The 56,489-nt window shown below is 67.7% G+C and carries 57 protein-coding genes and 1 tRNA gene (1 of these 58 running past the window's edge); 41 read left to right on the top strand and 17 right to left on the bottom strand.

The features are described 5' to 3' along the window. Positions 1 to 619, bottom strand: partial view of an oligopeptide ABC transporter permease OppB gene (locus tag ABQE89_RS23655; protein ID WP_448421187.1) — the 5' portion only. It extends 359 nt beyond the left edge of the window; 619 of the gene's 978 nt are visible here — the first part of the coding sequence; it begins with the start codon at positions 617 to 619; its stop codon lies beyond the left edge, outside the window. A gap of 206 nt (positions 620 to 825) precedes the next feature. Here ABQE89_RS23655 and ABQE89_RS23650 point away from each other — a divergent pair, with 206 nt between their 5' ends. From ABQE89_RS23650 to ABQE89_RS23630, 5 genes are all read left to right on the top strand, one after another. Beyond that, positions 826 to 1,062 (top strand): hypothetical protein, encoded by a 237-nt coding sequence (locus ABQE89_RS23650; protein WP_448421185.1) that lies wholly within the window; start codon positions 826 to 828, stop codon positions 1,060 to 1,062. An 81-nt stretch (positions 1,063 to 1,143) separates the two neighbouring features. After that, the gene (locus ABQE89_RS23645; protein WP_448421183.1) at positions 1,144 to 1,635 is read left to right on the top strand and encodes a beta-class carbonic anhydrase; all 492 of its coding nucleotides are present in this window, start codon (positions 1,144 to 1,146) and stop codon (positions 1,633 to 1,635) included. A 178-nt stretch (positions 1,636 to 1,813) separates the two neighbouring features. After that, entirely contained in the window at positions 1,814 to 2,740 is a 927-nt protein-coding gene (gene cysD, locus ABQE89_RS23640; RefSeq protein ID WP_448421181.1) for a sulfate adenylyltransferase subunit CysD, read from the top strand. Further along, positions 2,740 to 4,593, top strand: coding sequence for a sulfate adenylyltransferase subunit CysN (cysC, locus tag ABQE89_RS23635; RefSeq protein ID WP_448421179.1), 1,854 nt, complete (start codon positions 2,740 to 2,742; stop codon positions 4,591 to 4,593). The genes cysD and cysC overlap by 1 nt, the downstream gene beginning before the upstream one ends. Next, positions 4,590 to 5,318, top strand: a complete 729-nt coding sequence (locus ABQE89_RS23630) for a 3'(2'),5'-bisphosphate nucleotidase CysQ (RefSeq protein WP_448421177.1) — start codon at positions 4,590 to 4,592, stop codon at positions 5,316 to 5,318. Before cysC ends, ABQE89_RS23630 begins: the two co-directional genes overlap by 4 nt. Here ABQE89_RS23630 and ABQE89_RS23625 read toward each other — a convergent pair. Beyond that, a complete protein-coding gene (locus ABQE89_RS23625; protein ID WP_448421175.1) occupies positions 5,308 to 5,769 on the bottom strand; it encodes a hypothetical protein in 462 nt (153 codons plus the stop codon). The genes ABQE89_RS23630 and ABQE89_RS23625 overlap by 11 nt on opposite strands. Positions 5,770 to 5,842: 73 nt before the next feature. Here ABQE89_RS23625 and ABQE89_RS23620 point away from each other — a divergent pair, with 73 nt between their 5' ends. After that, positions 5,843 to 6,319, top strand: coding sequence for an Rrf2 family transcriptional regulator (locus tag ABQE89_RS23620; protein WP_448421173.1), 477 nt, complete (start codon positions 5,843 to 5,845; stop codon positions 6,317 to 6,319). Here the strand turns inward: ABQE89_RS23620 and ABQE89_RS23615 are convergent. Further along, the gene (locus tag ABQE89_RS23615) at positions 6,316 to 6,957 is read right to left on the bottom strand and encodes a TetR/AcrR family transcriptional regulator (protein ID WP_448421171.1); all 642 of its coding nucleotides are present in this window, start codon (positions 6,955 to 6,957) and stop codon (positions 6,316 to 6,318) included. The genes ABQE89_RS23620 and ABQE89_RS23615 overlap by 4 nt on opposite strands. Before the next feature lie 83 nt (positions 6,958 to 7,040). On the opposite strand from ABQE89_RS23615, the gene ABQE89_RS23610 reads away from it, so the two are divergent. Then, positions 7,041 to 7,931 carry an alpha/beta hydrolase gene (locus ABQE89_RS23610; RefSeq protein ID WP_448421169.1) on the top strand — a complete coding sequence of 297 codons (891 nt, stop codon included), beginning with the start codon at positions 7,041 to 7,043 and terminating at the stop codon, positions 7,929 to 7,931. Next, entirely contained in the window at positions 7,918 to 8,574 is a 657-nt protein-coding gene (locus ABQE89_RS23605; protein WP_448421167.1) for a maleylpyruvate isomerase family mycothiol-dependent enzyme, read from the top strand. The genes ABQE89_RS23610 and ABQE89_RS23605 overlap by 14 nt, the downstream gene beginning before the upstream one ends. Here ABQE89_RS23605 and ABQE89_RS23600 read toward each other — a convergent pair. Then, the gene (locus tag ABQE89_RS23600) at positions 8,543 to 8,935 is read right to left on the bottom strand and encodes a VOC family protein (RefSeq protein WP_448421165.1); all 393 of its coding nucleotides are present in this window, start codon (positions 8,933 to 8,935) and stop codon (positions 8,543 to 8,545) included. The two genes, ABQE89_RS23605 and ABQE89_RS23600, sit on opposite strands and share 32 nt — an antisense overlap. A 47-nt stretch (positions 8,936 to 8,982) precedes the next feature. Between ABQE89_RS23600 and ABQE89_RS23595 the strand changes: the two genes are divergently transcribed. Then, the gene (locus ABQE89_RS23595; protein ID WP_448421163.1) at positions 8,983 to 10,044 is read left to right on the top strand and encodes a nitronate monooxygenase; all 1,062 of its coding nucleotides are present in this window, start codon (positions 8,983 to 8,985) and stop codon (positions 10,042 to 10,044) included. A 12-nt stretch (positions 10,045 to 10,056) separates the two neighbouring features. Here ABQE89_RS23595 and ABQE89_RS23590 read toward each other — a convergent pair whose 3' ends face one another. From ABQE89_RS23590 to ABQE89_RS23575, 4 genes are all read right to left on the bottom strand, one after another. Beyond that, entirely contained in the window at positions 10,057 to 10,944 is an 888-nt protein-coding gene (locus ABQE89_RS23590; RefSeq protein WP_448421161.1) for a DUF4097 family beta strand repeat-containing protein, read from the bottom strand. A gap of 20 nt (positions 10,945 to 10,964) precedes the next feature. Then, a complete protein-coding gene (locus tag ABQE89_RS23585) occupies positions 10,965 to 11,609 on the bottom strand; it encodes a response regulator transcription factor (RefSeq protein WP_448421159.1) in 645 nt (214 codons plus the stop codon). Then, the gene (locus tag ABQE89_RS23580) at positions 11,597 to 12,901 is read right to left on the bottom strand and encodes a sensor histidine kinase (RefSeq protein ID WP_448421157.1); all 1,305 of its coding nucleotides are present in this window, start codon (positions 12,899 to 12,901) and stop codon (positions 11,597 to 11,599) included. The genes ABQE89_RS23585 and ABQE89_RS23580 overlap by 13 nt, the downstream gene beginning before the upstream one ends. Positions 12,902 to 12,978: 77 nt before the next feature. After that, positions 12,979 to 13,392 (bottom strand): VOC family protein, encoded by a 414-nt coding sequence (locus tag ABQE89_RS23575; protein WP_448421155.1) that lies wholly within the window; start codon positions 13,390 to 13,392, stop codon positions 12,979 to 12,981. Between the two features lie 47 nt (positions 13,393 to 13,439). Here ABQE89_RS23575 and ABQE89_RS23570 point away from each other — a divergent pair, with 47 nt between their 5' ends. The 4 genes from ABQE89_RS23570 (at position 13,440) to ABQE89_RS23555 (ending at position 16,416) form a co-directional block, all read left to right on the top strand. Then, complete coding sequence (locus ABQE89_RS23570; protein ID WP_448421239.1) at positions 13,440 to 14,321, top strand: LLM class flavin-dependent oxidoreductase; 882 nt, start codon at positions 13,440 to 13,442, stop codon at positions 14,319 to 14,321. Next, the gene (locus ABQE89_RS23565) at positions 14,321 to 15,019 is read left to right on the top strand and encodes a DUF899 domain-containing protein (RefSeq protein WP_448421153.1); all 699 of its coding nucleotides are present in this window, start codon (positions 14,321 to 14,323) and stop codon (positions 15,017 to 15,019) included. The genes ABQE89_RS23570 and ABQE89_RS23565 overlap by 1 nt, the downstream gene beginning before the upstream one ends. A 119-nt stretch (positions 15,020 to 15,138) precedes the next feature. After that, a complete protein-coding gene (locus ABQE89_RS23560) occupies positions 15,139 to 15,378 on the top strand; it encodes a hypothetical protein (protein ID WP_448421151.1) in 240 nt (79 codons plus the stop codon). A 150-nt stretch (positions 15,379 to 15,528) separates the two neighbouring features. After that, positions 15,529 to 16,416 (top strand): DUF5995 family protein, encoded by an 888-nt coding sequence (locus ABQE89_RS23555; RefSeq protein WP_448421149.1) that lies wholly within the window; start codon positions 15,529 to 15,531, stop codon positions 16,414 to 16,416. Here ABQE89_RS23555 and ABQE89_RS23550 read toward each other — a convergent pair. From ABQE89_RS23550 to ABQE89_RS23540, 3 genes are all read right to left on the bottom strand, one after another. Beyond that, entirely contained in the window at positions 16,410 to 19,637 is a 3,228-nt protein-coding gene (locus ABQE89_RS23550) for an ATP-binding protein (protein ID WP_448421147.1), read from the bottom strand. The genes ABQE89_RS23555 and ABQE89_RS23550 overlap by 7 nt on opposite strands. 55 nt (positions 19,638 to 19,692) lie before the next feature. After that, on the bottom strand, positions 19,693 to 20,862 hold the full coding sequence (locus ABQE89_RS23545; RefSeq protein WP_448421145.1) for an oxygenase MpaB family protein: 1,170 nt from the start codon (positions 20,860 to 20,862) through the stop codon (positions 19,693 to 19,695). Between the two features lie 102 nt (positions 20,863 to 20,964). Beyond that, a complete protein-coding gene (locus tag ABQE89_RS23540; protein ID WP_448421143.1) occupies positions 20,965 to 22,215 on the bottom strand; it encodes a PucR family transcriptional regulator in 1,251 nt (416 codons plus the stop codon). Positions 22,216 to 22,333: 118 nt separating this feature from the next. Here ABQE89_RS23540 and ABQE89_RS23535 point away from each other — a divergent pair, with 118 nt between their 5' ends. Further along, a complete protein-coding gene (locus tag ABQE89_RS23535; RefSeq protein ID WP_448421141.1) occupies positions 22,334 to 23,842 on the top strand; it encodes a flavin-containing monooxygenase in 1,509 nt (502 codons plus the stop codon). After that, positions 23,839 to 24,627: an alpha/beta fold hydrolase gene (locus ABQE89_RS23530; RefSeq protein ID WP_448421139.1), complete on the top strand. Its 789-nt coding sequence runs from the start codon at positions 23,839 to 23,841 to the stop codon at positions 24,625 to 24,627. Before ABQE89_RS23535 ends, ABQE89_RS23530 begins: the two co-directional genes overlap by 4 nt. Positions 24,628 to 24,658: 31 nt before the next feature. Here ABQE89_RS23530 and ABQE89_RS23525 read toward each other — a convergent pair whose 3' ends face one another. The 3 genes from ABQE89_RS23525 to ABQE89_RS23515 form a co-directional block, all read right to left on the bottom strand. After that, complete coding sequence (locus ABQE89_RS23525; protein WP_448421137.1) at positions 24,659 to 25,006, bottom strand: nitroreductase/quinone reductase family protein; 348 nt, start codon at positions 25,004 to 25,006, stop codon at positions 24,659 to 24,661. Positions 25,007 to 25,261: 255 nt separating this feature from the next. After that, positions 25,262 to 27,751: a helix-turn-helix transcriptional regulator gene (locus ABQE89_RS23520; RefSeq protein ID WP_448421135.1), complete on the bottom strand. Its 2,490-nt coding sequence runs from the start codon at positions 27,749 to 27,751 to the stop codon at positions 25,262 to 25,264. Between the two features lie 122 nt (positions 27,752 to 27,873). After that, entirely contained in the window at positions 27,874 to 28,065 is a 192-nt protein-coding gene (locus ABQE89_RS23515; protein WP_448421133.1) for a hypothetical protein, read from the bottom strand. Positions 28,066 to 28,297: 232 nt separating this feature from the next. Here ABQE89_RS23515 and ABQE89_RS23510 point away from each other — a divergent pair, with 232 nt between their 5' ends. The 3 genes from ABQE89_RS23510 to ABQE89_RS23500 all read left to right on the top strand — a co-directional run bounded on the left by ABQE89_RS23510 (position 28,298) and on the right by ABQE89_RS23500 (position 31,021). Next, positions 28,298 to 30,154, top strand: coding sequence for a hypothetical protein (locus ABQE89_RS23510; RefSeq protein WP_448421131.1), 1,857 nt, complete (start codon positions 28,298 to 28,300; stop codon positions 30,152 to 30,154). 82 nt (positions 30,155 to 30,236) lie between these two features. After that, positions 30,237 to 30,512, top strand: coding sequence for a type II toxin-antitoxin system TacA family antitoxin (locus ABQE89_RS23505; protein WP_448421129.1), 276 nt, complete (start codon positions 30,237 to 30,239; stop codon positions 30,510 to 30,512). Further along, positions 30,512 to 31,021 (top strand): GNAT family N-acetyltransferase, encoded by a 510-nt coding sequence (locus ABQE89_RS23500; RefSeq protein WP_448421127.1) that lies wholly within the window; start codon positions 30,512 to 30,514, stop codon positions 31,019 to 31,021. Before ABQE89_RS23505 ends, ABQE89_RS23500 begins: the two co-directional genes overlap by 1 nt. Before the next feature lie 233 nt (positions 31,022 to 31,254). Here the strand turns inward: ABQE89_RS23500 and ABQE89_RS23495 are convergent. Then, positions 31,255 to 31,327: transfer RNA gene (locus ABQE89_RS23495), tRNA-Arg, on the bottom strand. Positions 31,328 to 31,432: 105 nt separating this feature from the next. On the opposite strand from ABQE89_RS23495, the gene argS reads away from it, so the two are divergent. From argS to rho, 6 genes are all read left to right on the top strand, one after another. Then, the gene (argS, locus tag ABQE89_RS23490; RefSeq protein ID WP_448421125.1) at positions 31,433 to 33,085 is read left to right on the top strand and encodes an arginine--tRNA ligase; all 1,653 of its coding nucleotides are present in this window, start codon (positions 31,433 to 31,435) and stop codon (positions 33,083 to 33,085) included. Further along, a complete protein-coding gene (lysA, locus tag ABQE89_RS23485) occupies positions 33,082 to 34,509 on the top strand; it encodes a diaminopimelate decarboxylase (protein WP_448421123.1) in 1,428 nt (475 codons plus the stop codon). Before argS ends, lysA begins: the two co-directional genes overlap by 4 nt. Further along, a complete protein-coding gene (locus ABQE89_RS23480) occupies positions 34,506 to 35,825 on the top strand; it encodes a homoserine dehydrogenase (RefSeq protein ID WP_448421121.1) in 1,320 nt (439 codons plus the stop codon). The genes lysA and ABQE89_RS23480 overlap by 4 nt, the downstream gene beginning before the upstream one ends. Beyond that, positions 35,822 to 36,907, top strand: coding sequence for a threonine synthase (thrC, locus tag ABQE89_RS23475; protein WP_448421119.1), 1,086 nt, complete (start codon positions 35,822 to 35,824; stop codon positions 36,905 to 36,907). Before ABQE89_RS23480 ends, thrC begins: the two co-directional genes overlap by 4 nt. A 31-nt stretch (positions 36,908 to 36,938) precedes the next feature. Further along, entirely contained in the window at positions 36,939 to 37,883 is a 945-nt protein-coding gene (gene thrB, locus ABQE89_RS23470; RefSeq protein ID WP_448421117.1) for a homoserine kinase, read from the top strand. Positions 37,884 to 38,181: 298 nt separating this feature from the next. Beyond that, positions 38,182 to 40,161 carry a transcription termination factor Rho gene (gene rho, locus ABQE89_RS23465; RefSeq protein WP_448421115.1) on the top strand — a complete coding sequence of 660 codons (1,980 nt, stop codon included), beginning with the start codon at positions 38,182 to 38,184 and terminating at the stop codon, positions 40,159 to 40,161. Positions 40,162 to 40,164: 3 nt separating this feature from the next. On the opposite strand, the gene ABQE89_RS23460 is transcribed toward rho, so the two are convergent. Continuing rightward, on the bottom strand, positions 40,165 to 40,815 hold the full coding sequence (locus tag ABQE89_RS23460) for a TetR/AcrR family transcriptional regulator (RefSeq protein WP_448421113.1): 651 nt from the start codon (positions 40,813 to 40,815) through the stop codon (positions 40,165 to 40,167). Between the two features lie 83 nt (positions 40,816 to 40,898). Here ABQE89_RS23460 and ABQE89_RS23455 point away from each other — a divergent pair, with 83 nt between their 5' ends. The 16 genes from ABQE89_RS23455 to ABQE89_RS23380 all read left to right on the top strand — a co-directional run bounded on the left by ABQE89_RS23455 (position 40,899) and on the right by ABQE89_RS23380 (position 54,425). Then, complete coding sequence (locus ABQE89_RS23455; RefSeq protein WP_448421111.1) at positions 40,899 to 41,465, top strand: hypothetical protein; 567 nt, start codon at positions 40,899 to 40,901, stop codon at positions 41,463 to 41,465. Between the two features lie 158 nt (positions 41,466 to 41,623). Further along, complete coding sequence (gene rpmE, locus ABQE89_RS23450) at positions 41,624 to 41,875, top strand: 50S ribosomal protein L31 (protein WP_448421109.1); 252 nt, start codon at positions 41,624 to 41,626, stop codon at positions 41,873 to 41,875. A 93-nt stretch (positions 41,876 to 41,968) separates the two neighbouring features. Beyond that, complete coding sequence (prfA, locus tag ABQE89_RS23445; protein ID WP_448421107.1) at positions 41,969 to 43,069, top strand: peptide chain release factor 1; 1,101 nt, start codon at positions 41,969 to 41,971, stop codon at positions 43,067 to 43,069. Continuing rightward, the gene (gene prmC, locus ABQE89_RS23440) at positions 43,066 to 43,902 is read left to right on the top strand and encodes a peptide chain release factor N(5)-glutamine methyltransferase (protein WP_448421105.1); all 837 of its coding nucleotides are present in this window, start codon (positions 43,066 to 43,068) and stop codon (positions 43,900 to 43,902) included. The genes prfA and prmC overlap by 4 nt, the downstream gene beginning before the upstream one ends. Continuing rightward, positions 43,899 to 44,552, top strand: coding sequence for an L-threonylcarbamoyladenylate synthase (locus ABQE89_RS23435; protein ID WP_448421103.1), 654 nt, complete (start codon positions 43,899 to 43,901; stop codon positions 44,550 to 44,552). The genes prmC and ABQE89_RS23435 overlap by 4 nt, the downstream gene beginning before the upstream one ends. An 11-nt stretch (positions 44,553 to 44,563) precedes the next feature. Continuing rightward, the gene (locus ABQE89_RS23430) at positions 44,564 to 45,769 is read left to right on the top strand and encodes a glycosyltransferase family 4 protein (protein ID WP_448421101.1); all 1,206 of its coding nucleotides are present in this window, start codon (positions 44,564 to 44,566) and stop codon (positions 45,767 to 45,769) included. 239 nt (positions 45,770 to 46,008) lie between these two features. Then, positions 46,009 to 46,452, top strand: a complete 444-nt coding sequence (locus ABQE89_RS23425) for an ATP synthase subunit I (RefSeq protein ID WP_448421098.1) — start codon at positions 46,009 to 46,011, stop codon at positions 46,450 to 46,452. An 8-nt stretch (positions 46,453 to 46,460) separates the two neighbouring features. Further along, positions 46,461 to 47,216 (top strand): F0F1 ATP synthase subunit A, encoded by a 756-nt coding sequence (gene atpB, locus ABQE89_RS23420; RefSeq protein ID WP_448421237.1) that lies wholly within the window; start codon positions 46,461 to 46,463, stop codon positions 47,214 to 47,216. A 64-nt stretch (positions 47,217 to 47,280) separates the two neighbouring features. Continuing rightward, positions 47,281 to 47,526, top strand: coding sequence for a F0F1 ATP synthase subunit C (locus ABQE89_RS23415; RefSeq protein ID WP_046752794.1), 246 nt, complete (start codon positions 47,281 to 47,283; stop codon positions 47,524 to 47,526). A gap of 8 nt (positions 47,527 to 47,534) precedes the next feature. Continuing rightward, positions 47,535 to 48,053 carry a F0F1 ATP synthase subunit B gene (locus tag ABQE89_RS23410; protein ID WP_448421096.1) on the top strand — a complete coding sequence of 173 codons (519 nt, stop codon included), beginning with the start codon at positions 47,535 to 47,537 and terminating at the stop codon, positions 48,051 to 48,053. A 5-nt stretch (positions 48,054 to 48,058) separates the two neighbouring features. Beyond that, the gene (locus ABQE89_RS23405) at positions 48,059 to 49,396 is read left to right on the top strand and encodes a F0F1 ATP synthase subunit B/delta (RefSeq protein WP_448421094.1); all 1,338 of its coding nucleotides are present in this window, start codon (positions 48,059 to 48,061) and stop codon (positions 49,394 to 49,396) included. 51 nt (positions 49,397 to 49,447) lie between these two features. After that, complete coding sequence (atpA, locus tag ABQE89_RS23400) at positions 49,448 to 51,097, top strand: F0F1 ATP synthase subunit alpha (protein ID WP_448421092.1); 1,650 nt, start codon at positions 49,448 to 49,450, stop codon at positions 51,095 to 51,097. Between the two features lie 6 nt (positions 51,098 to 51,103). Then, positions 51,104 to 52,030: a F0F1 ATP synthase subunit gamma gene (locus ABQE89_RS23395; RefSeq protein WP_448421090.1), complete on the top strand. Its 927-nt coding sequence runs from the start codon at positions 51,104 to 51,106 to the stop codon at positions 52,028 to 52,030. Positions 52,031 to 52,045: 15 nt separating this feature from the next. Next, positions 52,046 to 53,575, top strand: a complete 1,530-nt coding sequence (gene atpD, locus ABQE89_RS23390; protein ID WP_448421088.1) for a F0F1 ATP synthase subunit beta — start codon at positions 52,046 to 52,048, stop codon at positions 53,573 to 53,575. Between the two features lie 29 nt (positions 53,576 to 53,604). Continuing rightward, positions 53,605 to 53,970 (top strand): F0F1 ATP synthase subunit epsilon, encoded by a 366-nt coding sequence (locus tag ABQE89_RS23385; protein WP_448421086.1) that lies wholly within the window; start codon positions 53,605 to 53,607, stop codon positions 53,968 to 53,970. Between the two features lie 8 nt (positions 53,971 to 53,978). Beyond that, the gene (locus ABQE89_RS23380; RefSeq protein WP_448421084.1) at positions 53,979 to 54,425 is read left to right on the top strand and encodes a DUF2550 domain-containing protein; all 447 of its coding nucleotides are present in this window, start codon (positions 53,979 to 53,981) and stop codon (positions 54,423 to 54,425) included. Here the strand turns inward: ABQE89_RS23380 and ABQE89_RS23375 are convergent. After that, a complete protein-coding gene (locus ABQE89_RS23375) occupies positions 54,422 to 55,000 on the bottom strand; it encodes a cob(I)yrinic acid a,c-diamide adenosyltransferase (protein ID WP_448421082.1) in 579 nt (192 codons plus the stop codon). The genes ABQE89_RS23380 and ABQE89_RS23375 overlap by 4 nt on opposite strands. A gap of 68 nt (positions 55,001 to 55,068) precedes the next feature. On the opposite strand from ABQE89_RS23375, the gene murA reads away from it, so the two are divergent. Then, positions 55,069 to 56,322 carry a UDP-N-acetylglucosamine 1-carboxyvinyltransferase gene (gene murA / locus ABQE89_RS23370; RefSeq protein ID WP_448421080.1) on the top strand — a complete coding sequence of 418 codons (1,254 nt, stop codon included), beginning with the start codon at positions 55,069 to 55,071 and terminating at the stop codon, positions 56,320 to 56,322. Positions 56,323 to 56,489: the final 167 nt, after the last annotated feature.

Genomic DNA, 56,489 nt, shown 5'->3' with positions numbered 1-56,489 from the left:
AGCCCGCGGCGCCGGCCAGCGCCAGCGTCAGCGTCGGCAGCACCAGATGCTGGACGCGGTCGAGCAGCTGATTCCAGGTGCCCAGCACCGGGTTGGGCGACGTCTCACCGATGTACTCGAACACCTGGACACCGAAAAATGAATTGACCTGCTCGGCGGGCAGCATCAGCAGGTTGGCCATCACGAACACCGGCGTGCTGATCACGAGCAGCGACACCAGGGTGATGACGCGGTCGCTGATCCGGTACTGCCGGATCGCGCCCCAGGCGCCCAGCACGACGCCCACCACGGTGCCGCCGACGACGCCGATCACCAGCAGCCGAAGGCTCACCCCGATGCGCCGCCACAGCTCGTCGCTGACGGGATGGCCGCTGATGGTGGTCCCGAAATCGCCGCGCACCACGCCCGAGGCCCAGTACATGTAGCGGATGGGGATCAGCTCGTCGAGCCGAAGCTCGGCGCGTTTGGCGTTGAGGACGGCCTCCGGTGGGCGCGGGTTGCGTTGTTCGAGGTTCTCCAGCGGATTGAACGACCACGACGCCAGGAAATAGGCCACAAATGACGCCAGCACCAGCAGCACCAGGTAATTGAGCAGCCGACGCGCCAAGAAGAGCGTCATGCGGTCCGTCCCGACTGCGGCTGCATTGGCACAGGTTAAGAGATTTCGCTGGGATAGGCGGTCAGGCAGCGGTCAGTCGGGCCGTTTCGGCACCGCTCGCACGGGTTATCCCTGCACCAGCGGAGTCGGCGACGACCCCGGGCAGAAGGCCGAACAGGGAGGTCAAAGGTGACTGCAACCCAGTTCAGTCCGATCGGAGTGACGAGATGACCCGAAAGCAACGCAAGCAACTGAAGTGGATGTCGGCGAGCATCGGAACCGCCGCCGTGATCGCGATGGCCGTACTCGGCGCGTCGTCGGGAATCTCACCGGGCGGTGCCGAGGCCCAGGGTCCCGAGATCACCACGGGGGAGACCACCACCTCGACGACGGCGCCCACCGAACTCGAGACGGCCAAGGCCACCCCGGAGGTGACGGCCGAACCGGCGCCGACAGCCGACTGAGGCGGTTTCGCGCACGCTGATTCTCGGTCGCGAGGTGAGGCCCTTTCGTTGTTAAGATCACCTCGCATCCGAGGAGGCGCGTTGACTGTCACCGATGAGTACCTGAAGAACAACGAGGAATACGCCAAGACCTTCCGAGGTCCGCTGCCGATGCCGCCCAGCAAGCATGTGGCGATCGTGGCGTGTATGGATGCCCGCCTCGACATCTACGGGATGCTCGGCATCGGCGACGGAGAGGCGCACGTCATCCGCAACGCCGGCGGCGTGATCACCGGCGACGAGATCCGCTCCCTGGCGATCAGCCAGCGCCTGCTCGGCACCAGGGAGATCATGCTCATCCACCACACCGACTGCGGCATGCTCACCTTCACCGACGACGTGTTCAAGCGTGAGATCCAGGAGGAGACCGGCATCAAGCCGGAGTGGGCGCCCGAGTCGTTCCCCGACCCGGCAGAGGACGTGCGCCAGTCGTTGCGCCGCATCGAGGCGAGTCCGTTCGTCACCATGCACGAGTCGCTGCGCGGTTTCGTGTTCGACAACAACACCGGCAAGCTCACCGAGGTCAACCTCTAGTTTTCCTCCAGTTTCTCGCGAGCGGGCGTGTCTGCGCACGCTCGCACCCATTTCGCGCCCGATGACGTGCGACCCTGCCCGGCCTGACCATCGACGTTGACAGCACGGTCGTCGGGCTGGTTTCATATTTGGTTATGCGGATAAATTTGGTCATTTCTACCAACTTAACGAGGAAATGATGACCGCGACCGAGCAAGAACTCATCGCGAGCGGCTACGAGCTCAGCCATCTGCGGTCGCTGGAGGCCGAGGCCATCCACATCATTCGCGAGGTGGCCGCCGAGTTCGAGCGTCCGGTGCTGCTGTTCTCCGGCGGCAAGGACTCGATCGTGATGCTGCATCTGGCGCTCAAGGCGTTCCGGCCGGGTCGGCTGCCGTTTCCGGTGATGCACGTCGACACCGGTCACAACTTCGACGAGGTGCTGCAGACCCGCGACGAACTCGTCGAGGAGTTCGGTGTGCGCCTGGTGGTGGCCAAGGTGCAGGACGACATCGACGCCGGTCGCGTGGTCGAGAGCTTTCCGTCGCGCAACCCGATCCAGACCGTCACCCTGCTGCGCGCGATCCGCGAGAACAGGTTCGACGCGGCGTTCGGCGGCGCCCGCCGCGACGAGGAGAAGGCGCGGGCCAAGGAGCGGGTGTTCTCCTTCCGCGACGAGTTCGGGCAGTGGGATCCCAAGGCGCAGCGGCCCGAACTGTGGAACCTCTACAACGGTCGCCACCACAAGGGGGAGCACATCCGGGTGTTTCCGCTGTCGAACTGGACCGAATTCGACATCTGGTCCTACATCGGCGCCGAGAACATCAGGCTGCCGTCGATCTACTACGCGCACAACCGCAAGGTGTTCGAGCGCGACGGGATGCTGCTGGCGGTGCACAAGTACCTGACGCCTCGCGACGACGAGAAGATCGTCGAGAAAACCGTGCGGTTCCGCACCGTCGGTGACGTCACCTGCACCGGATGTGTGGAATCCACCGCGGCAACGGTGGCCGAGGTGATCGCCGAGACCGCGGTCTCGCGGCTGACCGAACGGGGCGCCACCCGCGCCGACGACCGGATCTCGGAGGCGGGCATGGAAGATCGCAAGCGCGAGGGCTACTTCTGATGTCCCGTTCCACCACGATGCTCCGCATCGCCACCGCAGGTTCCGTCGACGACGGGAAGTCCACGCTCATCGGACGGCTGCTGTATGACTCCAAGGCCGTCATGGAAGACCAGCTGGCCTCGGTCGAGCGCACCTCCAAGGAGCGCGGCAACGACTACACCGACCTGGCGCTGGTCACCGACGGGTTACGGGCCGAACGTGAGCAGGGCATCACCATCGATGTCGCCTACCGTTACTTCGCCACGCCGAAGCGGAAATTCATCATCGCCGACACGCCGGGGCACCTGCAGTACACCCGCAACATGGTCACCGGCACGTCGACGGCCCAGTTGGCGATCGTGCTTGTCGACGCCCGGCACGGCATGCTCGAGCAGTCGCGCCGCCATGCGTTCCTGGCGTCGCTGCTGGGTATCCGCCACATCGTGCTCGCGGTCAACAAGATGGACCTGATCGGCTGGGACCGTGAGCAGTTCGAGAAGATCCGCAACGACTTTCACGAGTTCGCCGCCCGGCTCGACGTCCAGGACGTGACGACGATTCCGCTGTCGGCGCTGCTCGGCGACAACGTGGTGACGCGGTCGGAGAACACCCCCTGGTACGACGGGCCCTCGCTGCTGTCGCATCTGGAGGAGGTGTACATCGCCGGGGACCGCAACCTCGTCGACGTGCGATTCCCCGTGCAGTACGTCATCCGCCCGCAGACCCACGAGCACGCCGACCACCGCAGCTATGCGGGCACCGTGGCCAGCGGAGTGATGCGCCCGGGCGACGAGATCGTCGTGCTGCCAACGGGAAAGACCAGCCGCATCACCGCGATCGAAGGCCCGGGCGGACCCGTCGATGAGGCCTTCCCTCCGATGGCGGTGTCGGTCAGCCTGGCCGACGACATCGACATCTCCCGCGGTGATCTGATCGCCAGGCCCAACAATCGGCCCCGGGTGGCCGAGGAGTTCGACGCGACGGTGTGCTGGATGGCCGACGAGTCGTCGTTGGAGCCGGGTCGCGACTACGTCATCAAGCACACCACGCGTACCACGCGGGTTCGGGTGACGGGGCTGGACTATCGCCTGGACGTGACCACGCTGCATCGCGACAAGACGGCGACCGCGCTCAAACTCAATGAGCTGGGCCGGATCTCGCTGCGCGCGCACGCCCCGCTCCTGGTCGACGAGTACAGCCGCAACGCGACGACCGGTTCGTTCATCCTGATCGATCCGCACACCAACGGAACCGTCGCGGCCGGCATGATCCTGCCGTTCGTCGGAGATCGCACGTCGAGTCCCAACACGGTGCGCCACCAGTCGCTGTGCACCGCCGAGGATCGGCTGTCGAAGGGCCGCACGGTGTGGTTCACCGGGCTGTCCGGGTCCGGGAAATCCTCGGTGGCGGTGCTCGTCGAGCAGAAGCTGCTCGAAAAGGGTGTTCCCGCATATGTTCTCGACGGCGACAACCTGCGCCACGGCCTCAACGCCGACCTGGGCTTCTCAATGGCCGATCGTGCCGAGAACCAGCGCAGGCTGGCCCACGTCGCGGCCATCCTCGCCGAATCGGGCCAGGTGGTGCTGGTGCCGGCGATCAGCCCGCTGGAGGAACACCGCGCGTTGGCCAGGAAGGTGACCACCGAGGCGGGCCTGGACTTCTTCGAGGTGTTCTGCGACACCCCGCTGGAGGACTGCGAGCGCCGTGATCCCAAGGGCCTGTACGCCAAGGCACGAGCGGGTGAGATCACCCACTTCACCGGCATCGACAGCCCGTATCAGCGGCCGAAGAACCCCGACCTGCGGCTGACGCCGGAGCGCACCACCGACGAACTGGCCGACCTGGTGGTCGAACTGCTGGAAAGCCGGCAGTGAGTGACCATGACCTCGCTGCTCGACTGGCGACCGAGGCGGGCAGGCTGCTGCTCGAGATCCGAACGGAGCTCGCCGAGGCCGGCCAGGCCGAGCGGAAGGCCGCGGGGGACAAGCGCTCCCATGACTTCCTGATGGAGGCGCTGGGCGCCGAACGGCCCGGCGACGCGGTGCTGTCCGAAGAGGGCGCCGACAACCCGGTGCGGCTCTCGGCCGAGCGGGTCTGGATCGTCGATCCGCTCGACGGCACCAGGGAATTCTCCGAACCCGGCCGCGACGACTGGGCCGTTCACGTTGCGTTGTGGGAATCCGGCGAGTTGGCGGCCGGCGCGGTCGCGCTTCCCGCCCAGGGCATCACGTTCGGCACGCCTGGCGTCGACGCGCCACCACCGGCTCCGAAGCAACCGCGGATCGTCGTGTCGCGCACCCGACCGCCGGCGATCGCGCTGGCCGTCCGCGACGCCCTGGACGGCACCTTGGTCGAGATGGGTTCGGCGGGCGCCAAAGTCGCTTCGGTGGTGCAGGGGCGCTCCGATGTCTATGTGCACGCCGGCGGACAGTACGAGTGGGATTCGGCCGCGCCCGTCGCGGTGGCCCGCGCCGCCGGTCTGCACACCTCGCGAATCGACGGCTCACCGCTGGTCTACAACCGGCAGGATCCGCGGCTGCCCGATTTGGTGGTGTGCCGTCCGGAGTTGGCCGACGCGGTGCTGGCCGTCACGGCCTGACGGGCGGCGGGGAGGGCTCTCCGATGCCGGGGCAGACCTTCGCGATCGCGTGGAGTGCCTCGTTCATGCGCGTGGTGGCGCCGAAGTACTCCTTGCTCGGCGTGGCCGATGCCGGGGCAAGCATGCTGTGGCTGATCGCGTCGAAGGCGTCGGCGACCGCGTGCACCTCGGCGCGCAACGAGGCCGATTCGACGAGGTCGGCGCCGGCGCGGATATCGTCGGCGGTCTGAGCCTGAAAGGCGGCGACGGCCGCTCGGTCCGACGGCTTGGGGGAGATGTCCGCAGGCAAGTTGCCGTAGACCTCGGACATCGCCCCCGCCCACGGCCGCAGGGCTTCCTCTGCCTGCGCACACCCGGGGGTGTCGCCGCCGTCGCCACACGCGACGAGCGCCCCCGTGACACCGACAACGACGATCACCGCGGCGACCGCGTCGCCGATCAGAAACCTCACCATTGGAGCCTAAGGCCGACGCCGCGCACCACTCGTCGGCAATTTCGGGCTCTCGCGCCGCTAACCTGACCTGATGCGGATGTCGGCCAAGGCGGAGTACGCCGTGCGGGCGATGGTCCAGTTGGCCACCGTCGACGACGGCGCCCTGGTCAAGACCGAGGATCTGGCCAAGGCCCAGGGCATCCCGCCGCAGTTTCTCGTCGACATCCTCTCGGCGTTGCGCACCGATCGACTGGTGCGTAGCCACCGGGGTCGCGACGGCGGATACGAGTTGGCCAGACCGGCCGAGGACATCAGCATCGCCGACGTGCTGCGCTGCATCGACGGTCCGCTGGCCAGCGTGCGCGATATCGGCCTCGGGGACCTGCCGTATTCGGGGCCGACGGCCGCGCTGACCGATGTGTGGCGGGCGTTGCGGGCGAGCATGCGCTCGGTGCTGGAGAAGACCAGCGTGGCCGACGTGGCCGCTGACGCGTTGCCGCGCCATGTGCGCAAACTCGCCGACGACTACCGTCGCCAGGAAGCCGAGCGCGGGCACTCGCTGGACTAGCGTCGTCGCCGCTTTGCGCCGCGCGCCGCGATCCCGTCGAGCAGCATGCGCAGTCCGCGCTCGAAGTCCTCGGCCACCGACGTCTGCCTCGCGACCTCCGACAAGGCCGCGACGTGTGGATGCGCGGCACCCGCCAACTCGCCGATGCGGGCCGCGGCATCCGACGCGTCGCGACCCGCCGTCAGGGGACCAGCCAGTTCGGTCTGCACCGCACCGATGACGAAGCCCAGCACGCCGTGGAAGGCGGCGAGCCGGTCGACGTCGGCCAAACCGCCTCGGCTGAGCGCGGAGATCAGGGCGTCGGCCAGGGCGAACCCGGTGGCCGATGCCGTGCGGCGGGTCAGCACAAGAGGTATCGCGGCCGGATGCGCCCGGATGCCCCGCCACATCGCGTCGGCCACCGCGTAGACGTCCTCGACCCAATCGGCGCTCGGCGCCGGCACGGGTACCTCGGCGACGACCGCCGCGACGACGAGTTCCTCGAGCCCCGCTTTGTCGGCGACGTAGTTGTAGACCGTCATCGGACCGGTGCCCAACGCGGCGGCCAACGCCCGCATGCTCAACGCGTCGGCGCCGGATTCGTCGACGATGCGCAGCGCCGCCGCGGCGATCTCCTCGGTGGTGAACCGTGCCCGCACGTGAAACTCCTTGACAAGTACATCGTACGTGCAGCAGTGTAGCTATACGTACGGTGTACTTATAGTGAGGATGGTGCGTACACATGCCGACAGAACGGGTGGACTTCCAGTCTCGTGGCACGCGATGCGCAGCCTGGCTGACGCTGCCCACCGGCGCGGGCCCACACCCCGCGGTCGTGTTGGCCCACGGCCTCGGCGCGACGCACGACATGATGCTGCATCAGTACGAGCAGCACTTCTCCGCGGCCGGAGTCGCCACTCTGGCTTTCGACTACCGACACACCGGGGCATCCGACGGCGAACCACGACAACACATTTCGACACGTCGCCAGTGTCAGGACGTCAACGCGGCACTGGATTGTCTGGCCGCCCACCCAGACATCGACCCGGCGCGAATCGGACTGTGGGGCACCAGCCTGGGCGCCATGAACGTGATCAGGGTCGCGGCCACTCGCGACGACGTGGCAGTCGCCGTCGTCCAGTGCCCGATCGTGCACGGTCCGTCCGCCTCTCGTCGCCTCGGCCTGTCAGCGGTGCTGCGATTGGTGCCGGCCATCGCCGACGACGTTGTCCGGGTCCTGACCCGGCGCGCCCGCCGCTACGTCCCGATCGTCGGCCCGCCCCGGAGTCTGGCGATGGTGACGGTCGCAGGAGCCGAAACCGGGTGGAATTCCACCGTGCCACCGGGAGGTTCGTTCGACAACCGGATCGCCGCGGCCGACGCCGTCACCATGGTGATGACCTCGGCACTTCGGCACGCCCGCCGGATCGGTGCGCCGTTGTTGGTGTGCGTATGCGACCGCGAGAACCTGATGGACCCCCGGTATGCCGCGCTGGTCGCACAGCGCGCGCCGCGTGGCCTGGCCCGCCACTACGACTCCGACCATTTCGGGATCTACCACTCTCCGCTCGCCGACCGCGTCCTCGCCGCCCAGACCGACTTCCTCAAGGAGCATCTCGATGTCCACCCGTGAACTCCTGCGCGCCAATGACGTACGGTTTCGCGCATTGGCCGCCACCCTGACCGACGAGGAATGGGCGAGTCGCAGCCTGTGTGAAGCGTGGACCAACCACGAGGTGCTGGCCCATCTGGTCGTCGGCTATCGCGCCGGCGTAGGCGTCACCGCCGCCGAGATACTCCGACACCGTGGGTCGTTCGACCGAGCCAACGCCGCGATGGCGCGCGCACTCGCCGCCGCCAAAGGTCCGTCTTTGCTGCTCGACGAGTTCGAGCAGTTGACGCACCGGCCTCGCGGGCTGGGCCGTGTCTTCCCGAGGCGGCTGTTACTCGGCGATCACCTCACCCACGAACTCGACATCCTGTTCGCTGTGGACCGACAGCCCGAGATTCCGGAATCGGCGCTGATCGCAGTGCTCGAAACCCAAGTGGCGCTGCCTAATCCGTTCGTGCCGGCGTTCGGCCACAGTCGCGGACTGCGGCTGCGGGCCACCGACGTCGACTGGGCACACGGCGACGGTCCGCTGGTCGAGGGCCGGGCCGCGGAACTGGTGTCGGTTCTGGGCCACCGCCCGCGAATGCTGGCGGCGCTCGGTGGTGACGGTGTCGAGGTGCTCGCGGCGCGAGTCAGACCGACCCCGACCCGTAGGGACGGGTGATGATCTCCAAGTTGTGGCCGGCAGGGTCGCGGAAATACACGCCGCGGCCACCGTCGTTGTGGTTGATCTCGTCGGGCCTGCTACCCATCGGATCGGCCCAGTGCGCCAGACCCTGCTTGCGGATTCGCCCGTAGATGGCGTCGAAGTCGTCCTCGGACACCAGGAACGCGAAGTGCTGCGGGTGGATGGCCTGGTCCTGGCCGACCTGTGCGTAGTCCAGGCTGGCGCCGTGATCGAGCGCCACCACCAAAAAGTGACCGTACTCCGTGGGCTCCGGCAAGCCGAACAGCTCGGTGAAGAACCGGGCCGAGGCGTCGCGGTCGTGGGCGGCGACGATGGTGTGGTTGAAACTGATTGCCATGTCGACCCAGTGAACCACCGCAACCGCCGAGGCCGCAACGAGGCAAGATGGGAACCCCAGGACTGTCTGCTCTACGCGAAGGCGGTGCGCTGATCGTGTTCGACCTCAGGGACCTCGACAAGCCGGTGATCGTCGCGCCGATGGCGGGTGGGCCGTCGACACCTGCGCTGGCCGCGGCCGCCAGCAGCGCAGGTGGGTTGGGTTTCGTGGCGGCCGGCTACCTGACCGCTGAGGTGTTCGCCGAGCGCCTTGCCGCCACCCGCGAGCCGACAGGCGGTCCGGTGGGTGCCAATCTCTTTGTGCCGCAACCGTCGGCGGCCACCCCCGCGAGCATCGAGCGCTACACCGCGGCGCTCGCCGCGGACGCCGACCGTTACGGCGTAGACCTCGGAGTGCCCCGGTTCGACGACGACGGCTGGGCGGCCAAACTCGACGTGCTGTGTGACGTGCGGCCCGACGTGGTGTCGTTCACCTTCGGGGTGCCCAGCGCCGACGAGTGCGCGCGGTTGCGCAGCGCGGGCATCGGCACCGTCGGCACCGTCACAACACTGGACGAGGCGCGGCAGGCGGCCGCGGCCGGGGTGGATGCGCTGGTCGCGCAGGGGCCCTCGGCGGGCGGACACCGCGGCACCTTCGACCCGACCGCGCAGCCCGCCACCCAACCCCTCGACGACCTGATCGCCGCGGTGAGCGCCGATCTCGCGCTTCCCGTCGTCGCCGCGGGTGGGCTGATGACCGCCGACGACGTCGACCGGGTGCTTCGCGCCGGCGCGGTAGCGGCGCAACTGGGGACGGCCTTCCTGCTCGCCGACGAGGCCGGCAGCGGTCCCGTGCAGCGGGCGGCGTTGCAGAATACCGAGTTCACCGAAACCGCTGTCACGAAGGCGTTCTCCGGCCGCTACGCGCGCGGGTTGCGCAACCGGTTCATCGACGCGCACGAGGCCGAGGCGCCGCTGGGTTACCCCGAGATCCACTACCTGACCAGCCCGCTGCGGGCGGCCGCGGTGCGCGCTGGCGATCCGCACGGCGTCAACGTGTGGGCGGGCACCGGGTTTCGTGCCGCCGCACCCGGGTCGGTCGCCGAGATCATGCGGCGGCTGACGAACTGATCAGGGCCGCGCCTAGCGGGTGTCGTCGACGACCACGTCGCCGGTCTCGGAGCGCGCGGTGATCACCGCCGCCGCGGCCTCGCGGTCCGCGGTCTGCGGTACCCGTACCACGGTGGCGCCGCGCCGCTGCCCCGTGCTGGCGTTGACGACGTAGGGTCCGTGATCGGGCACCGCCACGATGACGTCGCCGTTCTCGCTGCGCACGTCGATGGTGCGGGGCGCGACTTCGGCGAAATCGACGTGCACATCGCTGTTGACGGTGGTGGCGGAGAACGACTCGGAGACCCGGATCGGTTCGCGGGTGCGCACATCGCCGTTGACGTTGTGGATCTCGATGCGGCGGGCCGACCCGCTGAGCACCACCGCACCGTCGTCGGTGCGCGCGATCAGCTGGTCGAGGTCGGCCTGCGCGAGCACGACACCGGTGTCCTGCTGGGTGGTGACCGTCAACTTGCGGGCCACCTCGGGCGGCAGCACCACGGTGATCTCCGCCGCGCGACTCCACTGCAGCAGCGGCGACGGTTCGGCGTTGATCGTGATCCGGGCCCCGCCGGCTTCGGTGCTGACCGACATCGGGTGGGCGTCGGCGCGCGTGGAGTTGACCATCCGCAGGTCGGCGTGCGGTTCGCGGGCGTCCCGGTCGGTGGTGATCCGCACAGCCACGGGCACAGATCCGGTGTCGACGACCAGCGTGCGCATCGCGGTCGGCAGCGGTTTGGTGTCGGTGATCACCCGAAAGTTGGTGACGCCCCAAGCCAGCACGCCCAGCGTCACCACGGCCCCCACCACCAGCACCGTCGCCGCGACGATCAGCGTCACGCGGACCGCGGTGCGTCCACCCGGGGAGAGCGGGGGTGGCGGGCTGGTCGGTGCCGGTGGTGGAGGAGCGATGGTTGTCACGTGAGAATCCTTCCGCGAGTTCAGGACTCGAGATAGCGGAGGACCGCCAGCACGCGGCGGTTCTCGCTCTCGTCGGGAGCCAGGTCGAGCTTGGTGAAGATCGAGGCGATGTGCTTCTCGGCCGAACCGACCGAGATGTGCAGTCCACTTGCGATCGCCGAGTTCGTCTTGCCCTCGGCCATCAGTTGCAGAACCTCGCGTTCGCGCGGGGTGAGCTGTTCGAGTGCGCTGCGCCGATGCGAACGCACCAGAATCTGGGACACCACCTCGGGGTCGAGTACCGTGCCACCGCCGCCGACCACCTCGACCGCGTCGAGAAACGCGGGCACGTCGGCGACCCTGTCCTTGAGCAGGTAGCCGAATCCCTTTGTGTCCGAGGCAATCAGGTCGGCCGCGTAGCGTTCCTCGACGTAGTGCGACAACACCAGCACCGGCGACTCCGGATTCTGGCTGCGCAGCAGCGCCGCGGCCCGGATGCCCTCGTCGGTGAACGTGGGCGGCATCCGCACATCGAGGATCGCCAGGTCGGGCCGGGTCTCGCTGACCAGACGCAGCAGGTTGGTGGCGTCGGGCACACCGGCGACCACGTCGTGGCCGGCGTCGGTGAGGATCCGTTCGATCCCGGCGCGCAACAGCGCCGAGTCCTCGGCGATCACGATTCGCATGGCAGCACCGCGGTGACGATGGTGGGTCCGGAGACCGGGCTGTTGACGGTGAAGGTGCCGCGCGCGGCGCGCACTCGTTCCGCCAGCCCGCGCAGGCCGGTGGCGTTCTCGTCGTCGGCGATCGACGCGCCGCCGCGACCGTCGTCGAACACCGACACCGACAGCTGATTCGAGGTCTCGTCCAACCGCACCGTGACGACCGCCTGGGTGGCCTGGGCGTGTTTGGCGACGTTGGTCAGCGCCTCGGCGACGACGAAGTACGCGCACGCCTCCGCCTCCTCGGGTAGCCGTCGAGGCAGGTGGATGTCGAGAGTCGTCGGCACCACCGAACGCTGCACCACCGCGGACAGGGCCGCGTCCAGGCCGCGGTCGGACAGGATGGTCGGCGCGATACCCCGCACCACATTGCGCAATTCGACCAGCGCGCTCTTGGCGTCGTCGTGGGCCTCGGCGATCAGTGCCTTGGCCGCGGGCAGGTCGGAGTCGAGCTTGGTCTGCGCCAACCCGATCGTCATGGCCAGCGAGACCAACCGCGGTTGCACGCTGTCGTGCAGATCGCGCTCGATGCGGTGGCGTTCGGTCTGCGCCGACGACACGGCGCCCTCGCGGGCGTCGGCCAGCGCGCTGACCTGGTGCTGCAGCGCCGCCGTCGGCGACGGGGAGAGCAGCCATCGGTCGATCGTCGCGTCGAGCATCGGGCCGAACACCAGGATCGCGACGCCTACGACCAGCGACACGACGGCCAGCAACCACGCCAACGGCACCGACACGAACGACAGTCCGGAGTTGTCGTCGCTTTGGCCGACCGCGATCGCGAATGCCGGGGCCAGCGTCGCGAAGGCCAGCAACCCGAACGCGGCGGCGCAGACCACAAAGTCGTAGATCATCCGCAGGAAGTGGTGGGCGGTGGACTTCCAGAACCGGGCGCTGCTGATGTCCAGCCATTGCTGATGCGCCCAGCCTTGAAAGCCGGTGTACGACGAAATGCGTCGCGGCGCAACACCGATGCCGAGACCGAACACCGCTTCGCTGCGGATGCGCTCGACCCATTCGACCCCGCGCATCAGGTAGATGAACACGATGGCCGCCAGCACGGACCCGATGATGCTCGGTATCGACGAGATGCCGACGATCAGCAGTGTCAGCGGAATCCACAGCCAAAGGCCCGCGCCCACCGCGCCGGTGATCATCGACGCCGTCGGGACCACGCCGATGGTGCGGGCGGGTGTGCTGGTTTGCGCGCCGGCGGCGACGGGTGCCGGCGCGGCGTCGGGTTCGGTGACTGCAACCATGACTTCAACTTATGGACTTCGCGCGGCGAGCGACACAACGTTTTCCGGAGAATCACCTGGGGGATAACCCCCAACCATCACTTCGGTGCGGTCAGTTCCAGTGCGATGTTGTCCGGGTCGCGGAACTCCAACAGATCCATCACCACCGCATCCTTCACCGGTTCGTGGGGTATACCAAGCGCATCGAGATGCGCTGCGGCCGCTTCTAGTTCGGCCCTGCTGCCCACCTCGAAGGCGAGGTGGTCCAGGCCCGTGCGGTTCTCGTCGAAGGTGTCGCGACCAGCCGGACGCAGACCGACCAGTGCGCTGCCGGCGTGATAGATGACGCCGCCGAAGAGAAACCACAGCTGGTCGCGCGTTTGCTCGTCGGCGTCCTCAGGCAGCTCGACGAAGACCGGCCAACCGAACACACTTTCGTAGAACCGCCGCGACCGGGCGATATCGGTGACGGTGAGCCGGACATGGTCAATACAGGTGGTATTGATCGCCATGGGCTCATGGTGCCAGGCATGCCAGAATCGCGAACGTGCAAATCGGGATGACGATGCCGGTGATGGAACCGGATCTAAACGCGGACACGCTCAAGGACTGGGCTCGACGAATCGACGCCGGACCGTTCTCTTCGCTGTGCTGGGGTGAGCGGATCGCGTTCGACAACCCCGAATGTCTGACGCTGCTCGGCGCGTTGGCGGCCTGGACGGATCGGGTGCGGCTGGTGACGACGGTGGTGGTGCCGCAGTTGCATGATCCCGTCATGTTGGCCAAGGCGTTGGCGACCGGCGATGTCCTCAGTGGCGGCCGGCTGACGGTCGGTCTCGGGGTGGGTGGCCGACACGAGGACTACGAGGCCGTCGCGGCCGACCCGGCCACCCAGACGATGCGCGGAATGGCCGAGCGGGTCGCGGTGATGAGGCAGGTGTGGGCGGGGCAGAAGGTCACCGACTCGGTGCTTCCGGTGGGTCCGCCGCCGGTGCAGTCGGCGGGGCCGCCGTTGCTGGTGGGCACGATCGGTCCGAAGACCGTGCGCAGCGCGGCGGGCTGGGCCGACGGGCTCGCGGGAACGACCCTCGATCTCGACGTCGACAAGCAGAACGAACTGTTCGACGTGGCGCGCACCGCGTGGGCGCAGGCCGGCAAGAACAAACCGCACCTGGCCACGTCGTTCTGGTTCGCCCTCGGCGAGGGCGACGAACCGCGCGCGCAGGTGCACCGCCATCTGCGCCGCTACATGAACTGGATTCCCGCCGACTTCGTCGACGCGATGGCGCCGACGACCGGCTGGGCGGGCACCGAAGACCAACTGCACGAAGTGCTGGCCAGGTTCGCCGCCATCGGTGCCGACGAGATCCATTTGATCCCAACAAGTTCCGATATCGACCAGTTGCGGCGGGCGGCCGATGTGGTGAAGGAGTTCAGCTGATGTCGACCGCTGCACCTATGCCGCCGATCACCTCGCGCTCGGAGTGGGAGAAGGCGCGCGCGGACCTGCTCGTCATGGAAAAGCAGCTGACCAGGATGAAGGACGCCGTCAGTGCGGCGCGGCGACGTCTGCCGATGGTCGAGATCGACGAGGCCTACACGTTCGACTCCGAGCGCGGCGCGGTCTCGCTGGCAGATCTGTTCGCCGGTCGCCGCCAGTTGATCGTGCAGCACTTCATGTTCGGGCCGGACTGGGAGCAGGGGTGCCAGGGCTGCTCGATGATGGCCGATCACATCGGTCCGCTGTCGCACCTGCACGCCAAGGACACATCGCTGGTGTTGGTGGCGCGCGCCCCGCTGCCCAAACTGCTGCGGTTTCGCGAGCGGATGGGCTGGACGTTGCCGTGGGTGTCGTCCGGCGCCTCGACGTTCAACGAGGATTTCGGCGCGACCGTCGACGGGGTCGAGCACCACTCGATCAGTGTGTTTCTGCGCGACGGGGACCGGGTCTTTCACACCTGGCAGACGTTCGACCGCGGCGAAGAGCCATTCATGCTGGTGTTCGACCTGCTCGATTTGACACCGCTGGGCAGGCAGGAAACCTGGGAGGACTCCCCGCCGGGATGGCCTCAGCGCCCGCCGTATGAATGGATGCGGCTGGCCGACTCCTATGAACCTTCCGTGACCTCGATCGATTAACGGCGCGGGAAACGGGAACGATATACAAGTCGGGAAGTCGTGAGTGCCCTGCCGTGTTCTCCAGAGATGTCGCTTTGGAACGACCGCCCAGCGGCAGGGCCAACGTTAGGAGCATCACGATGAATATCAAGAAGATCGCAATCGGTGCCGCCGCCGCAGGTGTGCTGGGGTTCGCCTCCGTCGGAATCGGCGCCGGTGAGGCGCAAGCACGCGACTGGTGCTGGTGGGGCTGGTGTGATCTAGTGCCGCCGCCCGGCCACTTCGTGCCCTCGCCCGGCCACATCGGCCACGTGACCGGCATCCCGCCCGGTCACCTCGGGCACATCACGGGTGTGCCGCCCGGACATTGGAAGTGGTGACAAACCTAGCCCGCTGAAGCAAATGGCCGTCCCTTCGAAGGGGCGGCCATTTGTTTTGCCAAACGGATCTCAGGACGGCGCTCACCGCTTCACAATCTGGGGTAGCCGACGCCGGATCGGGGCGACGGGGTTTCGGCGAAGGGGACAGCGATGACGTTCGAGGACGTGGTCACACCGGCCCCTGTCGAACCCACCTGGGAGCCGCTGGCGCAACCGCAGACCATCGAGGACGTGCTGCGCAACCTGGACCAGGTGCTGTCCTGGTCCGTCGACGCCCGAAGCACGATCGGCTACTTCGCCGTGCTGTACAAGCGGATCACCGTCGCCATCCGCGACGCCGTCGACGAAGGCGTGTTCGACAACGGGGCGCTCATCGAAGATCTCGACGTGGTGTTCGCCAGGCGGTACTTCGACGCGTTGAACAGCTACTTCTACCCCGACCAGTACGGCGGTCTCACCTTGCCGTGGGAGGTCGCGTTCGTCGGCGACCCGCAGGCGACCATCCTGCAGCACATGATGGCCGGGTTGAATGCCCACATCACGTTCGACCTGGCCCCCGCGGTGCTGGCGATCACCGACGGATCGCTGGAAGTGTTCGAGGACGACTTCAACCGCGTCAACGCGGTGCTGGGCTCCCAGGTCCCGGGCATCCTCGAGGTCATCGTGCAGCGCTCACCGGCCGTTCAGTGGCTACGGCGGCTGATCCCGCGCGAGATCTTCTTCCTCAAGCGGGTGGTGAAAAAGCTGCGGAAGTCGGCTTGGTGGTTGGCGATCGACATCGCGTTCCATCCCGACCGCATGCGGCCCAAGCTGGTGAACCAGGCGTCGTGGACCGCGGCGATCGGCGCGTGGTACCTGCAGCCACCCGCCCGGCTGACGCCGTTCCCGTGGTTGGTCCGCGCCATCGCGCGGCGGGAGAACCGCGATGTCGCGGGCAACATCATCGCGCTGTTAGGGGTGGCGGAGACGCCGGCGAAGATGTCGACCGCGCTGTTGCGGGCCTGCGGCGGCACGCCCAACCAGGACCGCCGTCAGTAGCGGATCTGCTCGGCCCTGCTGAATTCGGGCCATTGCGGGCCATCAGGAAAGCGGTTCATCACCTCGGCCAGCCCGAGCCGGTCGACCTCCCCGGTGAGGTCGAAAGAATCGAGCATGCAACGCAATTCGAACAGCGCTGCACCCTGGTGGCGGGCGTAGTCGAGCGCCTGCGCGAGGCCGGCGCGGCGTTGTTCGGTGTCGGTGAGCGTGTGGGCGCGGAGCCGCATGAGTTCGGCGTCATGAAAACGCATCCCGGTCGTCTGCGCGTGCTCCAGCGCCATCTCCAGACGGTCACGGGCCTTCGTCAGCTCGCCGGCGGCGATCAGCAGACGGCCCACGACCGCGTCGTGAAACGTCAGATAGCTGTTGAGATGCAGCTGGCGTCCCCCGTCGATCCGTCGTGTCAGCTTCTGACCCAGCGCCGCGAGTGTGGCGGCATCGGCATGTTCGTCCAGTGCGGCCAATGCGTTGACGGTGGCACGCTCGGTGGCGCAGACGATCCGCCACACGTCTAGGCCCCACTGCTCGCTTTGCTCGCGAAGTTCGGCAACGAGGTTGGCGGCCTGGCTGATTCGGCCGCTCTCCAGCGCCACCCAGATCTCCATGAAGTACGTGTGGGCCCTGTTGTGGGCGTTCTTGGGAAAACTCAGGGTGTCGCAGCGTCGGACCGACTCGGCCAATTCGGCGTTGGCGCCGTGCAGGTCGCCCTGCACCAGATGGGTCAGCGCGAGAAAGGTGTGTGCCGACGAGATCGGGTCGACGGGCACCCACCAGGCGGTGTCGAGCACCCGCGGGTCGGCGGCCGAGGCGTCGGCCACGGCCCGCAGCAGGTGGTCACGCGCCGCGGTGAAGTCGCCTTCGAGCCAGATGACCGAGCCCAACGACGACGCCAACGTCGGTACGCTCCACGGTCGATCCTCGGTGATCCGGGCGCTGAGGGAATCGAGAAGCTCATGTGCGCGGCGCAGTTCGGCCCGCGGGATGTAGTAGCCGATGAGCGCGGTCAGCGTGGTGAACAACTCGTCTCGGTAGTCGCCGCTGCTCGCCAACGCCAGGCACCGCTCGAAGTCGGCGGGCCCCTCACCGCTCCACGTCCCCTGGGTGACGCCGGCCAAGAAACCGCGCTCGAGGCGTATCGCGATCTCCTTTCGGTCCCGCGCCGGTCCGGTGGTGCAGCGCGACAGCTGGCCCAGGGCGTCGGTCAGGCGGTCCAGCGCTTCCTCGAGCGCGCCGCGCCGCCGCGCGGCCAGGGACGCCTTCTGGTAGGCCGCGACGGCGTCGTCGAAGCGTTCGGCTTGTTGGTAATGCGCGGCGACGACGCGCCAATCGGGCTCTGCGTCGGAGGCGGCCAACGACCGCGCGGCGCGAAGGTGCAGTCCGCGCTGAAGGCTCGGCGGGGCCAGTTCGGCGGCCACCTCGCGCAACAGTTCGTGACGAAACCGCCAGCCGTCGGCCCCGCGCGGCTCGAATACGCGCGCCTTGACCAGTTCGGCGACGACGGCGTCGACGTCGGCGCCGCCACCGGCCACCGAGCGCAGTAGCGCGATGTCGCCACTTCGCCCGATGACGGCTGCGGCCTCCACCACCGGCACCACGTCGGCACGGGTCCGAAGCCGCGCCAACAGCGGCTCCTGAAGTGCCTCGGGGACATGCTTTTCCCCGGCGGCATCCAATGCGGCGACCACGTGTTCGATGTAGAACGGCACACCGTCGCAGCGCCGTCGCACCGCCGTGCGTTGCGCGTCGGTGACCGACGGGTCCAACGCCTCGATGAGCGCGTCGGCTTCGGCCTCGCTGAGCGGGGCCAGCTCGAAAACCGGTACCGGCCACTCCGTTTTCAGCCATTCCTGGCCACGGCCGGTGAGCACCACCAGCAGCGGTGGCTCGGTGGCGGTCAGCATGCGCTCCAGCACATCGATCGTCGACGTGTCGAACCAGTGCACGTCCTCGGCGACGACCAGGCCGGGACGCCGGTCGAAGCACGCCAGCAGGTAGCGGTGCACCGTTGCGCCGATCATCTCGTAGAGGGAGCGCCCTTCGACGGCCGCCGGCCGGTAACCGTGTTCGGGACCGACCCCCAGGACCGGGGCCAGCAGCGGCACGGCAACCTCGGGATCCATTGCACACGAGTCGATCTCGGTCCTCAGCAACTGCAGCCGCTCGGCGCCGTCGGTAAGGCGGCTGATGTCGCAGCGGCGTTCGAGCAGCCCGCGCACCGGGTGCAGGCCGGTGTCGGTGTGCAGCGGCGATCCGCGCAGTTCGATGACCGTTCCACCGGATTTCTCCACCAACTCGGCTGCGGCGCGCGCGAGTCGCGTCTTGCCGATGCCCGGCTCGCCGCGAAAGGCCACCGCCGTGCTGGCCGACATTCCGTCGCACACCTGCTGCCATGCCCGCCGCAGCCAGCTCCACTCCCGGTCGCGGCCCACCAGCGGTGTCGACCGCGGTCGCGGCGCATGGCCCCGCTCGGCGAGCACCCGGTGGTGGGTGACCAGCCCGTCGACGCCCTTCACCTCGGCGGGCGGACATGCGGCGAGTTCGAAAGCGTTGCGCACCAGAGACGCGACGGCTTCTGAGACTGTCACGGTGTCCGGTTCGGCCAACGTGGAGATGCGGTTCACCAAGTTGGCGGCGAACCCGTAGACATCGTCCTGGACGAGGTCGAGATACACCAATCCGCGGTGCACACCGACGCGCACGTTGACCGACACGTCGAACCGGCGCCTGGTTTGTTCGCTGAGCCGCGCCACCGCGCGGGTGATCTCCAGGCCCGCCGCCACCGCGCGCCGTGAATCGTCCTCGTGGGCCGTCGGATGGCCGAAGACGGCCAGCACGCCGTCACCCTTCGTCGAGCCGATGTGCCCGCCGTAGCGCTCGATGATGTCGAACACCTGGTTGCGGTATCCGCCCACCACCAGCCGGTAGGTTTCGGGTTCCACCCGCGCCGACAACACCGTCGAATCGACCAGATCGGCAAACACCAGGGTGAGTCGACGGATCTCCCCACCGGTGCCGGGGGTGCCCAGCAGGTCGTCGGTCAGCAGACCCTCGGCGTCGGCGTTGGCGCTGTCGACGCTCAGGACCTGTTCGGCCAGCTCGGATGCCGTCTCGCGGTCCCCGCGGTTGATCGCTGCCACGGCGCGGTCGAGCAGTTCGTCGATCGACGAGTCGCGATCACGGTCGGCATTCTGCGCCGCGCCATCGAGCTGGTCGGCCCCCACGAGCAATATGGTGTCATTGCTGGCCAGACGGTGTGGCGATATCGCAGCTCAAAGGTCAGGCCGGGATCTCCCACCGGTTGGCCAGCCGGGTCGGGATGTCGAACGGCGCCCGTTCGCCGCCGCGCTGCAACGTGAACAGCGTGCGCAGCAGTTCACGGCCCAACGGGTGGGCCAACCGCGCCATCGTGCGATACAGCGGGGACTCTCGTTCGGACCACCCGAAGACCCTGGTGGCGAACCAGTCGGCGATGCGGGAGATCCGCCCGAGGTGGGCGACCAGTCCCGACTTCGGCACGCCGATGATGTCGGCGGTCTCGTCGCCGATCAGGTGGCGGATCAGCGGGGGGATGGTCGCGTCGAACGAGTAGCCCGGCGTCATATCGTCGAGAAGCTCCAGAAGCGCTTCCGTCATCCGCTCGCCTTCTGGTGACGGGGCGAACTGGCGGCGTCGGATCGCATCGACCAGACCGGTGGCGTCCTCGGCGTCGCGGACGAGCAGTTCCTCACGCACGCCGAGCAGATAACCGACCACGTTCCACAAGTGCAGATAGGCCTCGATGTCTTTGGCGGACAGGCGAACACCGAGGCGGCGTATCGGGTCGATGACGATATAGGAGAACGCGAGCAGGGTGCCGGCCAGATCCTCCTGGTTGATGGGCTCGCCCCAATCGGGGTCCCACAAGCCGGGTTCCGTCGCGTTGCGTGCCTTGATCAGGTAGCGCACGGCGGCGTGCATCAGCCGGACCTTCTGGATGGTGCGGCGCCCCTTGCCGTCTTCGTCGAGGCCCCCGCGGCTGAGCACGTCGATGAGGAACTGGCCGGTCTCCATCACGCGGCGACGCGCGTCGGTGTCCAGGCGCGCGGTCATGTCGAGCACCTTGACACCGTCGGCCGCCGCATACGACGACGGCAGCGACGCGCAGAACAGACAGACCGAGATCACCACGCCCCACGTCTCGAACAGCCGCTGACCCTTCTCGATCTTTGCCATGTCGGCCCACACCGGAAGGGGCAGCGAATGGATGAGGTAGTCCTCGAGTTCGTCGGGCAACTCGGTCGGCACGGGTTGGTCGAGACGCACCAGGGTGCGCATGATCGCGTTGACGTCGTCGACGCCACCGCGGTTGAGCACCGCCGCCACCGGCCCGTCGGCCAGCGGATCCCCGACCTGCCGCATGCCGTCCAGCAGCGTGTCCGTCCATCTGTTCTGACGTGGCTGGCTCATGGCGATGGCCCCCTCGATCCGCGACAGGGGAATCGTAGGTGGTGGGCGCAGCTACGCGTCGCGGTTTGCCCCGTTGCGTCGTCTGTTGGAGCTACGGCCTGGTCATCGGGTGGACGGTCGACCAGGTTCGGTGGCTGGGCTAGTAAGTGAGGGCAACCAGTGCGCGACCTCCAGTGCCAGTTCCAGGCTCAGCGGGTGCTCCAGGGTGGTGGATGGCAGCGCCGCCCGGGCCCGATCGATCTTGTTGATCACGGTGTTGCGATGCGCATGAACGGCGCGAGCGGTCTCGGTGGCGTTGGACTGCAGGCGCGTATACGTGCGCAACGTGTCGCGTATGTCGGCGGGCTCGTCCAGCAGCCGACCCAGCACGCGCTGCACAAAGCGGGCCGCCTCCTCGGGTTCACGCGTGGCGATGATCACCGGTTCCACCTGCTCGTAGGTGACGACCTGGGCCGGCCGGCGGGCCGACATCACCAGCGTCTCGACATCGCGTGCCTGCAGGTGGGTTCGCCGAAAGCCGTTGCGACCGGAGCCGACAGCGCCGACGGCGACGTTGACGTGGGAGGCGCCGGCGAGGGCCGCGCCCACCGTCTCCGGCGGCACTCGGCGCGCATCGCTCCACCACAACCAGAGCGCGTCGGAGGCCGCCGGAACGACGAGGAACTGGTCGACGCGCAGCGCGTGGAAGGTGGCGTCGACGTGGTGCTCGAGGGCCGTGGCGGGGCCGTCGGCCCACACGACCGCGGCGCAGTGATGGTCGGCGAAGCGGTACTGCAGCCGCACCTGCGCGCGATCGTCGGTGATGGGTGAGCCGTCGATGATCAGCTTCACGGTCCCGAACGCGCTGGGTTGGTCGGCGGGCCCGAGGGTGCGGCGGTGGTCGTCGATCCGGTCGAAGAATGCGGCCAGGGTGACGCCGACGAAGTCGTCGAGTGAGTCGGTGCCGCAGATCACCGCCTCCTGTGCCAGGCGTGGTGAATCCGATTCGGCGAACACGATTCTCGTCCACAACTTGGCCAAAAGATGCTGCGCGGCCCGGTAGGCCTCGACCGACTCGGCCTCCAGACCCCGGCGGTAGACGTCGACCGCGGGAGCCACCACGTCGAACGAGGTGTTGGGCGCAACGGGTGCCGTGGGATCGAGGACCAGGTGGTGCAGCCAGTGTTCGATGTTGGCCTGTGAGGTCCGGCGTACCGCTCGGGCCAGCGCCGGCTCGCGGTGTTCCTCCGGTGCCGCTGCCACGGCGTCGTCGTAGAGCGCCTGCAATGCCGGAGCATCCTCGAGCAGCTTCTGGGCGCACCGGCGCACCAGCTCGCACGCTTCGGCGGAGAGCTCCGATCGGTTTCCGGTCACCCCCTCACTCTACGGGGCGAAGTGCACTTCAATACTGCTTGACTGTGTGCAGTGTGCCCTTCCAATGTGGGCGGGGTCTTGCCACACTCCTCTTCAAACCGCGTGAAGAGAGGTTCACATGTCGCTGCAGTTGCCGCCCTACGTCGACGTCGCGATCGTCGGCGCCGGCGTCTCGGGCATCTCGATGGTTCACCATCTGCATCAGCATCACCCGCAGCGCAGTTACGTCGTCCTGGAGGCACGGTCGGCGACGGGCGGGACGTGGGATCAGTTCCGCTATCCCGGAATTCGGTCCGATTCGGATCTGCAGACGTTCGGTTACAGGTTCAAGCCCTGGACCGGCCACAAATCGCTGGCATCGGGCCCCGATATCCTCGACTACATCCGCGAAGCCGCCGAGGAGGCCCAGCTCGGTGACCAACTGCGGCTCAACGTCAAGGTGGAGTCGGCCGACTGGTCTTCCGACGATCTGTCGTGGCATCTCACCGTGCGCGACACCGGCACCGGTGAGGCGCACACCATGCGGTGCGGTTGGTTGGCCACCGCGGCCGGCTTCTTCGATCAGGACCGCGGTTATGTTCCGGAGTTCGAGGGTCGCGAGGACTTCACCGGGCCGTTCATCCATCCGCAGACCTGGCCGGAAGACCTCGACATCGAGGGCAAGCAGGTGGTGGTCATCGGCAGCGGCGCCACCGCGGTGACCCTGGTGCCCGCGCTCACCGAGCAGGGAGCCCAGGTGACCATGCTGCAGCGCTCGCCCGGCTATATCCTTCCGTACCCCGACGTCGATCACATCGCCAATGTCTTGCGGCGCCTTTTCGGAGACCGGATCGGCCACGCCATCACCAGGTGGAAGAACGTGCAGCTCTACACCAACTTCTACCGCCTCAGCCAGCGCAAACCGCGATGGGTGCGCGCCATGATCCGTCGGATCCAACGGCATTGGCTGGGTGACGACTACGACTACGACACCCACCTCAACCCGTCCTACAACCCGTGGGACGAGCGAACCTGCCTGGTGCCCAACGGTGATCTGCTGGCCGCGGTCGCGGCGGGTACGGCCGAGATCGTCACCGATCACGTCGACCGGCTGGTGCCCGAGGGCGTCCGACTCAAGTCCGGCCGCGTGTTGGACGCCGACATCATCGTCTCCGCAACAGGATTCAAGATGCAGCCCATCGGAGGGATCCGGTTCAGCGTCGACGGGGTCGCAAAACCGGTGGGGGAGCGTTACACGTTCCGCGGTGTGATGCTCGACGACCTACCCAACATGTCCTATGTCATCGGATACGTCACCAACTCCTGGACGCTGAAGTCCGACCTGGTGGCCGAGCATGTCATGCGAGTGCTGAGCTACCTCGACGACAACGGCCTGGCGGCCGTGGTGGCCCGGGCGCCCGAGGGCATGACCACCCAGCCGTTCGTGGACTTCATGCCGGGATACGTGCAGCGGTCGTGGCAGGCGTTCCCCAAACAGGGCGATCAAGAGCCGTGGGCGGTGCCCCTGCTGTACGTCCACGATGCGCCGTGGTTGCGGAACCAGCCGATCGCGTCGCGCTATCTGGAACACATTCGCCGGCCCGCCCCTGTTGTCGCCGTCGACGCCGTCGCGGAGGCCGTGTCATGACCGCGCGTGATCTTGCGGTGCTGCGTGAGGGCAGCGGCGAACCACTGCTGCTGATCCACGGTTTGGGCCACCACCGCGGGGCGTGGGCGCCGTTGCTGCCCTACCTGGTGGACCGGTTCGACGTGATCGCCGTGGACCTGCCCGGGTTCGGCGAATCACGGTTCGAGGCAAGGGGTCCCCGGTCGATCCGTGCGCTGCGCGACCGCGTGGCGGCGACTCTGGCCAACCTCGGTGTGGACCGTCCCCATGTGGCGGGCAACTCGCTTGGCGGCGCGGTCGCGCTGGAGTTCGGAAGGGCCGGGATGGCGCGGTCGGTGACCGCCCTGAGCCCGGCCGGGTTCTTCTCGGGTCTGGCCGATCGGCCGCAGACGATCGGGGTGCTGGGTGCGATTCGCCTGCGCGCCCTGGCGCCGGTTTCCTGGCAGAACCGGCTGGCGCGCAGTCCGGGCGGACGCCGATTCCTGACCGCAGGCATCTATGCCCATCCGGAAGCACTCAGCGCCGAGCAGGTGCTGGCCGACGTGGTCCATCTGCACGACTGTCGCGGTTTCGAGCGGACCATGATGCGCAACTCGTTTTACAGCTTCCGCGGCGCGCTGCCCGTGCCGACGACTATCGCGTGGGGAGACAAGGACCGGATCCTGCCGCCCTCACAGGCCAGACGTGCGCAGCGGGTGGTGCCCGGCGCATCGGTGACGATGCTGCCCGGGTGCGGCCACGTCCCGATGAGCGACGACCCCGAAGCGGTGGCGGCCCTCATCCGAAAGACCGCCGACCGCGTCTGACCCGATCGGGTCAAAAGCGTTGCCTGACCGGCTAATCCAGGTCGACGGCCACCGTCACGCGTCCCTTCTCGTCGCGCTCGGCCACCGCGTGCCCCGCTCGGTCCGCACCGTCGAGGTCCACAAGGGTGATGGCTCCGCCGCCGAGAAAGTTACGCCACCAGGTCTTCTTCTCCGGTGCGAGCACGTTGATGACGACCCGGTCCCCGAATCGTCGATAGCCCACCGGGGTTTCGAAGGTGCGACCTGAACGCCGCCCCACATAGCGGATGACCACTATGCCGCGGCCGACCAGGCGCCCGATGACCGGAGCGTTGAGCAGGCCGACGAAGCCTCTGTTGAAGACGCCGACGATGGGGGAGCCGAAGATTCCGCGTTCCACGGTTTCGAGCGTACGCGTGGGCATCGGGTCCGCGTTCGGAGTCCAGAGCGGCCATGTGCGCGGCGGGAGACCGGTCTCCGGCCTCCCGCCTTGTCGGTAGGCATTGCTGCTTCGATACGGGCCAACTCGTCGTCTTTCAGGGCTATGGCTGCCCACGGCTGGATCTACTGCGCTCGAACAGCTTCGGTTGTTTGCCGTCGTCGGCGAACAAGCCCCGCGGGTCGGCGTAAGACTGCAGGACGGCAGCGCGGATGCTCAGGTCGGAGCGCCCTGGAGCATGGCGATGAGCTCGTCGCGGCTGTTGACCCCGACGCGTTGCGAGGCGCGGAAGATGTGCGATTGCACGGAGCGCACCGACATGGTGAGCCGGTCAGCGATCTGTTTATTCGAAAGGCCTTGTGCGGCAAGTGCGATGATTTCGCGCTGGCGGGTGGTGATCGGTAGCGGCATGGTCGCGGCGCGCAGCGCCGGGGTGTCGGCACCGCCGCAGTCGTCGGCGAGGCGTCGCGCCATGGTCGACGCGGTGAGTGCCGCACCGCGACGATTCGCATCTCGGTGTGCGACGACGGCTTGCGCCGCGGCGTCGGCCCCGGCGATGAGATCGCCGAATTGCTCGTAGCGGCGCGCCGCGTCGATGAGGGCTTTTCCGTCGTCCGTCGCGAGCGCGGCGGCATGCGCAGCGGCGGTGGGCGCGCGCGGCCCCTGGACGATGGTGGCCAACTCAGCCAGCCGTCCGGCGGTGGTGTGGTCCCCGAATTGCGTCGCTATCTGGAGGAGCATGACCTCCCAGGCCGGTCGACCCAGGCGGCGTTCTCGCGCCGCCGCGTCGCGTGCGATCGAGATCGCCTGTGAGCAGGCGCCTTCGGCGGCGCAAACCCACGCCTCGGCGATGGACCAAACCGATGCCCACTGGTTTGCGTCCGGGTCGCGGTTCGACCGTGGGATGGCCGCGAACTCGCGTCGGGCCTCGGCGGATTGGCCCGCCATGCCCATCGCGGTCGCCAGAAAGGACCGACCGAACGCGGCCGCCAGCTGCCTGCCGCGGCCGGTGTCCAGCAGTGCAAGCATTTCCCGCGAAATACGTGGAGCCTTGGTCAGGGCGCCTCGGCTCAGCGCCGCCCGTCCGTCGAGAAAGCTATTCCACGAATGCTCGAACGGAACATCGACGGTGTCACGACGGATCCGGGCGATCGTGGCGTCCGATCGATCCAGATCCCCGCACAACGAGTACGCGTTGGCGTGCATGATCGCCAACGGGAAGCGCGCCTGCGACACCTCCGCGGACTGCTCCGCCAGGCGGTACCCACTGGTGGCCACCGCCTCGATGTCATCGACGCGCCCGAGGCCGCCAAGCCCGTCGACCATCGCGAGGATGGCCAGCATGTGCGCGACGGTGTTGGCGGGCGGGTGGGCCACCAGGGCGCTGGCCCGGTCGACGGCTGCGCGCGCATGTCCGCGCGCGGTGTCAATCGCCGCTCGCAGTGCGTCGGCGATCACCCGCGAGTCGGGGTCGTCGCCCAGCTGTGCCTCGTCGAGCACTTTCTCGGCGTTCGCTGGTTGACCGAGGATCATGGCGAGATTCAGCACGCGCGGGATGGCGATGTGTGCCCGCAGCGGTCCGGAAGCGTGGTCGGCGAGTTCGGCGAGGACCATCTCGGCTTCGGTTTCGCGCTCCAGCCAGATCATCGCCACCGCGCGGGTGAGGTTGGCCTCGAGGTCGCCGCCGGCGGCCACCGCCCGCTCCGCAAGCGCTTCGGCGAGGCGCAGGTCCAGAAGCAGCATCGCCGCCCAGGCCGCGGCCACGAGCAGCGCCGGGTCAGGGGTGAGGTCGGAGTCAAGGCTCAGCGCCGCGCGGCGTACCAAATCTCGCGGATCGGTAGCTTTTCGGGCCAGTTCTGTGGCGATGCGCCCACGCAGTCGTCGCAGCTGCAGCGAGCCGGTTCGCCGAACCTCACCGACCAGTGGGTGGGCGAGCCATGCCGTCGCCGGTTGGGTGCCGGTGTCGATGCGCACGAGGCCGAGGGACTCGGATTCGGCGACCGCGTCGGGATCGGTGACGCTGGCCAGGGTGTCGGCGTCCAACGGTTCGGCAACGGCAAGAGCGTCGAGGACATCGCGGACCGGCTTGGGCGCCTGGGCGATCCGCGCTTCGAGTAGTTCGGCGAGGGTGGACGAAAGCGTGGGGTGCCCGTCCCAGAGCCAGACGCCCGAATGGCGCGTGATTCGCCCGGCCTCGACTTCACTCTCGATCAGATGGCGCAGATAGAGCACGTTGCCTTGGGTGTATCGCCACAGCCGGTGCGCGGCAAGTGAGTGCACTGGTCCGTCGAGCACATGCTCGACCAGACGGGTAATTTCTGTTAGCGAAAGTGGTTGCAGTTCAAGGCGTTTGAGATACTGGTCCTTCCAGATGCCGGTGATCGTGTCCGGTGGGGATTCGCCCGAGCGGATGGTCAGGACCACCGTCGCCAGGCGGCGGGTGACCAGCTGATGCACCACAAACGCCGACAGGTCATCGAGCAGGTGCGCGTCGTCGACGCCGACAATCACCGGGTGTCGGCCGTCGCCGATGAGGCCGTCGATCACTTCGCGCACTCGTTGCAACGGATCGGGGCCGAAGCTGGCTGTGACGTCGGCGAACGCGCTCAACGGAATGCTGCGGGCAGAGGCAGTGCCGATGATCCAGCGTCGGCGCGTCCCGCGGGTCCCGAATACGGCTTCCCGGGCCAGCCGTGTCTTTCCCACGCCTGCAGCCCCGACAACACAATGCCGGGGGCCGGGGTGTCGGCTCCGCGGATGGAACTGGAGATGACTCGAAGCTCCTCGGTGCGCCCGATCAGGGGCCACTCGCGACGCACTCGTAAATTTTAAGCTCGGTCGTCGTCTTCGGCGGCGGCCAGTTTCGCCTCGGCCACCTCCATCAGCGTCGGCAGCACGTCCAGTTCGACCCCGATGGCCTCGGCGATGACCGCGTCCGTAGTACCGGCGTCGCGTAACCTCAGCGCGATCGCATATGGCAACGGCAGCCGCGACAACGACGCGGCACGTCGCGAATCCACCATCACAGCCTGAGCCGGGGCGTGGGCCGGTGCTGCAGTAGCAGTGCTACTGCACTTGCATTCGAGCGTCCAAGACCCACCCTCCCGAGCCGAAACGCAGCGGGGCTAGGTGATTGCAGCACGCGGCTACCGCAGATGGTTGCGGCTGCAGAGACGAACATGGCTGCTGCTTGGCCGGGCGGCATCGAAGGGAATCGCTATGTCGAAGCGCAGCAGCCACCGAGGCGGGAACGTGGGGCGGTCGCAGAAGAAGTCGCAGCGCAAAGCGCATCCGGTTGTCGCGACCGCGGCGACGATCGGCGGGGCAGGTCTGGTCTTGGCCGCTCCGGCCGCGGCGTTGGCCAATCCAGGCCACGCGTCGGCCGCACCGGTGATCCCAGCGCCACAGCAACTCAGTGCGAATATCTGTGCCGGCGATCTGCCGTGCAGCTTTCTGCTTGGGCCTGCCGCGGTTGGCGACGGCAGCGGTAACTCTGCGGCCCTGACAACCGGCAGCTTCCTGATCGTCGATCCCTTGCTGCCGGCCGATCCGTTCCTCGACGTGGCTGGTGTCATCCCGATCGTCAACATCTTCATCGGCAACGGCGCCAACGGCACCGCCGCACATCCAAATGGCTTCAATGGTGGCTTCTTCATCGGCAGCGGCGGCGACGGCGCCCCCGGTGGACCCGACCAGCTCGCAGGGAACGGAGGCAACGGTGGCCTGTTCGGTCACGGCGGCAACGGCGGAAACGGCGGGCCCGGTGCGGACGGCGGCGACGGCGGCAACGGCGGGGGTGTGTACGGAAACGGCGGCAACGGCGGACACGGCGGCACTGTGGGCCTCCCCGACGGCGCCATCAACGGGGTCGGCGGCAATGGCGGCCACGGTGGCCGCGCCGGTGTTATCGGCAACGGTGGCCGCGGTGGCAACGGCGGCGCCGTGTTCAACAACGAGGGCGATGCGTTCGGCGGCGCCGGCGGCGCGGGCGGTGATGCGAGCGTGTTCGGCAACGGCGGCGCGGGCGGCGCGGCCGGCGGCGCCGCCGCCGGCCGGCTAGACACCATGCTGCCCGGCAACGCTTTTGGCGGTGCGGGTGGTACCGGCGGCAACGGCGGATTCTTCAGCGGCAACGGTGGCGCAGGCGGGGCGGGCGGCGCCGCCGGCGAAGCCGGAGCCCCTGACGGCCAGATCGCGATCGGCGGAGCGGGCGGCGCCGGCGGTAACGCCGGATCGACCGGCGACGGCGGGGTCGGTGGCGCAGGCGGGGACGCCTTAACCGGTAATGGCATCGGCACGGCCATTGGTGGGACGGGTGGCGCCGGCGGCAATGCCGGATCGAACGGCGACGGCGGTGCGGGCGGTGCGGGCGGCATCGCAGGCAACGGCGGCGTACTCAGCACGATCCCCGGTCACACTGATCTGTTCGGTGGCGCCGGTGGTCAGGGCGGTGCCGCCGGGTCGGTCACCGGGGACGGCGGCGACGGTGGTGCGGGCGGTGGCGCACTGGCCCGGCAAGACCCCGCCACGGGCGTGGCCGGCGATGGCGGCGACGGCGGCGCGGCGGGGCTGCTCGGTTCGGGTGGCGACGGCGGTGACGGCGGCGAGGGGTTCGCCATCGATTGCGAGTGCGATTTCACAGGGGGTGACGGTGGCGTTGGTGGCGTCAGCGGGACGGTCGCCGGAACCGGTGGCGACGGCGGCAACGGCGGAAACGCGACCGTTGGCTTGGAGGACTTCGGCGGTGTCGGTGATGCCACCGGTGGCAACGGCGGCGACGCGGGCGATGCGAGCGGTGTTGGACTCTTCGCCAGGGGCGGCGACGGTGGGGCCGGCGGCGACGCGGAAGCACTGGAAGGTGATGCCACCGGCGGTGACGGCGGTAAGGGCGGCTTCAGCGGTGGTAGCAACAACGGCGGTTCCGGGGGCCCGGGTGGCGGCGGAAACGCTCCCAACGGCACCGGCACCGGGGGAAACGGGGGCGATGGCGGCGATGGCGGTACCGGTGGCTTCTTCGACGGCCCCGGTGGCAGCGGCGGCCCCGGTGGTGCCGGAGGCGATGGCAGTAGCAACGACGGCGACGACGGCTCGCCCGGCGCTGACGGCTAATCCCCATCCCAATATTTGGACTTTAGGTGTCCGGACATTCGCCGTACACTTAAATGCGATAGGGACAGGAGTACCGGAAGAAATGGCTGCGAATGCGAAGACGGAACGCATGGAGTTCCGTGCCGAGGAAGAGAACTTGTGGCGCATACGGCGCGCCGCAGTCTGGTCTCACGAGCACGTATCGGAGTTTGTGCGCAAAGCCGCACTTCAGCGAGCGGAAAACGTGGAGCAGCAGCACCTGGTGACATTCATGGAACCGGACCAGTTCGATGCATTGATGGAATCGTTGGACGTTGCGGACGCGGCTCCGCGTCTGGCTGCTGCTGCGCGGAAGCCGGCGGTCTTTAAGAGGCGCTGATGGACTTCGAGTCCGCGCGACTCGACTCCGAATACCACATCCTTGATGGGTTCGACTGCGGTAAAGAGCAGCTGAACACGTGGCTGGTCCAGCAAGCTGTCCGCGCTGACCAGACCAGGACCGCGCAGGTGACCGTATGGACTCCGCTCGGAGAGTGCAGAGTCTGTGCCTACTTCGCCATATGCCCCACCGTGGTGTCTCGAAAGGACGATGGGATATCTGGGAGCCTGGCGGGCGGAGTTTCCACGATCCCGGGTTATCTCATAGCGAAGCTTGCTCTCGACAGTTCGCTTCACGGGCGGGGATTTGGGGAGCAGCTCCTTCGCGATGCCATCGCCAGGGTTGTCGAGGCATCTAATCACGGTGGCGGCCGCTTGATCGTGGTCGACGCCATCGATGACGAGGCGGCCGAGTTCTACGTCCGTTACGGCTTTGTTCCAGTCAGGAACTGTGAACGCCGCCTCGTGATGAAGATCGCCACTGCCGCCAAAGCGTTGCGAGATGAATAAGGGGATACCGGCCCGGCGGAGTCATGTAATCGGCGGCCCCGGGTTTAACGTTGCGTTGGGATCGCGAACTGATTCCGCCAGCAGGTGCGGCGCCGCTCGATGGTCGAGCCGGAGGGCGCATCGCGCCAAGACCAACGGCGAGCTGCTGCGATCATCGTGTGCTCCGTTCTCTTGGAGCCGACCGTGTTATTGCGCGGAATTTGCGCGATCGAACAATTCTGCTGGTCAGATTGTGCCCCCGGCAGGATTCGAACCTGCGGCCTTCTGCTCCGGAGGCAGACGCTCTATCCCCTGAGCTACGGGGGCGCATGCGGGTGACGCCTGCGCCAATGGGCCTGCACAGCGTAACGCATCGTGACGACCGGTAACGGGTTCGGGGCGTGACCACCGCAGACCATAGGATGGACCCTCGTGACCCCCGCTGACCTCGCTGAGCTGCTGAAGACCACCGCAGCCGCCGTGCTCGCCGAGCATGGCCTCGATGCTTCGGCTCTGCCGGCGATGGTCACCGTCGAACGGCCGCGCAATCCCGACCACGGCGACTACGCCACCAACCTGGCCCTTCAGCTGGGCAAGAAGGTCGGCGCCAACCCCCGCGAACTGGCCGGCTGGCTGGCCTCCGCGCTGGCCGAGGCCGACGGTATCTCCTCGGCCGACGTCGCGGGCCCGGGTTTTGTCAACCTGCGCCTCGACGCATCCGCCCAGGGCGTCATCGTCAACCGGATCCTCACCGCCGGCGCCAGCTACGGGCATTCCGACGCGCTGGGCGGCACCAAGATCAACCTCGAGTTCGTCTCGGCCAACCCGACCGGGCCCATCCACATCGGCGGCACCCGCTGGGCCGCCGTCGGCGACGCGCTGGGCCGACTGCTGTCCACCCAGGGCGCCGACGTCACCCGTGAGTACTACTTCAACGACCACGGCGCCCAGATCGACCGGTTCACCAACTCCCTGATCGCCGCGGCCAAGGGTGAGCCCACCCCCGACGACGGCTACGCCGGCGAATACATCGGCGACATCGCCGCCCAGGTGCTGCAGAAGGAGCCCGAGGCGCTCGCCCTGCCCGACGACGAGATGCGCGAGACGTTCCGCGCCATCGGCGTCGACCTGATGTTCGCCCACATCAAGCAGTCGCTGCACGAGTTCGGCACGGTCTTCGACGTCTACACCCACGAAGATTCGATGCACACCTCCGGGCGGGTCGAGCAGGCCATCGCCCGTTTGCGCGAGGCGGGCAGCATCTACGAGAAGGACGGCGCGGTCTGGCTGCGCACCACCGACCACGGCGACGACAAGGATCGGGTGGTCATCAAGAGCGATGGCGCCCCGGCCTACATCGCCGCCGACATCGCCTACTACCTGGACAAGCGCGCCCGCGGCTTCGACCTGTGCATCTACATGCTCGGCGCCGACCACCACGGCTACATCGCCCGACTCAAGGCCGTCGCCGCGGCCCTCGGCGAGGACCCCGACACCGTGGAAGTGCTCATCGGGCAGATGGTCAACCTGGTGCGCGACGGCCAGCCAGTGCGGATGAGCAAGCGCGCCGGCACCGTGATCACCCTCGACGACCTCGTCGAGGCCATCGGCGTCGACGCCGCGCGCTATTCGCTGATCCGCTCCTCGGTCGACAGCCCCATCGACATCGACCTTCAGCTGTGGTCGTCGGCCTCCAACGAGAACCCGGTCTACTACGTGCAATACGCGCACGCGCGGCTGTCCGCCCTGGCGCGCAACGCCGCGGATCTGGGCCTGGCCCCAAGCTCCGAGCACCTCGAGTTGCTGACCCACGAGAAGGAAGGCACCCTCATCCGTAACCTCGGGGAGTTTCCTCGTGTGCTGAAAACCGCTGCGTCACTGCGTGAACCGCATCGGGTGTCGCGCTACCTCGAGGACCTGGCCGGCGACTACCACCGGTTCTACGACTCCTGCCGCGTGCTGCCGCAGGGCGATGAAACGCCCAACGACCTGCACGCCGCGCGCCTGGCACTGTGCAACGCGACCCGTCAGGTCATCGCCAACGGCCTGGGCATCCTCGGCGTCACCGCCCCGGAGCGCATGTGATCGCCCATCCCGCCGGTCCGCGCCACGCCGAGGAGATCCACCACGGCGGGGCGCCGCCCCGACCCCGGACCGCCGTTGAGCTGCTCTCGCTCGCACCGAATGTCTGGCCGCGCAACGCGGTTCGCGGTGACGACGGTGTGGTGAGGATCGCCGGTGTGGCCGTCACCGACATCGCCGCAGAGTTCGGCACCCCGGTCTTCGTCATCGACGAGGACGACTTCCGGTCGCGCTGCCGCGAGATGGCCGCGGCCTTCGGCGGCGGTGCGAACGTGCGCTACGCGGCCAAGGCGTTCCTGTGCACCGAGATCGCGCGCTGGGTACACGAAGAGGGCCTGTCGTTGGACGTCGCCAGCGGCGGCGAACTCGCGGTCGCGCTGCACGCCGGCTTCCCCGCCGAGCGAATCGCGCTGCACGGCAACAACAAATCGATCGGAGAACTCACCGCCGCAGTCAAGGCGGGCATCGAACACGTCGTGGTGGACTCGCTGACCGAGATCGACCGCCTCGACGAGATCGCGCGCGCCGCCGGCGTCGTGCAGGACGTGCTCGTGCGGGTGACCGTCGGCGTCGAGGCGCACACCCACGAGTTCATCTCCACCGCGCACGAGGACCAGAAGTTCGGCCTGTCGCTGGCCAGTGGTGCGGCGATGGACGCGGTGCGCCGGGTATTCGCCGCCGATCATCTGCGCCTGGTCGGCCTGCACAGCCACATCGGCTCACAGATCTTCGACGTCGCGGGCTTCGAACTGGCCGCCCACCGGGTGATCGGACTGCTGCGCGACGTCGTCGCCGAGTTCGGCGTCGAGAAGACCTCGCAGATGTCGATCGTCGACCTCGGCGGCGGCCTGGGCATTTCCTATCTGCCGCACGACGATCCACCGCCGGTGCAGGACCTGGCCACCAAGCTGGCGGCCATCGTGCGCGACGAATCAGCGGCGGTCGGCCTCCCGACACCGCAGTTGGTCGTCGAACCCGGCCGCGCCATCGCCGGACCCGGCACCATCACCCTGTACCGGGTCGGCACCGTCAAGGACGTGCCCGTCGCCGCCGACAGGTACCGCCGCTACGTCAGCGTCGACGGCGGCATGAGCGACAACATCCGCACCTCGCTGTACGGCGCCGAATACGACGCCCGGCTGATCTCGCGCATCAGCGACGGGGAGCCCGTGCTGGGGCGGATCGTCGGAAAGCATTGTGAGAGCGGCGACATCGTGGTGCGTGATGCCTGGGTGTCCGAGGACATCCAGCCGGGCGACCTACTTGGCGTCGCGGGGACGGGCGCCTACTGCTATTCGATGTCGAGCCGTTACAACTTGATCGGCCGCCCCGCGGTGGTCGCTGTGCGCGACGGGCACGCCCGCCTGATCCTGCGCCGGGAAACGGTCGACGATCTGCTCAGTCTGGAAGTGAGGACAAGCCAATGAGCGACAAGCCCATCGGGGTAGCGGTTCTGGGGCTCGGAAACGTCGGAAGCCAGGTCGTACGCATCATCGAGGACAGCGCCGAGGACCTGGCCGCCCGCATCGGGGCGCCGCTGGTGCTGCGCGGTGTCGGCGTGCGACGGGTGGCCGAGGACCGTGGCGTGCCGGTCGAGCTGCTGACCGACAACATCGACGAACTCGTCGCACGCGACGACGTCGACCTCGTCGTGGAGTTGATGGGACCCGTCGAACCCGCGCGCAAGGCGATCCTGGCGGCCCTGGAGCAGGGCAAGTCGGTGGTGACCGCCAACAAGGCGCTGATGGCGGTGTCCACCGGCGAGTTGGCCCAGGCCGCCGAACACGCGCATGTCGACCTGTATTTCGAGGCGGCGGTCGCCGGCGCCATTCCGGTCATCCGGCCGCTGACGCAGTCCCTGGCCGGCGACACCGTGGTGCGCGTGGCGGGCATCGTCAACGGCACGACCAACTACATCCTGTCCGAGATGGACAGCACCGGTGCCGATTACAGCGCCGCACTGGCCGACGCGAGCGCGCTGGGCTACGCCGAGGCCGACCCGACCGCCGACGTCGAGGGATACGACGCCGCGGCCAAGGCGGCCATCCTCGCCTCGATCGCGTTTCACACCCGCGTCACCGCCGACGACGTCTACCGCGAAGGCATCACCAAGGTCACCCCGGCCGACTTCGCGTCGGCGCGCGCGCTGGGCTGCACGATCAAACTGCTGGCCATCTGCGAGCGGTTGAGCACCGACGATGGCCAGCAACGCGTTTCGGCACGGGTGTATCCCGCATTGGTGCCGCTCGAGCATCCTCTGGCCGCGGTCAACGGCGCCTTCAATGCGGTGGTGGTCGAGGCCGAGGCCGCGGGCCGGTTGATGTTCTACGGCCAGGGCGCCGGCGGCGCCCCGACGGCGTCGGCGGTGATGGGTGATCTCGTCATGGCGGCGCGCAACCGCGTCCAGGGCGGCCGCGGCCCACGCGAGTCCCGGTACGCCAAACTGCCGATCTCGCCGATCGGGTTCATCCCGACCCGCTACTACGTCAGCATGAACGTGGCCGACCGGCCCGGCGTGCTGTCCGCGGTGGCGGCCGAATTCGGCAAACGTGAGGTCAGCATCGCCGAAGTCCGCCAGGAGGGCATGGTCGACGAGGAAGGCCAGCGGTGCGGGGCGCGCATCGTGGTGGTCACCCATCAGGCGACCGACGCCTCCCTGTCGGAAACCGTTGCCGCGCTTGCCGATCTCGACGTGGTACAGAGCATCAACAGCGTGCTCCGCCTGGAAGGAACCAGCGAATGAGCACCGCTTCATCGCGCGCAGTGCACCGGCCCTGGCCGGGGCTGATCACCGCCTACCGCGATCGCCTGCCGGTCGAAGACACCTGGACCGCGATCACGCTGCGCGAAGGCGGCACACCGCTACTGCCGGCACCCCGCTTGTCCGAACGCACCGGCTGCACAGTGCATCTCAAGGTCGAAGGTCTCAACCCGACGGGTTCGTTCAAGGACCGTGGGATGACCATGGCCGTCACCGAGGCGGTGGCCCGCGGCCAGCAGGCGGTGCTGTGCGCCTCCACGGGCAACACCTCGGCGTCCGCGGCGGCCTACGCCGCGCGGGCGGGCATCACGTGTGCGGTGCTGGTGCCGCAGGGCAAAATCGCGATGGGCAAGCTCGCGCAGGCGGTCATGCACGGCGCCAAGATCATCCAGATCGACGGGAACTTCGACGACTGCCTGGAGTTGGCCCGCAAGCTCACCGCCGATTTTCCGACCATCTCGCTGGTCAACTCCGTCAACCCGTACCGCATCGAGGGGCAGAAGACCGCGGCGTTCGAGATCGTCGACGCGCTGGGCAACGCGCCCGACGTGCACTCGCTGCCCGTGGGCAACGCGGGCAACATCACCGCGTACTGGAAGGGCTACACGGAGTATCACCGCGACGGGATGGCCGACCGGTTGCCCCGCATGCTGGGCACCCAGGCCGCGGGCGCCGCACCCTTGGTGCACGGTGCCCCCGTCAAGAACCCGGAGACCATCGCGACTGCGATCCGGATCGGCTCGCCGGCGTCGTGGACGACCGCGGTGGAGGCCCAACAGCAGTCCAACGGCAAGTTCCTGGCCGCCACCGACGAGGAGATCCTCGCCGCCTACCGCCTTGTCGCACAGGCCGAGGGCGTGTTCGTCGAACCGGCATCGGCGGCGAGCATCGCGGGTCTGCTCAAGGCGGTCGAGGACGGATCGGTCGTCAAGGGGTCGACGGTGGTGTGCACCGTGACGGGCAACGGACTCAAGGATCCCGACACCGCGCTCAAGGACATGCCGACGGTCACTGCGCTTCCGGTCGATCCCGTCGCCGTGGTCGAGAAGCTGGGCTTGAGTTGACACAGGTACGCGAGGAGCAGGAGAGCCGTCGGTGACGCAAACTCTGCCGGCCGGGCTGACGGCCACCTCTGTGGTCGCCGCGTCCAGCGCCAACCTCGGCCCGGGTTTCGACAGCCTCGGGCTGGCGGTGAGTCTGTACGACGAAGTCATCGTCGAGACAACGGAATCGGGCCTGAGCGTGGTCGTCGAGGGGGAGGGCGCGGGCCAGGTGCCACTCGACTCCTCGCATCTGGTGGTGCAGGCCATCGAGCGCGGATTCGAGGCGACCGGCGTCAAGGCGGCCGGCATGAACGTGCGCTGCCGCAACGACATCCCGCACTCACGGGGGCTGGGTTCTTCCGCGGCCGCGGTGGTCAGCGGGCTGGGTGCCGTCAACGGCCTTGTGGCCCAGGTGGGTTCGACCCCACTGTCGGAGGCCGAACTCATCCAACTCGCGAGTGAGTTCGAGGGCCACCCCGACAACGCCTCGGCCGCGGTGCTCGGCGGCGGGGTGGTGTCGTGGACCGTGCAGGAAGGGCCGACACCGCGGTTCTCGGCCGTGCCCCTGCGGGTGCACCCCGACATCCGGTTGTTCCCCGCCATACCGCAGATGCGGTCGTCGACTGCCGAAACCCGCGTCCTGCTGCCCGAAAAGGTCAGCCACACCGATGCCCGGTTCAACGTCAGCAGGGCCGCGCTGCTGGTGGTCGCGTTGACCGAGCGGCCAGACCTGTTGATGGAGGCCACCGAGGACGTGCTGCATCAACCGCAGCGTGCGGCCGCGATGCCCGGCTCCGCGGAATACCTGCGGATCCTGCGGCGTTGTGGAGTCGCAGCGGTGTTGTCGGGCGCCGGTCCTGCGGTGATCGCGCTCAGTACCCAGCCTGAACTGCCTGCGGAGGCCATCGAGTACGGTGCTGCAAACGGATTCACCGTCGGCCAGATGGCTGTCGGTGACGGCGTGCGGTGGTCCTCCGGTGTTGCCATCCGCAGCTGACGTCCGACTGCCACGAACAGCAACAGGAGCCACACGAGACCATCGTGTTTCTTGCGTCCAGCTCAGAAGCGGGTTATTCTCGCATTCGTCCAGCGATCGCAGCATCTTCGCCTGCGTTAACACTCGGACGACCACTCTTCTTTCAGTGTTCATCCCATGGACTGACGGTTCGCCTCATACCGGCGAATCCCGGCGAACACCGTTGCGGAGGCAATGGTGGAAGCCACGCGTTCGGCGGATTAGCTGAACGCACCAAACCCCCGCGTAACTCCATCAGCGAGGGAAAGAAAGGAAATCCGTGACTGAAACGGACCTCGTCACGGCTGGCAGCAGCGACAACGAACAGCTGCCGACCACCGTGGATTCAAAGAATTCTTCTCCAGCGGAAGCAGACGCGTCCAGCACGCCCGCCGCGGAGACTGCGCCCGCGGCCGCGGGCGCCCAACGCCGCGCTTCGCTGTCGACGATGGTGCTGCCCGAACTGCGCGCGCTTGCCAAGGAGATCGGCGTCGAAGGCGCCTCCGGTATGCGTAAGGGTGAACTCGTCGCCGCCATTCGTGAGCGTCGTGGCGAGTCCAACGGCCGCACCGGCGACGGCGCGAACGGCGCCGATGCGACCACCAAGGCCGCTGACAAGCCCACTGACAAGCCCACTGAGAAAGCCGCCGAGAAAGCCACTGACAACCCGGCGTCCGAGACGGGCTCCGACGACCGCGGTTCCCGCGAGGGCGGTGACCAGCAGGGCGAGCAGAGCCGGCCGACCCAGCAGCGCCGTGAGCGTCGGGCCGCCACCCGCGGTACCGGCGCACCCGGGGGCACCGAGCAGAGCGGAGCCGACAGCGCCCAGGACACCAAGTCCGACGCCGACACCGACAAGCCCGCCAAGCAGCAGGACGGCGGCAAGTCCCAGGGCGATCAGGGTGATCAGCGTGATCAGGACGACCAGGGCGGCCAGGGCAATCAAGGTGGCCAGGGCGGTCAGGGCAATCAGCAGAACCGCGGCTCGAACAACAACAACAACGACGACGACGGCGACGGCCGTGGCGGCCGGCGCGGGCGACGGTTCCGCGACCGCAGGCGTCGCGAGCGCGGCGGCGGCGACGGTGGCGACACCGAAGTGCGCGACGACGACGTGCTACAGCCCGTGGCCGGCATCCTCGACGTGCTCGACAACTACGCCTTCGTGCGGACCTCCGGTTACCTGGCGGGCCCGAATGACGTCTACGTCTCGATGAACATGGTCCGCAAGAACGGCCTGCGCCGCGGCGATGCGGTGACCGGCGCGGTGCGGGTGCCCAAGGAGGGCGAGCAGCCCAACCAGCGGCAGAAGTTCAACCCGCTGGTGCGCATCGACAGCGTCAATGGCGGACCGGTCGAGGACGCCAAGAAGCGGCCGGACTTCAACAAGCTGACCCCGCTCTACCCCAACGAGCGGTTGCGGCTGGAGACCACTCCTGACCGGTTAACCACCCGGGTGATCGACCTGATCATGCCGATCGGTAAGGGACAGCGCGCGTTGATCGTGTCGCCGCCCAAGGCCGGTAAGACCACGATCCTGCAGGACATCGCCAACGCGATCACGACGAACAACCCCGAATGCCACCTGATGGTGGTGCTCGTCGACGAGCGTCCCGAAGAGGTCACCGACATGCAGCGCTCGGTCAAGGGTGAGGTCATCGCCTCCACCTTCGACCGCCCGCCGTCAGACCACACGCAGGCGGCCGAGCTCGCGATCGAGCGCGCCAAGCGCCTCGTCGAACAGGGCAAAGACGTCGTCGTCCTGCTCGACTCGATCACCCGGCTGGGCCGCGCGTACAACAACGCCTCGCCCGCGTCAGGCCGGATCCTGTCCGGTGGTGTGGACTCGACCGCGCTGTATCCGCCGAAGCGGTTCCTCGGCGCGGCCCGCAACATCGAAGAGGGTGGCTCGCTGACGATCATCGCCACCGCCATGGTGGAAACCGGCTCGACCGGTGACACGGTGATCTTCGAGGAGTTCAAGGGCACCGGCAACGCCGAGCTCAAGCTGGACCGCAAGATCTCTGAGCGGCGCGTGTTCCCGGCAGTCGACGTCAACCCGTCGGGCACCCGCAAGGACGAGCTGCTGCTCTCGCCCGACGAGTTCGCGGTCGTGCACAAGCTGCGCCGGGTGTTGAGTGGCCTGGATCCGCATCAGGCCATCGACCTGCTGATGAGCCAGCTGCGTAAGACCAAGAACAACTACGAGTTCCTGGTCCAGGTCTCCAAGACCGCGCCGGGTTCGGCAGACGTCGACTGACTTCTAGTCGGCGGGGTCGGCCCGCAGACCGGGCATGAGGTAGCGGCGCACCTGCGCCAGCACCGCCCCGGCGTCGGCGGGGTCGAGTGTGTCGCTGGGTACCGTGGCGAGCGAAATCGCCACGCGGGCAACCCATTCCGATGCTTCAGCGATGTCGGTGTCGGGGTGGACCTCGCCGCGGTCGCGTGCCGCGACCAGATAGCGCGACCAGAAGTCCGCGAGGTCGGGCACGAGTCCCTGCACACCGGCGCCGGCGCAGGCGGCGAACTCCTCGGGTTCCTCCACACGCAGCTTCATCAGCAGGGCGCCCGGGTCGTCGTAGGCCGTGCGCGCGTGGCAGATGCCCGCCGCGAGTTGACGGTCCAGCCCCTCGATCTGCTCGAGCATCGCATGTGCCTCAGACCAGTACGCCTCGTTGAGTCGCACGATCGCCGCGCCCAGCAGCGACACCTTGTCGGGGAAGTGGCGATACAGCCAGCCTCGCGATACCCCGGCGGCCTCGGCGACCTCCGAAACCGTCGTCGCCCGGATGCCCTTCCCGCGCAGACACCCCTCAGCCGCATCGATCAGTCGATCGCGCACGTGCTTTGTGGCGGTGCCGCTGGTCACCCGAATGGTTCCTTCCTGAAGCCTGACCGGGACGAACCACAGCATTGTGCCAATCGCGGACGCACGTTGCCGCTTCGCCCGATCCCCCGTATTTCACACCCGCGCCAATAAGCGCATACCATCGCCACATGCGGGGGGAAGACCCCACTGGCCGGTTCGCGTATCTGTTCGAGCCGCTGGAGGGCGGCGAAACCGATAAACGCGGCGACGACAAACGCGCCGTCACCGAACCCACGCCATCGAAAAGCCTGCGCAGGGTGGCGCTCGGGGCGATCGTGGTGGCCGTCGCGGCGGCCACGGTGTCGATCGTGATGCTGGTCATGCGGCCGGAATCGGAGCCCACGCAGCCGCCGGTCCGGCCGGTCACCACACCGTCGCTGTCGACGCCGACGCAGACCCCGCCCGCCCCTGACGTGCCGGCCGTGCCGGCGCCGCCGCAGGTCGAACCCCCGCCGGTCGAACCTCCGGGCATCGAAGCCCCCGCGCCGCCCGCCGTCGAACCGGCCGTCGTCCCACCCGCCCCGACCGTGGCGCCGACGATCGCGGGCACCGAGCCCGAACCGCCGGTGGACGAAGCGCCCGGCACCCGCGCGCCGATCAGCGTCGAACCCGAACCGCGCTCACCGTTCCCGAACGACGACCCGCCCACCGGCGGCGGGCGTGGCGGACTGCTCGGCGGCGGAGGGCTACTCTGACGTTCTCGGTGGCCGGCCGGAATATGTGCCGCTGTGCACGCGTTTAGGCTGCTGGCGGTTGCCCTGGCATAATGGACCGTCGACCCCTCGGGCCCGGTTCACGCCGAAACCTCCATCTTGCGGAGGGGCGACCCGGGCCCACAATCGAAGAGGAAACCATGAAAACGGGTATTCACCCTGACTACGTCGAAACCACCGTGCACTGCGGGTGCGGCAACACGTTCACCACGCGCAGCACCAAGACGTCTGGACAGATCCACGTCGAGGTCTGTTCGCAGTGCCACCCGTTCTACACCGGCAAGCAGAAGATCCTCGACAGCGGCGGGCGTGTGGCCCGTTTCGAGAAGCGCTACGGAAAGCGCAAGGCCGGCGGGGACAAGACCCAAGACCAGGCATCAGCCGACAAGTAGCTGCCTTACCGGCGCCCGATCTGCCGCATCAGCGGCCAGGCCGGGCGTCGGTTTGCGCTTGGCGGAAGGTGTATGCGAGGGAAGGAGGTCGACGTGACGGACGCCGCCCGCGCGGAAAACCCGGCTCAGCCCGGGGGAGCGATCGGTGCGTTGCTGGCCGAACATGCCGACCTCGAGCGCCAACTGTCCGACCCCGATCTGCACTCCGACGCCGCCAAGGCTCGCAAGGTGGGCCGTCGATTCGCGCAGGTGTCGCCGATCGTCGCGACCTACCGCAAGCTGCAGGCCGCCCGGGGCGATCTGGAAACCGCACGAGAACTCGCCGCTGACGACGAGTCGTTCGCCGCGGAGGTCGACGAACTCACCGCCACCGTCGAAGAACTCGACACCCACCTGACCGATCTGCTCGCGCCGCGCGACCCGCACGACCCCGACGACATCGTGCTCGAGGTGAAATCCGGTGAGGGTGGCGAGGAGTCGGCGCTGTTCGCCGCCGACCTCGCCCGGATGTACATCCGCTACGCCGAGCGGCACGGCTGGACGGTCACGGTCCTCGACGAGACCTTCTCCGATCTCGGCGGCTACAAGGAAGCGACCCTGTCGATCAGGAGCAAGGGCGACTCGGCCGACGGCGTGTGGTCGCGGCTGAAGTTCGAGGGCGGCGTGCACCGGGTGCAGCGGGTCCCGGTCACCGAATCGCAGGGTCGGGTGCACACCTCGGCGGCCGGGGTGCTGGTTTACCCCGAACCCGAGGAGATCGAAGAGGTCCAGATCGACGAATCCGATCTGCGCATCGACGTCTACCGGTCTTCGGGCAAGGGCGGCCAGGGCGTCAACACCACCGACTCGGCGGTGCGCATCACCCACCTGCCCACCGGCATCGTCGTCACCTGCCAGAACGAACGCAGCCAGCTGCAGAACAAGATCCGTGCCAAGCAGGTGCTGGCCGCGCGGTTGCGGGCGCTGGCCGAGGAGCAGGCGCAGGCCGACGCCTCGGCCGACCGGGCCAGCCAGATCCGCACCGTCGACCGCAGCGAGCGGATCCGCACCTACAACTTCCCGGAGAACCGGATCGCCGACCACCGGATCAACTTCAAGGCGCACAACCTCGACCAGGTGCTCGACGGCGACCTCGACGATCTGTTCGACGCGTTGGCCGCCGCCGACAAGCAAGCCCGGCTCCAGCAGGCATGACGACGCTGCGCCAGGTGATCGACGCCGCCGAGGTGGCGCTCGCCGAGGCCGGGGTCGGATCGCCACGTGCGGACGCCGAACTTCTCGCCGCGCACTTGGCCGGCACCGACCGCGGCCGCCTGGCGCTGACCGAGGCCGGCCCGGGCTTCGTCGACCGCTACGACGACCTGATCGCGAAACGCCTCCGGCGCGTGCCGCTGCAACACCTGACCGGCACCGCGGCGTTCGGCCCGGTGACAGTGCACGTCGGCCCCGGCGTGTTCGTTCCCCGGCCGGAAACCGAGGCCTTACTGGAATGGGCGCTGGCACAACCGCTTCCGTCCGATCCGGTGATCGTCGATCTGTGCACCGGTTCCGGCGCGCTGGCGCTGGCGCTGGCACATCATTGGTCCGAGGCGCGGGTGATCGCCGTCGACGACTCCGAGTCGGCGCTGGCCTACGCGCGCCGCAACCTGGCGGGCACCGACGCGCAGATCGTCCTGGCCGACGTGACCGACCGTCAGTTGCTGCCCGAACTCGACGGCCGGGTCGACCTGCTGGTCGCCAACCCGCCCTACATTCCCGACGGTGCACAGTTGGAACCCGAAGTCGCCGAACATGATCCGTCGCACGCGCTGTTCGGCGGCCCGGACGGGATGAGGGTCATCACCGCGATCGTCGACCTGGCCGCCCGGTGGCTGCGCGTCGGTGGCCGCTGCGCCGTCGAGCACGACGACACCACCTCGCAGCGCACGGTGGAGGCGTTCACCCGATCCGGTACCTTCGCCGAGGTGACCGCGCGACCCGACCTGGCCGGTCGGCCACGTTTCGTGACCGCACGGAGAACGTCGTGACCAATGTCTTCGACTGTGCCGACGAAGCGCAGCGCGCCGCCGGAATCGCCTCGGCCATCAGCGCCCTCAAGAGCGGGGGACTGGTTGTCATGCCGACCGACACGGTCTACGGCGTCGGCGCCGACGCCTTCGACAGCGAAGCCGTCGCCGCGCTGCTGGCGGCCAAGGGCCGCGGACGTGACATGCCGGTTCCCGTGCTCGTGGGGTCGTGGCACACCATCGCCGGACTGGTCTACACGGTGCCCGACGCCGCGCGCGAACTGATCAGGGCGTTCTGGCCGGGCGCGTTGAGTTTGGTTGTGCAACAAGCGCCGTCGCTGCAATGGGACCTCGGTGATGCGCACGGCACGGTGATGTTGCGGATGCCGCTTCACCCGGTGGCCATCGAACTGCTCCGTGAGGTCGGGCCGCTGGCGGTGTCGAGTGCCAACGTCTCGGGCCAGCCCGCGGCAATCAGCGTGGACGATGCCCGGCGCCAACTCGGTGATGCCGTCGAGGTGTACCTGGACGGTGGGCCGTCGCGGCAACAGGCGGCGTCGACGATCGTCGACCTCACCGGAGCGCATCCGCGGGTGCTGCGGGAGGGCCCGGTGTCACGGGATGCGGTGGCGCGGGTGCTGGGTGTGGACGCCTCGACATTGACGGAATAGGCGACGGTTTCGTGCAGTACGGTGCATCGGTGGTCCACGCGGCAGACACGCTGCTCGCGCTCAACGATCGCGGCGCGGGCGTTCCGATACGCGAACTCGCGCTCGTCGGGCTGACCGCCGCGATGATCACCTACTTCGCCACCGGATGGGTTCGGGTGCTGGCCCGCCGACTCGGCGCGGTGGCCTACCCCCGCGAACGCGATGTGCACCTGCGGCCGACCCCGCGGATGGGCGGGCTGGCGATGTATGTCGGGGTGGCCGCCGCCATCCTGCTGGCCTCGCAGCTTCCGGCGCTCACCCGTGGCTTCGTGTACTCGTCGGGGATGCCCGCGGTGGTGGTGGCGGGCGGGCTGATCATGGCCATCGGGCTCATCGACGACCGCTGGGGCCTGGATGCGCTGACGAAGTTCGCCGGCCAGATCACCGCCGCCAGCGTGCTGGTCACCATGGGGGTGGCCTGGAGCGTGCTCTACATCCCGATCGGCGGGGTGGGCACCATCGTGCTCGACCAGGTGTCCTCGATCCTGCTCACGCTGGCGTTGACCGTGGCCGTCGTCAACGCGATGAACTTCGTCGACGGACTCGACGGATTGGCCGCCGGCCTCGGCCTGATCACCGCGTCGGCCATCTGCATCTTCTCGATCGGGCTGCTGCGGGACCACGGCGGCGACGTGCTGTTCTACCCGCCCGCGGTGATCTCGGTGGTGCTCGCCGGGGCGTGCCTGGGCTTCCTGCCGCACAACTTCCACCCCGCAAAGATCTTCATGGGCGACTCCGGTTCGATGCTGATCGGGCTGATGCTCGCGGCGGCGTCCACCACCGCCGCAGGCCCGATCTCGCAGACCGCCTACGGCGCCCGCGATGTGTTCGCCCTGCTGTCGCCGTTCCTGTTGGTGGTGGCGGTGATGTTCGTGCCCGCCCTGGACATGCTGTTGGCGATCATCCGGCGCACCCGTGCCGGGCGAAGTCCGTTCAGCCCCGACAAGATGCACCTGCATCACCGGTTGCTGCAGATCGGCCATTCACACCGGCGGGTGGTGCTGCTGATCTACCTCTGGGTGGGCATCGTCGCACTGGGCGCGGCCAGCACGATCTTCTTCGACCCCGCCTACACCGGCGCCGTCATGCTGGCGGCGATTCTGGTCGCGATCGTCGCCACGCTGATCCCTCTGCTGCGGGGCCGCGACGACGAAACCCAGCAGGTGTACGACAACTAGTAGTAGGGGGCGATTTAGGCCCCCGACCATGTGTTAGGGTTTCGGCAGAACCCGAAAAACCTCGCGGGTTGCCGGCCCCCCGGGCCGTCGGCTCACCACCGACCGGACCGGACCAACGACCGACAAAGGGAGCTGCCGCTTGGGTGATTCCAGCGAGCCCGACGCCCTCGGATACGCTCAGGGCGCCACGCAAGAATCATCGGGACGGCTCCCTTCGACCGCGGGATTGAGGTGAATTGGTGACGACGCCAGCGCAGGATGCGCCGTTGGTGTTACCTTCCGTTGCCTTCCGGCCCGTCCGGCTGTCGGTGATCTGTCTGGTCTTCGCCGCTTTGGTGACGTTCGGCGCCGCGTGGCTGGGCCAAGTGACCGTCGGGATCTTCTTCGGCATCGGCCTCGGTCTGGGTTTGCTCAACGCCCTTCTGGTCCGTCGCTCGGTGACGTCGATAACCGCCGAGGCACATCCGCTCAAGCGCAAGATGGCGCTGAACTCGGCGACCCGCCTGATGGCACTGACCGTGGTGGGCCTGACGATCGCGTTCATCTTCCGACCACAGGGCCTGGGCGTGGTCTTCGGCATGGCCCTGTTTCAATTGCTTCTAGTGTTCTCGACCATGCTGCCGGTGGCCAAGAAATTGCGCACCGGTGCCGCTGACGGACCTGAAGGAGAGACCGCACGGTGATGTCTCAGCTGACGGAGACGATCCTCGCCGCCGACGCCGGCATTCATGTCGGCTCCCACACGGAGGCGAACTGGTTCGGCCTGACGGTCAACACCGACACCATGCTGAGCGCGTCGATCGCCGCGGTGATCGTCATCGCGCTGGCGTTCTACCTGCGCGCCAAGGTGACCTCCACCGGCGTGCCCAGCGGCGTGCAGCTGTTCTGGGAAGCGATCACGATCCAGACCCGCAACCAGATCGAATCCGCGATCGGTATGAGGATCGCCCCGTTCGTCCTGCCGCTGGCGGTGACGCTGTTCGTCTACATTTTGGCCGCGAACTGGCTGTCGGTGCTGCCGGTGCAGTACACCAACGAGACGGGCATTCACGAACTGCTCAAGCCGGCCGCCTCCGACATCAACTTCGTGGTGGCGCTGGGCCTGTTCGTCTTCCTCGGCTATCACGCGGCCGGGTTCTGGCGCCGCGGCATCGTCGGGCACCCCATCAAGCTGCTCAAGGGCCACGTCGCGTTCCTCGCGCCGATCAACCTCGTCGAAGAGATCGCCAAGCCGGTCTCGCTGTCCCTCCGACTTTTCGGCAACGTGTTCGCCGGCGGCATCATGGTGGCGATCATCGCGTTGTTCCCCGCCTACATCCTGTGGGCGCCCAACGCGCTGTGGAAGTCCTTCGAACTGTTCATCGGCCTGATCCAGGCCTTCATCTTCGCGCTGCTGACGGTCCTGTACTTCGGCCAGTCGATGGAGCTCGAGGAAGACCACCACTGACCGACACGGAAATGCTCGACCCACACCTTGGTAGGACCCCTACCAGTTATCAAGGAGGATAGAAATGGATCCCACTATCGCTGCCGGCGCGCTCATCGGCGGTGGACTGCTTCTGGGAGGCGGCGCGGTCGGCGCGGCGATCGGCGACGGTGTCGTCGGTAGCGCACTGGTCAACGGCGTTGCCCGGCAACCGGAAGCCCAGGGCCGGCTGTTCGTACCGTTCTTCATCACGGTCGGTCTGGTCGAGGCCATGTACTTCATCAACTTGGCGTTCATGGCGCTGTTCGTCTTCGCCACTCCGGTGGGTTAATGCCCGTCATGGCTGACTCGAACGTCGTTCTGTTGGCGGCTGAGGAAGGTGGCCAAAGCAACTTCCTCATTCCCAACGGCACCTTCATCTTCGTGCTGATCATCTTCTTGATCGTGCTCGGCGTGATCGGAAAGTGGGTCGTACCACCCATTTCCAAGGTGCTCAATGAGCGCGACGCCATGGTGAAGCAGACCACCGAGGACAGCCGGAAGGCAGCCGAGCAGTTCTCGGCGGCCGAAAAGGACTACGACTCGGAGATGGCCAAGGCACGCGGCGAGGCCTCTCGCGTACGTGACGAGGCACGCACCGAAGGTCGAAAGATCCTCGACGACATGCGTGGTCGCGCGTCGGAGGAGGCGGGAGCCGCGTTGGCGCGGGCCGAGGAGCAACTCAAGCAGCAGTCGGATGCGATCTCAGCAGACCTGCGGGCTTCGGTGGACACGCTGTCGAAGACGTTGGCCAGCAGGGTGCTCGGCGTCGAAGTGACCACCCGCACGGTGCCCGTCACAACAGGGCAGGAGCAGTAACCGCAGTGTCGACATTCATCGGTAACTTGATCGGGTTCGCGATCATCGCATTCCTTGCGGTGCGTTACGTTTTTCCGCTGGTGCGCCGGATGATGACGGCCCAGCAGGAGACGGTCCGAACGCAGTTGGAGGAGAGCGCGGAGGCCAAGAAGCGACTCGACGAGGCGCAGAAGGCACACGAGAAGGCCGTCGAGCGCGCCAAGGCCGAGGCCAAGCGGGTCACGGAAGAGGCCAAGGCCGACTCCCAGCGCATCGTCGAACAATTGCGCGCCCAGGCCGACGCCGAGGTCGAGCGGATCAAAGTCCAAGGCGCCCAACAGGTCCAACTGCAGCGTGCGCAGTTGATCCGGCAGCTGCGTTCGGACCTCGGTCAGGAGTCCATCGAGCGCGCCGGCCAACTGGTACGGGATTTCGTCGCCGATCCGGACAAGCAGTCGGCCACGGTGGACCGTTTCCTCGACGAACTCGACGCGATGGCGCCCTCACCGGCGGTGGTCGAGGATCGTGCGACGTCGCGGCTGCGGTCGGCCAGTCGTGAATCGCTGGCCGCTCTGGTCAAGAAGTTCGACGACGTCACCTCCGGGCTGGGCGCCGACGAATTGTCGACATTGGCAGACGATCTGACCTCCGTGGTCAAGCTGCTCGCCCGTGAGCACGTGCTGACCCGCCATCTCGCGGATCCGGCCGACGACCCGGGCCCCAAGATCACGCTGCTCGACCGCCTGGTCGGAGGCAAGATCGGTGACCCGGCCCTCGAGGTGTTGAAGGCGGCGGTGTCCGGTCGCTGGTCCAGCGACGCGAACCTGGTGGACGCCGTCGAACACGTCGCGCGGCTGGCGCTGCTGGTGCGTGGCGAGCGCGAGAACGCCGCCGCCGATGTCGAGGAGCAGTTGTTCCGGTTCAGCCGAGTGCTCGACACCCAGCCGCGGCTGGCCACCCTGCTCGGTGACCACACGGCCGCCGTCGAGGGACGCGTCAAGCTGGTCCGCGACGTGCTGGACAGTGGTTCGGGCGCCAACCCGGTCGCCGTGGCCCTGCTGTCCCAGACCATCGAGCTTCTTCGCGGTGAGCGCGCCGAGGAAGCGGTGCTCGATCTCGCCGAGCTCGCGGTGGCGCGGCGCGGCGAGGTGGTGGCGCACGTGAGCGCGGCGGCGGATCTGAGCGATGCGCAGCGCACCCGGCTGACCGAGGTGCTCAGCCGCATCTATGGACATCCGGTGTCAGTCCAGCTGCATGTGAACCCGGAGTTGATCGGCGGGCTCAACATCGCCGTGGGCGACGAGGTGATCGACGGAACGCTGTCGTCGAAGCTCGCCGCCGCCGAGACCAAGTTGCCTGACTGACCCGACAGAACAACCAGAGACCTAGAACCAAGAGCAGGAAGACGAAAAGCCATGGCAGACTTGACCATCTCCCCTGATGACATCCAGGGTGCGATCGAGGAGTACGTCTCCAGTTTCACCGCAGACACCGCGCGCGAGGAGATCGGCACGGTCATCGACGCGGGTGACGGCATCGCCCACGTCGAGGGTCTGCCTTCGGTGATGACCCAGGAGCTGCTGGAGTTCCCCGGCGGGGTGCTGGGTGTGGCGCTCAACCTCGACGAGCACAGTGTCGGCGCGGTGATCCTCGGTGACTTCGAGAAGATCGCAGAGGGTCAGCAGGTCAAGCGCACCGGCGAGGTGCTGTCGGTGCCGGTCGGCGACGCCTTCCTCGGCCGGGTCGTCAACCCGCTGGGTCAGCCGATCGACGGTAAGGGCGACATCGAAGCCGAAACCCGTCGCGCGCTTGAGATCCAGGCGCCGTCGGTGGTGCAGCGCCAGGGCGTGAGCGAGCCGCTGCAGACCGGTATCAAGGCCATCGACTCGATGACTCCGATCGGGCGCGGTCAGCGTCAGTTGATCATCGGCGACCGCAAGACCGGTAAGACCGCGGTGTGTGTCGACACGATCCTCAACCAGCGTCAGAACTGGGAGTCGGGTGACCCCAAGAAGCAGGTGCGCTGCGTCTACGTCGCGATCGGGCAGAAGGGCACCACGATCGCCGCGGTGGCCAACGCGCTCGAAGAGGGCGGCGCGATGGAGTACACCACCATCGTCGCTGCGCCGGCATCGGATTCCGCCGGGTTCAAATGGCTTGCGCCCTACACCGGTTCGGCCGTCGGCCAGCACTGGATGTACGACGGCAAGCACGTGCTCATCGTGTTCGACGACCTGTCCAAGCAGGCCGAGGCGTACCGTGCGATCTCGCTGCTGCTGCGTCGCCCGCCGGGCCGTGAGGCCTACCCCGGCGACGTGTTCTACCTGCACTCGCGGTTGCTGGAGCGCTGCGCGAAGCTCTCCGACGAGCTCGGCGGCGGCTCGATGACCGGGCTGCCGATCATCGAGACCAAGGCCAACGACATCTCGGCCTACATCCCGACCAACGTCATCTCGATCACCGACGGTCAGTGCTTCCTGGAGTCCGACCTGTTCAACCAGGGTGTGCGCCCGGCCATCAACGTCGGTGTCTCGGTGTCCCGCGTCGGTGGCGCCGCACAGATCAAGGCGATGAAAGACGTGGCCGGCTCGTTGCGACTGGATCTGTCGCAGTACCGCGAACTCGAGTCGTTCGCGGCCTTCGCCTCCGACCTGGACGCGACGTCGAAGGCGCAGCTGGAGCGCGGCGCCCGGCTCGTCGAGCTGCTCAAGCAGCCGCAGTACCAGCCGATGCCGGTTGAAGAGCAGGTGGTGTCGATCTTCCTGGGCACCGAGGGTCACCTCGACTCGGTCCCCGTGGAGGACGTGGGCCGGTTCGAGGCCGAGTACCTCGACCATGTGCGGGCCGCAGAAGGCGACCTGCTCAAGGAGATTCGCCAGTCCGGCAAGCTCGGCGACGAGCAGAGCGAGAAGCTGGTCGAGAGCATCAACCAGTTCAAGAAGGGCTTCGCGGCCTCAGACGGCAGCTCGGTGGTTCCCGACGAGCACGTCGAGGCGCTGGACGAAGAAGACCTCGAGAAGGAAACGGTGAAGGTTCGCAAGCCCGCACCGCCGAAGAAGAAGTAGGTATCGATGGCGGCCACACTTCGCGAGTTGCGCGGGCGCATCCGCTCCGCCGGGTCGATCAAGAAGATCACCAAGGCCCAGGAGCTGATCGCGACCTCGCGCATCGGACGGGCTCAGAACCGTCTTCAGGAGGCGCGTCCGTACGCCTTCGAGATCACGTCGATGCTCACCACGTTGGCCGCCGAGGCCGCCCTCGACCACCCGCTGCTGGTGGAGCGCGAGGAGCCCAAGCGGGCCGGCGTGCTGGTGGTGTCCTCGGACCGCGGCCTGTGCGGTGGTTACAACTCGAACGTGTTCCGACGCGCCGAGGAGTTGTTCTCGCTGCTGCGCGAGGAAGGCAAGACGCCGATCGTCTACGCGGTCGGGCGAAAGGCGCTGAACTACTACCGGTTCCGTAACTGGAAGATCACCGACTCCTGGAACGGCTTCTCCGAGCAGCCTGCCTACGAGAACGCCAACGAGATCGCCGGGACTCTCGTCGAGGCCTTCCTCGCCGGAGCCGACGATCACGGCGACGACCCGGGGCCCGACGGGATCCTGGGCCTCGATGAGTTGCACATCGTCTACACCGAGTTCAAGTCGATGATGTCGCAGACCGCGGTGGCCCACCGGATCGCTCCCATGGTGGTGGAGTACGTGGGCGAGGAAGAGACGGGTCCGCACACGCTGTACTCGTTCGAGCCTGATGCCACAACGCTTTTCGATGCGCTGCTGCCGCGGTACGTGGCGACCCGCATCTACGCCTCGCTGCTCGAGGCGGCGGCCTCCGAACTCGCGTCACGCCAGCGGGCGATGAAGTCGGCCACCGACAACGCCGACGACCTCATCAAGGCGCTCACCCTCGAGGCCAACCGCGAGCGCCAGGCCCAGATCACCCAGGAAATCAGTGAGATCGTCGGTGGTGCCAACGCGCTGGCCGACGCCAGTCGTTAATAGGAAGAAGAGAAGATGACCGCTACCGCTGAAAAGGCCAACAACGCAGTGAGTAACGACACCAACGGTCGGGTGGTCCGCGTGACGGGCCCGGTCGTCGACGTCGAGTTCCCGCGGGGCTCGGTGCCCGCGTTGTTCAACGCGTTGAACGCCGAGGTGACCTTCGAAGAACTCGCCAAGACGCTGACCCTCGAGGTGGCACAGCATCTCGGCGACAACCTGGTGCGCTGCATCTCGCTGCAGCCCACCGACGGCCTGGTGCGCGGTGTGGACGTCGTCGACACCGGCAACCCGATCTCGGTGCCCGTCGGTGACGGCACCAAGGGCCATGTGTGGAACGCGCTGGGCGCCTGCCTCGATGACCCCGAGTACGGGAAAGACTTCGACCGTTGGCCGATCCACCGCAAGCCGCCGGCCTTCGACGAGCTCGAACCCCGCACCGAAATGCTCGAGACCGGGCTGAAGGTCGTCGACCTGCTCACCCCCTACGTGCGTGGCGGCAAGATCGCCCTGTTCGGTGGCGCGGGTGTGGGCAAGACGGTGCTGATCCAGGAGATGATCAACCGCATCGCCCGAAACTTCGGCGGCACTTCGGTGTTCGCCGGCGTCGGGGAGCGCACCCGTGAGGGCAACGACCTGTGGGTGGAACTCGGCGAGGCCGACGTGCTCAAGGACACCGCGCTGGTGTTCGGTCAGATGGACGAACCGCCCGGCACGCGTATGCGCGTCGCCCTGTCGGCGCTGACGATGGCGGAGTACTTCCGCGACGAGCAGGGCCAGGACGTGCTGTTGTTCATCGACAACATCTTCCGGTTCACCCAGGCCGGTTCCGAGGTGTCCACGCTGCTGGGCCGCATGCCGTCGGCGGTGGGCTACCAGCCGACGCTGGCCGACGAGATGGGTGAACTGCAGGAGCGCATCACCTCGACCCGCGGCCGATCGATCACCTCGATGCAGGCCGTGTACGTGCCCGCCGACGACTACACCGACCCGGCGCCGGCGACCACCTTCGCGCACCTCGATGCCACCACCGAGTTGTCCCGTTCGGTGTTCTCCAAGGGCATCTTCCCCGCGGTCGACCCACTGGCGTCCAGCTCGACCATCCTCGACCCGGCGATCGTCGGCGACGAGCACTACCGTGTTGCGCAGGAAGTCATCCGGATCCTGCAGCGCTACAAGGACCTCCAGGACATCATCGCGATTCTGGGTATCGACGAGCTGTCCGAAGAGGACAAGCAGCTGGTGAACCGCGCGCGGCGCATCGAGCGCTTCCTTTCGCAGAACATGATGGCCGCCGAGCAGTTCACCGGTCAGCCCGGATCGACGGTTCCGCTCAAGGAGACCATCGAGGCGTTCGACCGCCTGACCAAGGGCGAATTCGACCACGTGCCCGAGCAGGCGTTCTTCCTCATCGGTGGGCTCGACGACCTGGCGAAGAAGGCGGAGAGCTTCGGCGTCAAGCTGGAAGGCGGCGGTGAAGCCGCCAAGAGCGACAGCGGTGAAGCCGCCAAGGGCGACAGCGAGGGCGAGAAGAAGGATGCCTAGCTCTCGCGGACGCCGAAAGGTGATGTGAGATGGCCGAACTGAACATCGAGATCGTCGCCGTCGACCGTGAGATCTGGTCGGGCCAGGGCACTTTCCTGTTCACCCGCACCACCGCAGGTGAGATCGGCATCCTGCCCAACCACATTCCGCTGGTGGCTCAGCTTGTCGACGACGCGATGGTGCGCGTGGAGCGCGAAGGCGAGGATGACCTGCGCATCGCGGTCGACGGGGGGTTCCTCTCGATCACCGAGCAGAGCGTCACCGTCTTGGCCGAGAGTGCCGAGTTCTCCTCGGAGATCGACGAAGCCGCAGCGGAGCGGGACGCCGAGTCGGACGATCCAGCCACCGCCGCAAAGGGCAGAGCAAGGCTCCGCGCCCTGGGCAAGATCGACTAGCGGCCCCGATGAGCGCGCCCATGTACCTCATGGTCGCGTTGACAGCCGTCCTTCTGCTGGTTGTCGTCATGCTGTTCTACCGGCTGTGGAAGTTGCGGCAGGTGGGCGGCACAGCGGCGATCCTGCGGGACTTTCCGGCCCACGGTGGGCAAGGGTGGCGCCACGGTGTACTGCGTTACCGCGGAGGCGAAGCCGGTTTCTATCGGCTGTCCAGCCTTCGGTGGTGGCCCGACCGTCGGTTGAGTCGCCGCGGACTCGAGATCGTCGCCCGCCGGGGCCCGCGCGGGGACGAGTTCGACATCATGACCGACGAAATCGTGGTCCTCGAACTGCGCGACACCAGCCCGGAGCGGCGTCTCGGTTACGAGGTGGCGTTGGATCGCGGAGCGTTGACGGCGTTCTTGTCGTGGCTGGAGTCGCGGCCGTCACCGCGGGCGCGCAGACGCAAGTTCTAACCCGTCGCCGGTCCGCCCGGTTGCCACAGCACGTCACCGTCGGTGTTGGCGACGCGCGACAGGATGAACAGCAGGTCCGACAACCGGTTGAGGTACTTCGCCGGAAGCACGCTCACCCCTTCGCCGTGCGTCTGCACCGCGGCCCACGCCGACCGCTCGGCGCGCCGGGTCACCGTGCGGGCCACGTGCAGCAGCGCTGACAACGGCGAGCCTCCGGGGAGGACAAAGGAATTCAGCGCCGGCAACGATTCGTTGAACTGATCGCACCATGATTCGAGGCGGTCGATGTAGTTCTGGTCGATGCGCAGCGGCGGGTGCTCGGGGTTCTCGACGACCGGAGTTGACAGGTCGGCGCCCGCATCGAAGAGGTCGTTCTGAATCTGCCTGAGCAACTTGCGAATTTCCTCGGCGGGGTTGCCCAGCGCGACCGCCACGCCGATGGCAGCGTTGGTTTCGTCGCAGTCGGCGTACGCCGCGAGCCGGGCGTCATTCTTCGACACCCTCGAGAAATCGCTCAGACCGGTGGTCCCGTCATCGCCCGTACGGGTATATATGCGGGTCAGATGTACGGCCATGGACAAACCGTACCGGAGCACGGCGCGGAATCTGACAGGGCTTAGAGGCGCTGTTTACACTTACCCGCGTGAGCGAGCGTTTCGTGGTGACCGGCGGGGGCCGGTTGTCGGGCGAAGTCGCCGTCGGGGGAGCCAAGAACAGCGTCCTGAAACTGATGGCGGCCACGCTGCTGGCCGAGGGCACCAGCACCATCACCAACTGTCCCGACATCCTCGACGTGCCCCTGATGGCCGAGGTGCTGCGGGGCCTGGGGGCCACTGTCGAACTCGACGGCGACGTGGTCCGGATCACCTCACCCGACGAGCCCAAATACGACGCCGACTTCGCCGCCGTTCGGCAGTTCCGCGCGTCGGTGTGCGTCCTTGGACCATTGGTCGGGCGTTGCAAGCGGGCCAAGGTGGCGTTGCCCGGTGGTGACGCGATCGGGTCGCGGCCGCTGGACATGCACCAGGCCGGCCTGCGGCAGTTGGGGGCCCGGTGCAACATCGAGCACGGGTGTGTGGTCGCCGAGGCGGACCATCTGCGCGGTGCGGAGATCCAGCTGGAGTTCCCGTCGGTGGGCGCCACCGAGAACATCTTGATGGCCGCGGTGGTCGCCGAGGGCGTGACCACCATCCACAACGCCGCGCGCGAACCCGACGTCGTCGACCTGTGCACGATGCTCAACCAGATGGGCGCGCAGATCTCGGGAGCCGGCACGTCGACGATGACGATCACCGGCGTGGACCGCCTCCATCCCACCGAGCACCGGGTGATCGGTGACCGCATCGTCGCCGCGACGTGGGGTATCGCGGCCGCGATCACCCGCGGGGACATCTCGGTCACCGGGGTCGACCCGCAGCACCTGCAGCTGGTCCTGCACAAGCTGCACGACGCGGGGGCCACCGTCACCCAGCACGACGACGGCTTCCGGGTGGTGCAGTACGAGCGGCCCAAGGCGGTCAACGTCGCGACGCTGCCGTTCCCCGGCTTTCCCACCGATCTGCAGCCGATGGCGATCGCGCTGGCCTCGATCGCCGACGGCACCTCGATGATCACGGAGAACGTCTTCGAGGCCCGGTTCCGGTTCGTCGAGGAGATGGTTCGGCTCGGCGCCGACGCCCGCACCGACGGTCATCACGCGGTGGTGCGTGGCATCCCGCAGCTGTCCAGTGCGCCCGTGTGGTCGTCGGACATCCGCGCGGGCGCCGGACTGGTACTCGCCGGGCTGGTCGCCGACGGCGACACCGAGGTACACGACGTCTTCCACATCGACCGCGGCTACCCGCTGTTCGTCGAGAACCTGGTCAGCCTGGGTGCCGAGATCGAACGCGTCGCATAAGTTCGGCGCCTCCCGGACTTTTTCGGGGTGAGCGGACCCCCCTTTGGACAACTCGGAGGGACGGGGTAGTCTTCTGCGAGAAGCCAACGGCCCCAGGCCAATCGGTCTGGCGGACGCGGTTTGACCTCCCTGTCCAGGTGGAGTACACTGGCAGGGTTGCCTGCAGC

This window comes from Mycolicibacterium sp. XJ1819, from assembly GCF_053483675.1.
Note: the sequence above shows the minus strand (reverse complement) of the source record. Positions and strands in the feature narration are given on the sequence as shown.

Excerpts from the sequence above, each read along its gene's own strand:
- ABQE89_RS23650 (WP_448421185.1), top strand. The coding sequence starts at position 826 with ATGACCCGAAAGCAACGCAAGCAACTGAAGTGGATGTCGGCGAGCATC.
- cysD (WP_448421181.1), top strand. The coding sequence starts at position 1,814 with ATGACCGCGACCGAGCAAGAACTCATCGCGAGCGGCTACGAGCTCAGC.
- cysC (WP_448421179.1), top strand. The coding sequence starts at position 2,740 with ATGTCCCGTTCCACCACGATGCTCCGCATCGCCACCGCAGGTTCCGTC.
- ABQE89_RS23620 (WP_448421173.1), top strand. The coding sequence starts at position 5,843 with ATGCGGATGTCGGCCAAGGCGGAGTACGCCGTGCGGGCGATGGTCCAG.
- ABQE89_RS23610 (WP_448421169.1), top strand. The coding sequence starts at position 7,041 with ATGCCGACAGAACGGGTGGACTTCCAGTCTCGTGGCACGCGATGCGCA.
- ABQE89_RS23605 (WP_448421167.1), top strand. The coding sequence starts at position 7,918 with ATGTCCACCCGTGAACTCCTGCGCGCCAATGACGTACGGTTTCGCGCA.
- ABQE89_RS23600 (WP_448421165.1), bottom strand. The coding sequence starts at position 8,935 with ATGGCAATCAGTTTCAACCACACCATCGTCGCCGCCCACGACCGCGAC.
- ABQE89_RS23595 (WP_448421163.1), top strand. The coding sequence starts at position 8,983 with ATGGGAACCCCAGGACTGTCTGCTCTACGCGAAGGCGGTGCGCTGATC.
- ABQE89_RS23585 (WP_448421159.1), bottom strand. The coding sequence starts at position 11,609 with ATGCGAATCGTGATCGCCGAGGACTCGGCGCTGTTGCGCGCCGGGATC.
- ABQE89_RS23580 (WP_448421157.1), bottom strand. The coding sequence starts at position 12,901 with ATGGTTGCAGTCACCGAACCCGACGCCGCGCCGGCACCCGTCGCCGCC.
- ABQE89_RS23575 (WP_448421155.1), bottom strand. The coding sequence starts at position 13,392 with ATGGCGATCAATACCACCTGTATTGACCATGTCCGGCTCACCGTCACC.
- ABQE89_RS23570 (WP_448421239.1), top strand. The coding sequence starts at position 13,440 with ATGACGATGCCGGTGATGGAACCGGATCTAAACGCGGACACGCTCAAG.
- ABQE89_RS23565 (WP_448421153.1), top strand. The coding sequence starts at position 14,321 with ATGTCGACCGCTGCACCTATGCCGCCGATCACCTCGCGCTCGGAGTGG.
- ABQE89_RS23560 (WP_448421151.1), top strand. The coding sequence starts at position 15,139 with ATGAATATCAAGAAGATCGCAATCGGTGCCGCCGCCGCAGGTGTGCTG.
- ABQE89_RS23555 (WP_448421149.1), top strand. The coding sequence starts at position 15,529 with ATGACGTTCGAGGACGTGGTCACACCGGCCCCTGTCGAACCCACCTGG.
- ABQE89_RS23545 (WP_448421145.1), bottom strand. The coding sequence starts at position 20,862 with ATGAGCCAGCCACGTCAGAACAGATGGACGGACACGCTGCTGGACGGC.
- ABQE89_RS23535 (WP_448421141.1), top strand. The coding sequence starts at position 22,334 with ATGTCGCTGCAGTTGCCGCCCTACGTCGACGTCGCGATCGTCGGCGCC.
- ABQE89_RS23530 (WP_448421139.1), top strand. The coding sequence starts at position 23,839 with ATGACCGCGCGTGATCTTGCGGTGCTGCGTGAGGGCAGCGGCGAACCA.
- ABQE89_RS23505 (WP_448421129.1), top strand. The coding sequence starts at position 30,237 with ATGGCTGCGAATGCGAAGACGGAACGCATGGAGTTCCGTGCCGAGGAA.
- ABQE89_RS23500 (WP_448421127.1), top strand. The coding sequence starts at position 30,512 with ATGGACTTCGAGTCCGCGCGACTCGACTCCGAATACCACATCCTTGAT.
- ABQE89_RS23480 (WP_448421121.1), top strand. The coding sequence starts at position 34,506 with ATGAGCGACAAGCCCATCGGGGTAGCGGTTCTGGGGCTCGGAAACGTC.
- thrC (WP_448421119.1), top strand. The coding sequence starts at position 35,822 with ATGAGCACCGCTTCATCGCGCGCAGTGCACCGGCCCTGGCCGGGGCTG.
- ABQE89_RS23460 (WP_448421113.1), bottom strand. The coding sequence starts at position 40,815 with ATGCTGTGGTTCGTCCCGGTCAGGCTTCAGGAAGGAACCATTCGGGTG.
- ABQE89_RS23455 (WP_448421111.1), top strand. The coding sequence starts at position 40,899 with ATGCGGGGGGAAGACCCCACTGGCCGGTTCGCGTATCTGTTCGAGCCG.
- rpmE (WP_448421109.1), top strand. The coding sequence starts at position 41,624 with ATGAAAACGGGTATTCACCCTGACTACGTCGAAACCACCGTGCACTGC.
- prmC (WP_448421105.1), top strand. The coding sequence starts at position 43,066 with ATGACGACGCTGCGCCAGGTGATCGACGCCGCCGAGGTGGCGCTCGCC.
- ABQE89_RS23415 (WP_046752794.1), top strand. The coding sequence starts at position 47,281 with ATGGATCCCACTATCGCTGCCGGCGCGCTCATCGGCGGTGGACTGCTT.
- ABQE89_RS23410 (WP_448421096.1), top strand. The coding sequence starts at position 47,535 with ATGGCTGACTCGAACGTCGTTCTGTTGGCGGCTGAGGAAGGTGGCCAA.
- atpA (WP_448421092.1), top strand. The coding sequence starts at position 49,448 with ATGGCAGACTTGACCATCTCCCCTGATGACATCCAGGGTGCGATCGAG.
- ABQE89_RS23395 (WP_448421090.1), top strand. The coding sequence starts at position 51,104 with ATGGCGGCCACACTTCGCGAGTTGCGCGGGCGCATCCGCTCCGCCGGG.
- atpD (WP_448421088.1), top strand. The coding sequence starts at position 52,046 with ATGACCGCTACCGCTGAAAAGGCCAACAACGCAGTGAGTAACGACACC.
- ABQE89_RS23385 (WP_448421086.1), top strand. The coding sequence starts at position 53,605 with ATGGCCGAACTGAACATCGAGATCGTCGCCGTCGACCGTGAGATCTGG.
- ABQE89_RS23380 (WP_448421084.1), top strand. The coding sequence starts at position 53,979 with ATGAGCGCGCCCATGTACCTCATGGTCGCGTTGACAGCCGTCCTTCTG.
- ABQE89_RS23375 (WP_448421082.1), bottom strand. The coding sequence starts at position 55,000 with ATGGCCGTACATCTGACCCGCATATATACCCGTACGGGCGATGACGGG.